The 56,530-nt window shown below is 61.0% G+C and carries 50 protein-coding genes and 5 pseudogenes (2 of these 55 only partly in view); 21 read left to right on the forward strand and 34 right to left on the reverse strand.

Going from position 1 to position 56,530, the window contains the following annotated elements; translation table 11 throughout:
• The 8 genes from KGA96_RS11740 to copC form a co-directional block, all read right to left on the reverse strand.
• A protein-coding gene (locus tag KGA96_RS11740) for a TRAP transporter large permease (protein WP_046037280.1) crosses the window boundary here: on the reverse strand, nt 1-172 show its start. Its footprint begins 1,109 nt before the window's first position; 172 of the gene's 1,281 nt are visible here — the first part of the coding sequence; it begins with the start codon at nt 170-172; the stop codon falls past the left edge of the window.
• On the reverse strand, nt 173-700 hold the full coding sequence (locus KGA96_RS11745; protein WP_223467294.1) for a TRAP transporter small permease: 528 nt from the start codon (nt 698-700) through the stop codon (nt 173-175).
• Nucleotides 701-778: 78 nt separating this feature from the next.
• A complete protein-coding gene (locus tag KGA96_RS11750) occupies nt 779-1,750 on the reverse strand; it encodes a TRAP transporter substrate-binding protein (RefSeq protein ID WP_046037278.1) in 972 nt (323 codons plus the stop codon).
• Nucleotides 1,751-1,827: 77 nt separating this feature from the next.
• Nucleotides 1,828-2,715 carry an SMP-30/gluconolactonase/LRE family protein gene (locus KGA96_RS11755; protein WP_046037277.1) on the reverse strand — a complete coding sequence of 296 codons (888 nt, stop codon included), beginning with the start codon at nt 2,713-2,715 and terminating at the stop codon, nt 1,828-1,830.
• Nucleotides 2,716-2,767: 52 nt separating this feature from the next.
• The gene (locus KGA96_RS11760; protein WP_046037276.1) at nt 2,768-3,592 is read right to left on the reverse strand and encodes an NAD-dependent epimerase/dehydratase family protein; all 825 of its coding nucleotides are present in this window, start codon (nt 3,590-3,592) and stop codon (nt 2,768-2,770) included.
• A gap of 268 nt (nt 3,593-3,860) precedes the next feature.
• Nucleotides 3,861-5,156, reverse strand: a complete 1,296-nt coding sequence (locus KGA96_RS11765) for an OprD family porin (RefSeq protein WP_223512899.1) — start codon at nt 5,154-5,156, stop codon at nt 3,861-3,863.
• A gap of 210 nt (nt 5,157-5,366) precedes the next feature.
• The gene (copD, locus tag KGA96_RS11770; protein ID WP_223512902.1) at nt 5,367-6,224 is read right to left on the reverse strand and encodes a copper homeostasis membrane protein CopD; all 858 of its coding nucleotides are present in this window, start codon (nt 6,222-6,224) and stop codon (nt 5,367-5,369) included.
• Between the two features lie 3 nt (nt 6,225-6,227).
• Nucleotides 6,228-6,593, reverse strand: a complete 366-nt coding sequence (gene copC, locus KGA96_RS11775; RefSeq protein WP_223512912.1) for a copper homeostasis periplasmic binding protein CopC — start codon at nt 6,591-6,593, stop codon at nt 6,228-6,230.
• Between the two features lie 135 nt (nt 6,594-6,728).
• Between copC and KGA96_RS11780 the strand changes: the two genes are divergently transcribed.
• Nucleotides 6,729-7,349 (forward strand): TetR/AcrR family transcriptional regulator, encoded by a 621-nt coding sequence (locus tag KGA96_RS11780; RefSeq protein WP_007988213.1) that lies wholly within the window; start codon nt 6,729-6,731, stop codon nt 7,347-7,349.
• A 142-nt stretch (nt 7,350-7,491) separates the two neighbouring features.
• Here the strand turns inward: KGA96_RS11780 and preA are convergent, their stop codons facing one another.
• From preA to hydA, 3 genes are all read right to left on the reverse strand, one after another.
• Entirely contained in the window at nt 7,492-8,766 is a 1,275-nt protein-coding gene (preA, locus tag KGA96_RS11785; RefSeq protein ID WP_223512918.1) for an NAD-dependent dihydropyrimidine dehydrogenase subunit PreA, read from the reverse strand.
• Complete coding sequence (locus KGA96_RS11790; RefSeq protein WP_223467285.1) at nt 8,767-10,134, reverse strand: NAD(P)-dependent oxidoreductase; 1,368 nt, start codon at nt 10,132-10,134, stop codon at nt 8,767-8,769. It abuts the gene before it with no gap.
• 161 nt (nt 10,135-10,295) lie between these two features.
• Nucleotides 10,296-11,735, reverse strand: coding sequence for a dihydropyrimidinase (hydA, locus tag KGA96_RS11795; protein WP_223512921.1), 1,440 nt, complete (start codon nt 11,733-11,735; stop codon nt 10,296-10,298).
• A gap of 621 nt (nt 11,736-12,356) precedes the next feature.
• Between hydA and KGA96_RS11800 the strand changes: the two genes are divergently transcribed.
• The 6 genes and pseudogenes from KGA96_RS11800 (at nt 12,357) to KGA96_RS11825 (ending at nt 16,996) form a co-directional block, all read left to right on the forward strand.
• Nucleotides 12,357-13,841 (forward strand): NCS1 family nucleobase:cation symporter-1, encoded by a 1,485-nt coding sequence (locus tag KGA96_RS11800; RefSeq protein ID WP_046037433.1) that lies wholly within the window; start codon nt 12,357-12,359, stop codon nt 13,839-13,841.
• A gap of 141 nt (nt 13,842-13,982) precedes the next feature.
• Nucleotides 13,983-15,266: a Zn-dependent hydrolase gene (locus KGA96_RS11805; RefSeq protein ID WP_046037267.1), complete on the forward strand. Its 1,284-nt coding sequence runs from the start codon at nt 13,983-13,985 to the stop codon at nt 15,264-15,266.
• A 94-nt stretch (nt 15,267-15,360) separates the two neighbouring features.
• Nucleotides 15,361-15,654, forward strand: a pseudogene (locus KGA96_RS11810) (carboxymuconolactone decarboxylase family protein); the annotation flags it as partial.
• Nucleotides 15,642-15,764 (forward strand): annotated as a pseudogene (locus KGA96_RS11815) (RNA polymerase subunit sigma-24); the annotation flags it as partial. The pseudogenes KGA96_RS11810 and KGA96_RS11815, both read left to right, overlap by 13 nt.
• A 132-nt stretch (nt 15,765-15,896) precedes the next feature.
• Nucleotides 15,897-16,538, forward strand: coding sequence for a LuxR C-terminal-related transcriptional regulator (locus tag KGA96_RS11820; RefSeq protein ID WP_223512924.1), 642 nt, complete (start codon nt 15,897-15,899; stop codon nt 16,536-16,538).
• Nucleotides 16,539-16,774: 236 nt separating this feature from the next.
• A complete protein-coding gene (locus tag KGA96_RS11825; RefSeq protein ID WP_185754725.1) occupies nt 16,775-16,996 on the forward strand; it encodes a hypothetical protein in 222 nt (73 codons plus the stop codon).
• 96 nt (nt 16,997-17,092) lie between these two features.
• Here KGA96_RS11825 and KGA96_RS11830 read toward each other — a convergent pair whose 3' ends face one another.
• Both KGA96_RS11830 and KGA96_RS11835 read right to left on the reverse strand, forming a co-directional pair.
• Nucleotides 17,093-17,860 (reverse strand): SDR family oxidoreductase, encoded by a 768-nt coding sequence (locus KGA96_RS11830; protein ID WP_008046696.1) that lies wholly within the window; start codon nt 17,858-17,860, stop codon nt 17,093-17,095.
• Between the two features lie 37 nt (nt 17,861-17,897).
• A complete protein-coding gene (locus KGA96_RS11835; RefSeq protein WP_046037263.1) occupies nt 17,898-18,965 on the reverse strand; it encodes a phosphotransferase family protein in 1,068 nt (355 codons plus the stop codon).
• A 189-nt stretch (nt 18,966-19,154) separates the two neighbouring features.
• On the opposite strand from KGA96_RS11835, the gene KGA96_RS11840 reads away from it, so the two are divergent.
• Nucleotides 19,155-19,550 (forward strand): DUF4280 domain-containing protein, encoded by a 396-nt coding sequence (locus KGA96_RS11840; RefSeq protein ID WP_046037262.1) that lies wholly within the window; start codon nt 19,155-19,157, stop codon nt 19,548-19,550.
• Between the two features lie 13 nt (nt 19,551-19,563).
• Here KGA96_RS11840 and KGA96_RS11845 read toward each other — a convergent pair whose 3' ends face one another.
• The 11 genes from KGA96_RS11845 to tssB form a co-directional block, all read right to left on the reverse strand.
• Nucleotides 19,564-20,106, reverse strand: a complete 543-nt coding sequence (locus KGA96_RS11845; protein WP_223512928.1) for a toxin-antitoxin system YwqK family antitoxin — start codon at nt 20,104-20,106, stop codon at nt 19,564-19,566.
• Nucleotides 20,107-20,119: 13 nt separating this feature from the next.
• Nucleotides 20,120-22,129: a type VI secretion system tip protein VgrG gene (tssI, locus tag KGA96_RS11850; protein ID WP_223512930.1), complete on the reverse strand. Its 2,010-nt coding sequence runs from the start codon at nt 22,127-22,129 to the stop codon at nt 20,120-20,122.
• Between the two features lie 10 nt (nt 22,130-22,139).
• Nucleotides 22,140-22,790 carry an endonuclease/exonuclease/phosphatase family protein gene (locus KGA96_RS11855; protein ID WP_080925234.1) on the reverse strand — a complete coding sequence of 217 codons (651 nt, stop codon included), beginning with the start codon at nt 22,788-22,790 and terminating at the stop codon, nt 22,140-22,142.
• Between the two features lie 34 nt (nt 22,791-22,824).
• On the reverse strand, nt 22,825-23,412 hold the full coding sequence (locus tag KGA96_RS11860) for a hypothetical protein (RefSeq protein WP_185754724.1): 588 nt from the start codon (nt 23,410-23,412) through the stop codon (nt 22,825-22,827).
• Nucleotides 23,397-25,940 carry a type VI secretion system ATPase TssH gene (gene tssH, locus KGA96_RS11865; RefSeq protein WP_223512931.1) on the reverse strand — a complete coding sequence of 848 codons (2,544 nt, stop codon included), beginning with the start codon at nt 25,938-25,940 and terminating at the stop codon, nt 23,397-23,399. The genes KGA96_RS11860 and tssH overlap by 16 nt, the downstream gene beginning before the upstream one ends.
• Nucleotides 25,941-25,942: 2 nt before the next feature.
• Nucleotides 25,943-26,968: a type VI secretion system baseplate subunit TssG gene (gene tssG, locus KGA96_RS11870; RefSeq protein ID WP_046037255.1), complete on the reverse strand. Its 1,026-nt coding sequence runs from the start codon at nt 26,966-26,968 to the stop codon at nt 25,943-25,945.
• Nucleotides 26,932-28,725: a type VI secretion system baseplate subunit TssF gene (gene tssF / locus KGA96_RS11875; protein WP_223467277.1), complete on the reverse strand. Its 1,794-nt coding sequence runs from the start codon at nt 28,723-28,725 to the stop codon at nt 26,932-26,934. Before tssF ends, tssG begins: the two co-directional genes overlap by 37 nt.
• Complete coding sequence (gene tssE / locus KGA96_RS11880) at nt 28,709-29,149, reverse strand: type VI secretion system baseplate subunit TssE (protein WP_046037252.1); 441 nt, start codon at nt 29,147-29,149, stop codon at nt 28,709-28,711. The genes tssF and tssE overlap by 17 nt, the downstream gene beginning before the upstream one ends.
• Before the next feature lie 15 nt (nt 29,150-29,164).
• Nucleotides 29,165-29,662, reverse strand: coding sequence for an Hcp family type VI secretion system effector (locus KGA96_RS11885; RefSeq protein WP_008046674.1), 498 nt, complete (start codon nt 29,660-29,662; stop codon nt 29,165-29,167).
• A gap of 78 nt (nt 29,663-29,740) precedes the next feature.
• Nucleotides 29,741-31,222, reverse strand: coding sequence for a type VI secretion system contractile sheath large subunit (tssC, locus tag KGA96_RS11890; protein WP_046037251.1), 1,482 nt, complete (start codon nt 31,220-31,222; stop codon nt 29,741-29,743).
• 28 nt (nt 31,223-31,250) lie between these two features.
• Nucleotides 31,251-31,793 carry a type VI secretion system contractile sheath small subunit gene (gene tssB, locus KGA96_RS11895; RefSeq protein WP_046037250.1) on the reverse strand — a complete coding sequence of 181 codons (543 nt, stop codon included), beginning with the start codon at nt 31,791-31,793 and terminating at the stop codon, nt 31,251-31,253.
• Nucleotides 31,794-32,019: 226 nt separating this feature from the next.
• Here tssB and KGA96_RS11900 point away from each other — a divergent pair, with 226 nt between their 5' ends.
• Genes KGA96_RS11900 through tssA form a run of 5 tightly spaced genes read left to right on the forward strand, consistent with a single transcriptional unit; the run spans nt 32,020 to nt 39,544 of the window.
• The gene (locus KGA96_RS11900) at nt 32,020-32,469 is read left to right on the forward strand and encodes a type VI secretion protein (RefSeq protein ID WP_223512933.1); all 450 of its coding nucleotides are present in this window, start codon (nt 32,020-32,022) and stop codon (nt 32,467-32,469) included.
• A gap of 54 nt (nt 32,470-32,523) precedes the next feature.
• Entirely contained in the window at nt 32,524-33,855 is a 1,332-nt protein-coding gene (gene tssK / locus KGA96_RS11905) for a type VI secretion system baseplate subunit TssK (protein WP_223467272.1), read from the forward strand.
• Nucleotides 33,856-33,873: 18 nt separating this feature from the next.
• Nucleotides 33,874-34,641, forward strand: coding sequence for a DotU family type IV/VI secretion system protein (locus KGA96_RS11910; RefSeq protein ID WP_223467270.1), 768 nt, complete (start codon nt 33,874-33,876; stop codon nt 34,639-34,641).
• Nucleotides 34,638-38,459, forward strand: a complete 3,822-nt coding sequence (locus KGA96_RS11915) for a type VI secretion system protein (RefSeq protein WP_046037247.1) — start codon at nt 34,638-34,640, stop codon at nt 38,457-38,459. The genes KGA96_RS11910 and KGA96_RS11915 overlap by 4 nt, the downstream gene beginning before the upstream one ends.
• Entirely contained in the window at nt 38,456-39,544 is a 1,089-nt protein-coding gene (gene tssA / locus KGA96_RS11920; protein ID WP_223512935.1) for a type VI secretion system protein TssA, read from the forward strand. The genes KGA96_RS11915 and tssA overlap by 4 nt, the downstream gene beginning before the upstream one ends.
• On the opposite strand, the gene KGA96_RS11925 is transcribed toward tssA, so the two are convergent.
• The 3 genes from KGA96_RS11925 to KGA96_RS11935 form a co-directional block, all read right to left on the reverse strand.
• Nucleotides 39,541-40,512 carry a 2-hydroxyacid dehydrogenase gene (locus tag KGA96_RS11925; protein WP_046037245.1) on the reverse strand — a complete coding sequence of 324 codons (972 nt, stop codon included), beginning with the start codon at nt 40,510-40,512 and terminating at the stop codon, nt 39,541-39,543. The genes tssA and KGA96_RS11925 overlap by 4 nt on opposite strands.
• 182 nt (nt 40,513-40,694) lie before the next feature.
• Nucleotides 40,695-41,282 (reverse strand): TetR/AcrR family transcriptional regulator, encoded by a 588-nt coding sequence (locus KGA96_RS11930; RefSeq protein ID WP_046037244.1) that lies wholly within the window; start codon nt 41,280-41,282, stop codon nt 40,695-40,697.
• Between the two features lie 28 nt (nt 41,283-41,310).
• Nucleotides 41,311-41,694, reverse strand: coding sequence for a tautomerase family protein (locus KGA96_RS11935; RefSeq protein ID WP_046037243.1), 384 nt, complete (start codon nt 41,692-41,694; stop codon nt 41,311-41,313).
• Between the two features lie 363 nt (nt 41,695-42,057).
• Here KGA96_RS11935 and KGA96_RS11940 point away from each other — a divergent pair, with 363 nt between their 5' ends.
• Entirely contained in the window at nt 42,058-43,338 is a 1,281-nt protein-coding gene (locus tag KGA96_RS11940; RefSeq protein WP_046037242.1) for a serine/threonine transporter, read from the forward strand.
• 94 nt (nt 43,339-43,432) lie between these two features.
• On the forward strand, nt 43,433-45,085 hold the full coding sequence (locus KGA96_RS11945) for a SulP family inorganic anion transporter (protein WP_223512938.1): 1,653 nt from the start codon (nt 43,433-43,435) through the stop codon (nt 45,083-45,085).
• 225 nt (nt 45,086-45,310) lie between these two features.
• Here the strand turns inward: KGA96_RS11945 and acnB are convergent, their stop codons facing one another.
• Nucleotides 45,311-47,911 carry a bifunctional aconitate hydratase 2/2-methylisocitrate dehydratase gene (gene acnB / locus KGA96_RS11950; RefSeq protein WP_046037240.1) on the reverse strand — a complete coding sequence of 867 codons (2,601 nt, stop codon included), beginning with the start codon at nt 47,909-47,911 and terminating at the stop codon, nt 45,311-45,313.
• A gap of 457 nt (nt 47,912-48,368) precedes the next feature.
• On the opposite strand from acnB, the gene KGA96_RS11955 reads away from it, so the two are divergent.
• Nucleotides 48,369-48,839: a DUF1289 domain-containing protein gene (locus KGA96_RS11955; protein ID WP_056727706.1), complete on the forward strand. Its 471-nt coding sequence runs from the start codon at nt 48,369-48,371 to the stop codon at nt 48,837-48,839.
• Nucleotides 48,840-49,001: 162 nt separating this feature from the next.
• Here KGA96_RS11955 and KGA96_RS11960 read toward each other — a convergent pair whose 3' ends face one another.
• Entirely contained in the window at nt 49,002-49,865 is an 864-nt protein-coding gene (locus KGA96_RS11960; RefSeq protein ID WP_223512940.1) for a universal stress protein, read from the reverse strand.
• Between the two features lie 162 nt (nt 49,866-50,027).
• Between KGA96_RS11960 and KGA96_RS11965 the strand changes: the two genes are divergently transcribed.
• Nucleotides 50,028-50,636, forward strand: coding sequence for a tRNA-(ms[2]io[6]A)-hydroxylase (locus KGA96_RS11965; RefSeq protein ID WP_223512942.1), 609 nt, complete (start codon nt 50,028-50,030; stop codon nt 50,634-50,636).
• A gap of 15 nt (nt 50,637-50,651) precedes the next feature.
• Here KGA96_RS11965 and KGA96_RS11970 read toward each other — a convergent pair whose 3' ends face one another.
• Complete coding sequence (locus tag KGA96_RS11970; RefSeq protein ID WP_223512945.1) at nt 50,652-51,143, reverse strand: GFA family protein; 492 nt, start codon at nt 51,141-51,143, stop codon at nt 50,652-50,654.
• Between the two features lie 458 nt (nt 51,144-51,601).
• On the opposite strand from KGA96_RS11970, the gene KGA96_RS11975 reads away from it, so the two are divergent.
• Both KGA96_RS11975 and KGA96_RS11980 read left to right on the forward strand, forming a co-directional pair.
• Complete coding sequence (locus KGA96_RS11975) at nt 51,602-51,850, forward strand: type II toxin-antitoxin system Phd/YefM family antitoxin (protein WP_223512948.1); 249 nt, start codon at nt 51,602-51,604, stop codon at nt 51,848-51,850.
• A 14-nt stretch (nt 51,851-51,864) separates the two neighbouring features.
• On the forward strand, nt 51,865-52,221 hold the full coding sequence (locus KGA96_RS11980; protein WP_046037233.1) for a type II toxin-antitoxin system RelE/ParE family toxin: 357 nt from the start codon (nt 51,865-51,867) through the stop codon (nt 52,219-52,221).
• Nucleotides 52,222-52,395: 174 nt separating this feature from the next.
• On the opposite strand, the pseudogene KGA96_RS29895 reads toward KGA96_RS11980, so the two are convergent.
• Nucleotides 52,396-52,725: pseudogene (locus KGA96_RS29895) on the reverse strand (substrate-binding domain-containing protein); the annotation flags it as partial.
• Nucleotides 52,726-52,780: 55 nt separating this feature from the next.
• Here KGA96_RS29895 and KGA96_RS11990 point away from each other — a divergent pair.
• Nucleotides 52,781-53,195 (forward strand): annotated as a pseudogene (locus tag KGA96_RS11990) (agmatine deiminase family protein); the annotation flags it as partial.
• Nucleotides 53,196-53,211: 16 nt separating this feature from the next.
• A pseudogene (locus KGA96_RS11995) lies at nt 53,212-54,012 on the forward strand (extracellular solute-binding protein); the annotation flags it as partial.
• Between the two features lie 121 nt (nt 54,013-54,133).
• Here KGA96_RS11995 and KGA96_RS12000 read toward each other — a convergent pair.
• The 3 genes in view from KGA96_RS12000 to KGA96_RS12010 are tightly spaced (at most 35 nt apart) and all read right to left on the reverse strand, a layout consistent with a single transcriptional unit that may run on beyond the window.
• Nucleotides 54,134-54,751, reverse strand: a complete 618-nt coding sequence (locus KGA96_RS12000) for a DNA-3-methyladenine glycosylase family protein (RefSeq protein WP_046037232.1) — start codon at nt 54,749-54,751, stop codon at nt 54,134-54,136.
• A 4-nt stretch (nt 54,752-54,755) separates the two neighbouring features.
• A complete protein-coding gene (locus tag KGA96_RS12005; protein ID WP_046037231.1) occupies nt 54,756-55,568 on the reverse strand; it encodes an isocitrate lyase/phosphoenolpyruvate mutase family protein in 813 nt (270 codons plus the stop codon).
• 35 nt (nt 55,569-55,603) lie between these two features.
• Nucleotides 55,604-56,530, reverse strand: partial view of a bifunctional transcriptional activator/DNA repair enzyme AdaA gene (locus KGA96_RS12010; protein WP_046037230.1) — the 3' portion only. 156 nt of this gene lie beyond the right edge of the window; the window shows 927 of its 1,083 coding nt (coding positions 157-1,083); the start codon falls outside the window, past its right edge; its stop codon occupies nt 55,604-55,606.

Consider the following 56,530-nt stretch of genomic DNA (forward strand, 5'->3'; position numbering starts at 1 on the left):
TCGCCAGCAGGGAGAACTTGTTCACGCCCCCGGCCACCTGAATCATCAGTGCCTGGAACGGGATGTCGATCCACCAGGCGCCGATCAGTGCGGCAAACCCCAGGGCGTAGGCGACTGGCATGCCGATCAGGATCAACGCGATAAAACTGCCCAACAGAATAAAAGCGTCCATTCAGGCAGCCCCTTCGTTTTCTTCAACGAGGTCGAAACGCACGACCCGACGGTTGCTCTGGTCGCCGAGCAAGAGTTTTTCCAGGACAAACACCAGCGTCAGCACGCCGCCCACCGGAATCGGCATGTACGTGATGCCCACCCGCAGGGTCGGCAGGGCGCTCATGAACTGGTTCCAGGTGGACATGCACAGCTTGCTGCCCCAGATGGCCATGAACAGGCAGATGGTCGCCATCAGCATTTGCGCGACAATGGCCGCGGCCTTGCGCAGGTGCGGCGGCATGCGGTCGGTGAGCATCGCCACCGCCATGTGCGAACCGGATCGATAGCTGGCGGCGGCGCCGATGAAGGTGAAGACCATCATCAGCAGAATGGCGGTAGGCTCCGGCCAACTGGAGCCGGTACCGAGCACGTAACGGGCAAAAACGCCCCAGGGGATCATCAGGGAAATGGCCAGGACCGACAGGCCGGCAACCCAGATGCAGGTCATGTAAATCCTGTCGTTGATACGCAGCAGCAGATTCTTCATCGGGTTCCACCGTAACCGGGCGCGCACTGACGTACACCAACGTCAGCGGCGCCGGGCCTTTCTTGAATGCAGGGAGGGTTACTGAACGGCTTCGATGCGCTTGATCAGATCGGCGTAGGGGGCGCCGTATTTCTCGCGGATCGAGGCAGTGGCCTCGTAGAAAGGTTTCTTGTCGACGGTGATGAACTCGACACCGGCGGCCTTGAGTTTTTCTTCGCTGCTGGCCGATTTCGCATCCCACAGGGTGCGTTCCTGGGCCTGGGCCGCCTTGGCGGTTTTCTTCACCAGGGCTTGCTGCTCGGGGGTGAGTTTGTCCCAGGTGATTTTCGACATCACGATTGGCTCGGGCAGGATCAGGTGGCCGGTCAGGCTGTAGTACTTGGCGTTCTGGTAGTGGTTGTGTTCGAGCAGGGTCGGCGGGTTGTTTTCCGCACCGTCGATCACGCCGGTCTGCAGGGCGCTGAAGATTTCGCCGGTGTCCATCGCGATGCCGTTGCCGCCCATGGCGTTGATGGTTTCGATGAACATCGGGTTGCCTTGCACGCGGATCTTCATGCCCTTGAGGTCTTCCAGGCTGCGCACCGGTTTCTTGGTGTAGAGGTTGCGCGTGCCGCCGTCCATCCAGGCCAGGGCGACCAGGTTGAATTCGGAGTTGGTGATCTTGTCGAGGATTTCGTCGCCGACCGCACCGTCGATGACCTTGCGCATATGGGCCTGGTCACGGAACACGAACGGCATGTTGAACACGTTCACGTCCGGCACCACCGGCCCGACGATGCCGAGGCTGACCCGGGCCATCTGCACGGCGCCGACCTGGGCCTGTTCGACCACTTCTTTTTCCGAGCCGAGCACGCCACCGGCGAACATCTTGAAGGTCAGCGCGCCATTGCTGTCGGCCACCAGGGTTTTGCCCAGTTGTTCTTCAGCCACCACGGTCGGGTAACCGGCGGGGTGGATGTCGGCGAATTTGATTTCCAGTGCCTGGGCGGCACCGCTGAGGGAGAAGGCTAATGGAAGTGCAGCGGCGAGCAAGGTGCGTTTGAAGTCCATGGGGGGTGTCTCCAGTTTTATTGTTTTTTTATTCAAGGCACAGCGATGCAGCAGGAGCGCTTTTCTGTTGGGGGTGCTCAGTCGTTGAAACGGGGTTCGGGTAAACCTTTGACGCCGGGATCGAGGGCGAACACGCCACCGGCCAGTGATTGGGGATCATGGTCGTCGCCGGGGCGGATCGAGGTCACGAACAGCGTGTCCAGTCGAGGGCCACCGAAGGCGCACATGGTGGGTTTTTTCACCGGTACGGCGAGGGAGCGGTCAAGTCGGCCGTCGGGGGTAAAACGGTGGATCAAGCCGGCGTCGTTGGCGCAAATCCAGTAGCAGCCATCGGCGTCGACCGCCGCACCGTCGGGGCGACCTTCGTACTGGTTCATGTCCACGAACACGCGTCGGTTCGACGGCGTACCGGTTTCGATGTCGTAGTCGAAGGCCCAGATCTGCTGGACCTGAGGGTGAGAGTCGGACAGGTACAGGGTGCGCCCGTCCGGGCTGAAGCCCAGGCCGTTGGGCACGATTAAACCGCTCAGTCGGGCCTCGAGCGGCCCGCTCTGACCGGCGCTGTAGCGATACAACGCACCCTCGGCGACGTTGGCGCCCATGTTCAGCACCATGCTGCCTGCCCAGAAACGTCCCTGACGATCGCAGCGGCCGTCGTTCAAACGCATGTCGGTGCGGGCATGCTCGACATGGGCCAACTGTTCACTGTCGAGGCTGCCATCGGTGCGCGGATGCAGGCGGAAGAACCCGCTCTCCATGCCGGCGACCCAACCGCCGTCATGATGACGTGCGATGCAAGCCAGCATCTCCGGGGTTTTCCAGGCATCCATCTGCCCGGTGTCGGCACTCCAGCGCTGTAAACCGCCGGCGGGAATATCGACCCAGTACAGGGCGTTTTCCTCAGGTACCCAGACTGGGCTTTCACCGACCGCGTTGCGGGCGTCGACAATCAATTCAGCTTGCATGGCAACTCATTCCCTTGGTTTTTGTTGTGGGGATCAAGCAACACGCGAAGGCTCAGTCACCGAACGGGCCAGCCGCGCAGAAGGCGCCGCCCTGATAGAGCCGCGCCGGATCATCGGCGGCGGGCATCGGCTGGGCTTCGATTTTTTCGCGGAACACTTCGGAGCTGTCCTGGGGGACAAAACCCAGGGCCGTGGCATAACGGTTGTCCCACCAGATGTCCTTGTTGTCGGACATGCCATAGACCACGGTGTGGCCGACATTCGGCGTGTATAGGGCGCGATCGAGCAGTTGGGTCAGATCGCCGAAGCTCAGCCAGGTGCTCATCATCCGGCGGTTGTGGGGCTCCGGGAACGACGAGCCGATGCGCACGCTGACGGTCTCGATGCCATAGCGGTCGAAGTAGAACGTGGCCATGTCTTCGCCGTAGGACTTGGACAAGCCGTAGTAACTGTCCGGGCGGCGAGGGGAGTGGGCGTCGATCACCTCGTCTTGTTTGTAGAAGCCGATCACATGATTGGAACTGGCGAAGATCACCCGCTTCACGCCATGGCGGCGCGCGGCTTCGTAGATGTGGAACACGCCGCAGATGTTGGCGCCGAGGATCTCTTCGAAAGAGCGCTCGGTCGACACGCCGCCGAAGTGCAGGATCGCGTCCACGCCTTCGACCAGTTGATGCACCGCCTGCTTGTCGGCCAGATCGCAGGGCACGACTTCTTCGCGATCATCGATGGCCGGCGCGATGTCGGCGATGTCCGACAGGCGAATCACATTGGCGTAGGGGCGCAGGCTTTCGCGCAGGATTTTCCCGAGGCCACCAGCGGCGCCGGTCAGCAGCAGGCGATTGAAAGGGGTGCGGGCGGTTGCAGTGGTCGTCATGGGAATCCTGGACAAACAGTTGTTGTTATTGATTCGTTGTAGGTTGTCGTACGACTTTGTTGAGTATCGTTAGGCTTTCTGGCTCTTGTCAACGCGACATTGGTGGAAATTGACGGAGGGTCGTCTCCTGGAGGTCTGATGCAATTCTTAATATTCCCGCGCACCTTGTGGGAGTGAGCCTGCTCGCGATAGCGGTCTAACTTTCAACATCGAAGTCGACTGACAATCCGTCATCGCGAGCAGGCTCACTCCTACATTGGCGTTGTGTTTACAGGAGGCTGATCGGATAGCTGATGAAAATCCGGTTTTCATCGAATTCGTTGGTGCTGAAGCTCTTGCGAATCGTTGCGTTACGCCATTTCACGTTGAGGTTTTTCAGCGCACCGCTCTGCACGGTGTAGGCCAGTTCCGATTCGCGACCCCATTCCTCGCCGTCGGTAATTTTCCCGGTGTGCACGTTGTCACCGCTGATGTAGCGGTTCATCAGGGTCAGGCCCGGAACGCCGAGGGCGGCGAAGTTGTAGTCGTGACGCACCTGCCACGACTTTTCCCGGGCGTTGTCATAGCTGGAGTTGTAACTGTCGTTGGCCAGGGTGCCGCCGCTGGTGCCGTTGACCCGCATCCAGACGTCGTCACCGGTGAGTTTTTGCAGGCCGACGTAGAAGGTGTTGCCGCCGTACTTGGCCGAGAGCAGGGCGAACGCGGTCTTGTTGTCGAGATCACCGGCCAGCGCGCTGCCGTCTTCCTTGCCGATGAAGTAGCCCAGGTTGGCGCCCAGGGTCCAGTCGCCGAGGGGCTGGCTGTGGGTCAGGTTGAAGTATTGCTGCTGGTAAATGTCACTGAGTTCGGAGTACCAGACACCGACCTGCGTGCGCTTTTCATTGAACGCATATTCACCGCCGCCGAAGTTGAAACGGTCCGAGGTGAACGCCGCTTTACCGTTCATGAACATGTCTTCCATGCTCGCGTCGTTACGCGGGCTGTTTTTCTGGAATTGACCGCCATAGAGCGTCAGGCCGCTGATTTCGGTGGAGGTCACCTGAGCGCCCTGGAAGGTCTGCGGCAGCGAGCGGCCATCGTCGGAACGCAGGATCGGCAGCACCGGCATCCATTCGCCGACCTTCAATTCGGTTTTCGAGATCTTGCCTTTGAGCGCCACACCGAGCCGGCCGAAATTGTCGACGGGGCGGCCGTCATCGTGGATCGGTAACAACTGCGTGCCGCCGGTGCCTTTGCCACCATCGAGCTTCTGCGAGTACAGGCCCAGTACATCGACACCGAAGCCCACAGGACCCTGAGTGAAACCGGAGCGGGCATCGAGAATGAAGTTTTGCGTCCACTCTTCAGCCTTGCCCTGGGGGTAGGCCGGGTTGGTGTAGTTGCGGTTGATGTAGGCGTTGCGCAGGTTCAGCGTGGCCTTGGCGTCGTCGGTGAAACCTTCTGCCTGGCAGGTGATGGGCAGGACGAGGGCCAGGCCGCTGCAGCCGATCAGGCTCAGGGTATGACGACGGGCAAAGTCTGGACGCGAAGAACGGGCGGAGGAATTGCGGACGAGCTTGCTCACTGTGACGCTCCCTTGTTTCTTGTTTTTATTATTGTCATACGTCGTCGTACAACATTGGGGGCGATATTTGCGGGATTTCCGTGGGTTGTCAATCGGAAGTTATACGATGACTTGTGGAGAGATGGATTACATTTTGTGGGGAGCGAGCTTTTGTGGCGAGGGGGCTTGCCCCTTCGCCACAAAAGCTCGCTCCCACAGGGGACGGGGTTATTAGTTGGAAATCATGGGGGGTAGGGTGCCCAGCAATGAGACTGCCGCCACTGCGCCAAGCCCCAGCATCCACTCCAGCATCACGCTTCTACGCAATGCTTGCAGACGCTGCTCACACTCATTGATCCGCAAGCGATTGAACAACGCCAGGCCCAGCATCGTCGTCACCAGCGCAGCCTTGATCAACAGGATCAAGGCGAACCCGCTGAACAACGGTGTCGGCCAGAACGCTCCGGTGAGCACCCGCACATTGATCAGCCCGGTGATCAGCAGCCCGGCGACCAAGCCGTAACCGACGCCGCTGAAGCGCTGCAGCATCACGCGGATCGAATGCCCATCGGGTTGACGCAGAATCATCACCAGCAGCATCAAGCCGCCGAGCCAGGCACCCACGCAGATCAAGTGAATGAGTTGATTGAGGATCAGCAACTGGCCTGCGGTGCCATCGAGCATGGCGCCGTGGCCGACCGGGGCCAGGGTGGCCAGCAGCAGGCCGCTGAGGATCAGTCGCAACGCAAGGCTGGCGCGCAGTGGTGTCAGCAGCAACGCCAGCAACAGCAGGTTGATCAGTAAATGCCAGCGCCAGACCTGACCGAAAAAGGTATTGCCCAGCACCAGGCCCAGGGTCGACGGATCGAAGGCCGCGTCCCAGGCCCCGGCCATGCTCGCGGTAATCAGCAGCAACCAACAGACCCCGCTGGCCAGTGCCACCACGGCCAGCCAACGGCAGGTCCGAGCCAGCCGCTGATCCAGTGCGGTTTCGCCATTTGCCAGCAAGGGCCTGAACAACCAGCCCCCGAACAGCATCAGCACCACGATGAAATGCAGGAAGCGGCACAGCACCAGCGCGCTCGCCATGAATTACTGGCCAACCTTGAAGGCGTAGGCACCTTCGCTTTTGTGAGTGTCGACGGACACGGCGTGCCATTCGACTTTGTAGGTGCCGGCGGTCAACGGCGCGGCCGGGGTGACGATCAGGGTCTTTTTGTCGCTGCCTTCGGTGGTCAGCGCTTTGACCTCCACCGGGGTGCCTTCCCGGGTCAGCGTGACTTTGGTGAAACTGGCCTCGATACCCTCGGAGAACTCCAGGCGCAATTGCGTCGGCGCGGCCACGGTGCTGTCAGCGGCCGGTGTCTGGCTTTTCAGGTGGGCGTGGGCAAACACCGAAGAAGCAGCGAGCAGCGAGCCGAGCAGGGCAGCGACGGTCAGGGTTTTCTTGAGCAGCATCGTGGGGATCTCAGGCAGTTTCCAAGTGCGCAGAGTTTAGCTTTACGACAGCGCCAGTACGAAGTTTCGTTTTCCCCTGTCGCCGCGGTCCAGAGCGGATGCTAGTCTTGCTCAACGTTGTTGTCGGGGATCCGCATGGGCAATCACAAGATCGAGATTCGTCGCAGTAACGTCGAAAAAATCCTGCTGGGGGCGGAAAAAGTCTTCGCTGAAAAGGGCTTCGGCAGCACCGCCATGGCCGACATCGCCGCTGAAGTGCAACTGCCGCGCTCCAACCTGCACTACTACTTCAGCACCAAGACCGAGTTGTACAGCGCCGTGCTGTTCGACTTGCTGGAAGTCTGGAAACAGGACGCGCTGTGCTTCGAGATGTTCGACGACCCGCGCGTGGTGCTCAGCAGCTACATCCGCGCCAAGATGAACCATTCCCGCAGCCGGCCTTACGGTTCGAAAGTCTGGGCCAACGAAATCATCCATGGCGCGCCGACCCTCGGCGCAGCGCTGGATGCGAGCCTGTACGACTGGGCCAAAATGAAGGAAGCGAAAATCCGCCAGTGGGTGGACGACAAACGCATCCTGCCGGTTGAGCCCTCGAGCCTGCTGTACATGATCTGGGCCTCGACCCAGCACTACGCCGACTTCGATCACCAGGTGAATATTCTCAATGACCATCAGCCGCTGTCGGACATGCAGTTCGAGCGAGCGGTGCAGACGGTGACCAGTGTGATTTTGCGGGGGATCGGGCTGGAGCCTTGAGATTTGTGGTGGCTGTGCAGGCCTCTTCGCGGGCAAGCCCGCTCCCACAGTTGGCATTGGTGTACTCAGGTTTGATGTACGACACAAAACCACTGTGGGAGCGGGCTTGCCCGCGAAGGCGTCAGTTCAGACGCCGCTGACCTCAAGGACTGACGTGATACGGATTCCTCGGATCATGATTCCAGTCCAGAAACGGCTTGCCAGTCTCCACCGGCACCATCTCGATACAGTCCTGCACCGGGCAGGTGATCTGGCACAGGTTGCAGCCCACGCACTCCTCATCGATCACTTGATACTTGTGAGTACCGTCCGCCTGCTTGAGGCTAGCCACGGCCTGGTGCGAAGTGTCTTCACACGCGATATGGCAACGACCGCAACCGATACAAGCCTCCTGATCGATTTTCGCGATCACCTGGTAGTTGATGTCCAGGTACTTCCAGTCCGTGGTGTTGCCCACCGCGCGGCCGGAAAACTCCGAAATGCTGGCGTAGCCCTGACTGTCCATCCAGCGTGACAAGCCGTCCTTCATCTCCTCGACAATCCGGAAGCCATGCAACATCGCCGCCGTGCACACCTGCACCGAGCCGCTGCCCAGGGCGATGAATTCCGCGGCGTCGCGCCAGTTGCCGATGCCGCCGATGCCGCTGATCGGCAGCCCCTGGGTCTGCGGGTCGCGAGCGATTTCGGCGACCATGTTCAAGGCAATCGGCTTGACGGCCGAGCCGCAGTAACCGCCGTGGGTGCTTTGGCTGCCGACCATGGGGTTGGCGACCATGCGTTCGAGGTTGACGCTGGTGATCGAGTTGATGGTGTTGATCAACGACACTGCATCGGCACCGCCTCGGTGTGCGGCGCGGGCGGCGACACGGATGTCGGTGATGTTCGGCGTGAGCTTGACGATCACCGGCAACGAGCAATACGTCTTGCACCAGCGGGTGACCTGTTCCACATATTCCGGCACCTGGCCGACCGCCGCGCCCATGCCGCGTTCCGGCATGCCGTGGGGGCAACCGAAGTTCAGCTCGATGCCGTCGGCACCGGTGGCCTCCACCAGCGGCAGGATGTTTTTCCAGGATTCTTCGACGCAGGGCACCATCAAGGACACGATCAGCGCGCGGTCCGGCCAGTCCTTTTTGACCTGGGTGATTTCCCGCAGGTTGATCTCCAGCGAGCGGTCGGTGATCAGTTCGATGTTGTTGAAGCCCAGTACCTCCCGGTTAACCCCGAAGTGCGCCGAGTAGCGCGACGACACGTTCACCGCCGCCGGGTCTTCACCCAGGGTTTTCCAGACCACGCCGCCCCAGCCGGCCTCGAAGGCGCGGACCACGTTGTAGGCCTTGTCGGTCGGCGGCGCGGAGGCCAGCCAGAATGGATTGGGTGATTTGATGCCGGCGAAGACAATCGACAGATCGGCCATTTACGCAGCCTCCACGTTGAGCATCAGTTGAGCGTTGATTGCCTCGGCGGCGCGCTTGCCATGCTGCACGGCTTGCACGGTGAGGTCTTGATCGAGGCTGGTGCAGTCGCCGCCGGCATACACGCCGGGGATGCTGGTGCGCAGGTTTTCATCGACTTCGATGCGTTCGCCCTGGCGCTTGAGCTCGCGGGCCAGCGGATCGCTGAGGGCGCTGCCGTCGAAGGCCTGGCCGATGGCTTTGAAGATCGCATCGGCGGCCAGTTCGAAGGTTTCACCGGTGGTTTGCAGGCGACCTTTCACCAGATGGGTGCGGGCGAAACGCATGCCGCGCACGCGGCCTTGGTCATCGAGCAGCACTTCTTCCGGTTGTGCCCAGGTCATCAGCCGCACCTGATTGGCCTTGGCAATGTCCTGTTCGTGATGGGTGGCACCCATGTCCTCGATGCCACGGCGGTACACCAGATTCACGTCGTGGGCACCGAGGCGGGCCATTTGCACCGCCATGTCGATGGCAGTGTTGCCTGCGCCGAGGACAATGCAGTGGTCGGCCAGGGGCAATTGGCTCAGGTCATCGGCCTGGCGCAATTCGCGGATGTAGTCGGTGGCGGCGAGCAGGCCGGGCGCGTCTTCGTGGGCCAAGCCCAGCTGTTTGCTGGCATTGAGCCCGAGGCCGAGGAACACCGCATCGAACTGTTGATGCAGTTCGCTGAGGGTCAGGTTCTCTCCGAGTTTCTGCCCGTGGCGGATTTCGATCCCGCCGATTTCCAGCAGGAAGTCGAGCTCCTTTTGCGCGTAGTCATCCACCAGTTTGTATTTGGCGATCCCGTATTCGTTGAGGCCGCCAGCCTTTGGCCGCGCCTCGAAAATCACCACGTCATGCCCGTGCATGGCGCTGCGGTGGGCACAGGACAAACCGGCCGGACCGGCGCCGACCACGGCGATGCGTTTGCCGGTGGTGGCAGCGCGCTGGAAGGGGTGCGTGCTGAAGTGGGCGTTGTCCACGGCGTAGCGTTGCAACAGACCGATCATGACCGGCGCGCATTCGTGAGCGTTGTTGCGCACGCAGGCTTGCTGGCAAAGAATTTCCGTCGGACACACCCGGGCGCAACTGCCGCCGAGGATGTTGGCCGAGAGGATTTTCTGCGCCGCGCCTTGCACGTTGTCCTGCGCAATGTTGCGGATGAACGAGGGAATGTCGATCTCGCTCGGACAGGCATTGACGCAGGGCGCGTCGTAGCAATACAGGCAGCGCGAGGCTTCCAGTTGCGCCTGGCGCTCGTTGAGCGGCGGCGCCAGGTCGGTGAAGTGGCCGGCGAGGGCGGCCGCATTCTCTTGGGGATGCGGGAGGTGGTCCAGGGTCTTGATCACGGTTTTGGCCTCACGGTTATTTGAGGTGCTGCCTCTGAATGGGCATTGTTTTTGTGTTGTCTGGGCTGACGTCATCGCGAGCAAGCTCGCTCCCACAGGTTTTGTGGACACCCGAGATCCCTGTGGGAGCGGGCTTGCCCGCGATAGGCCGCAGGCCGCTTTCAGCGTTTCACGGCAACCGGCTGATTCAACTCAGCCCGCTTGCTCAGCAAATCAAACACCGCCGGATACGCCGGCCGCTCGATATACCGCCCGGCCCCGCGTTCGGCCCGCAGGTCGCCGTCGGCCCAGACCACGCGGCCCTGGCTGATGGTGTGGCTGGGCACGCCGCGCACGGTCTTGCCTTCGAAGATGTTGAAGTCCACCTGCTGATGGTGGGTCTTGGCGGAAATGGTCCGCGTGCCTTGCGGGTCCCACAGCACCAGATCGGCATCGGCACCCACACGAATCGCGCCTTTGCGTGGGTAGAGGTTGAAGATCTTCGCTGTGTTGGTGGACGTCAGTGCGACGAATTGCTGCATCGAAAAGCGTCCGCTGTTCACCCCTTCATCCCACAGCACTGCCATGCGGTCTTCGATGCCGGCAGTGCCATTGGGGATCTTGCTGAAGTCGTCACGGCCAGCGGCTTTTTGCTCGGCGCAGAAACAGCAGTGGTCGGTGGCGGTGGTGTGCAGGTTGCCCGATTGCAGGCCATGCCAGAGCGCCTCTTGATGGCCGCGAGGACGGAACGGTGGGCTCATCACGTAACCGGCGGCGGTCTGCCAGTCCGGATCGCGGTAGACGCTGTCGTCCAGCAGCAGGTGCCCAGCCAGCACTTCACCGTAGACCGGCTGGCCTTTGCCCCGTGCGTAGGTGATTTCGTCGAGGGCTTCCTTGGTCGAGACGTGAACCAGGTACAGCGGCGTGCCCAGGGTTTCGGCGATGCGTATCGCCCGGCTCGCGGCTTCGCCTTCAACCTGTGAAGGGCGCGACAAGGGATGCGCTTCCGGCCCGGTGATGCCCTGGGCCATCAGCTTGCGTTGCAGGTGATACACCAGTTCGCCGTTTTCCGCGTGAACGGTCGGCACCGCGCCCAGTTCCAGGCAGCGTTCGAAACTCGCCACCAGGGTGTCATCGGCGGCCATGATCGCGTTCTTGTAGGCCATGAAATGCTTGAAGCTGTTGACGCCGTGCTGGCTGACCAGCTCGGCCATTTCCTCGCGGACCTGTTCGCTCCACCAGGTGATGGCGACATGAAAGCCGTAGTCCGACGCCGACTTCTCGGCCCAGCCGCGCCACTGATGGAAGGCTTCGAGCAAGGATTGCTGTGGGTTGGGAATCACGAAGTCGATGATCGAGGTGGTGCCGCCGGCCAGTCCCGCCGCCGTACCGCTGTAGAAGTCTTCGCTGGCCACGGTGCCCATGAAGGGCAGTTGCATGTGGGTGTGCGGGTCGATGCCGCCGGGCATCAGGTATTGGCCGCTGCCGTCGAGCACTTCGGCGCCTGCAGGTACATCGAGATTTTCGCCGATGGCCTTGATCACGCCGTCTGCGCAATACACATCGGCGCGATAACTTTCATCATGGGTAATAACGGTGGCGCCACGGATCAACAGAGACATTCCGAGTTCCTCGCAGGCAATGACCGGCTTATGCCGGTTCTAGATGTTCTATATAAAAACAGCCCGGCCAGATTGATTCCTGTCAGCGCTGTCAGGATTAAACGCTAGCTGCAGTTATCCGAATCGGCAAGAATATTTTTTATAAGCTTATTCTGTTATTAACTAACTGATATTTAACGACTAAGTTCAAGAATCACCAAAATGGTGAGGCCGCTCACCATTTTGACGCACTTGACAGGATCGAAAAATAGTCAAGATTTCCTATGTGAAATCAGCTGTTTGAGTATGGTCTATGGTTGATGCGCAGCCATTGAAAAAAGATTAACGCACCAGATTGAGTCCTGACTGTCCGGACAACTTGCCTGGCATTCAGCCTGAGTGACATGAAAAGTACCGAAGACTCATCGGTTGAATAAATAAACTGATTGAACATCAGCAAGTTACAAGATTGAAAAGGTTCTGCCAGTGACGCCAGCGGGGAACCCGGCACGTTTATTGATGCCGCCGCTGACACCTTGGCCGGCCATGCAGGTTGTCAGTTTCTCCGGCCATCGTCCGGCTCGCGCTGATCGGCGCCAGCCCCTGATGAGCAACAATAATCAAAAGAACAGTGGAGCGGCCATGCAACAGATCAGATCGCAAGTGACCGAGCGCGACGGCTTGTTCGAGCTCGAAGCCGGCAGCGATGTCCTCGACAGTCCCCGTTACAACCACGACATTGCACCGACCAAGGTGCGCGAACGCACCTGGAACAAATGGCACATCACCGCGCTGTGGGTGGGCATGGCGATTTGCGTGCCGACCTACACCCTCGGCGGCGTGCTGACCGCGTACTTCGGCCTGAGCGTCGGTGAAGCGCTGCTGGCGATTCTGTTTGCCAACATCATCGTGCTGATTCCCCTGACGCTTAACGCCTTTCCCGGCACCAAGTACGGCATTCCCTTTCCGGTGTTGCTGCGCTCGTCCTTCGGCGTGCTCGGCTCCAACATTCCGTGCCTGATCCGCGCCCTGGTGGCGTGCGGCTGGTTCGGCATCCAGACCATGTTCGGCGGGCTGGCGATTCACCTGTTCCTCGGCTCGGTGTTCGAGGGCTGGAAATCCCTGGGCGGCACGGGCGAAGTCATCGGCTTCATGGTGTTCTGGGCGCTGAACCTGTGGGTGGTGATTCGCGGCGCCGAGTCGATCAAATGGCTGGAAACCCTGTCGGCCCCGCTGCTGGTACTGGTGGGCGCAGGCCTGCTGGTCTGGGCCATGCCCAACGTGTCGATGACCGAATTGCTGGCAATTCCGGCCAAGCGTCCCGAAGGCGCCGGCGTGGCCAGCTACTTCGCCGCCGGGCTGACGGCGATGGTCGGCTTTTGGGCCACGCTGTCACTGAACATTCCGGACTTCAGCCGGTACGCGAAAAGCCAGAAGGACCAGATTGTCGGGCAGATCATCGGCCTGCCGCTGACCATGTTCCTGTTTGCTTCCCTCGGCGTGGTGATGACCGCCGCGTCGGTGAAACTGGTGGGGGTGACGGTGTCCGATCCGGTGACCTTGATCGGTCATATCCAGAGCCCGGTTTGGGTCGCATTGGCGATGGCGCTGATCATCATCGCCACGCTGTCGACCAATACCGCAGCCAACATCGTGTCGCCGACCAATGACTTCCAGAACATCGCGCCCAAGGCGATCAACCGCACCAAGGCGGTATTGCTCACCGGATTTGTCGGGTTGGCATTGATGGCCCATGAGCTGCTGAAAAAACTGGGCCTGATTGTCTCGGACGTCAGTCTCGAAACCGTCTATTCCAACTGGTTGCTCGGTTATTCGAGCCTGCTGGGGCCGATCGCCGGGATCATGGTGGTGGACTATTTCCTGATCAAGAAACAGCAACTGGACCTTGCCGGGCTCTACAGGGACGACGTGTATCCGGCGTGGAACTGGAGCGGGTTCATCGCGTTTGGTGTGCCGGTGGTGCTGACGTTGTTGTCCCTGGGCAGCGACGTGTTCAGCTGGTTCTACAGCTATGGCTGGTTTACAGGCTCGGCGCTGGGTGGGGTTATTTATTATGGGTTGAGTGTGATGCGAGTCGATCCGTCCGTAGCGAAATCTCCGGTGTGAAGGATGGCCCCATCGCGAGCAGGCTCGCTCCTACATTTGGAATGCATTCCCCTGTAGGAGCGAGCCTGCTCGCGAAAGCGGTGGCACAAACACCAACGAAACACCTGAAGAAACACACAAGAACAGCCTGAGGAGATCATCATGAACGCGGCCGTAGATGTTCTGCAGTCCAGCCATCAGCACATCAACCGCGACCGCCTGTGGCAGTCGCTCATGGAACTGGCCAGGCTCGGTGCCACGGTCAAGGGCGGCGTGTGTCGCCTGGCCCTGACCGATCTCGACCGCCAGGCCCGGGACATCTTCGTCAAATGGTGTATCGATGCCGGCTGCACCGTCAGCATCGACGCCGTCGGCAACATCTTCGCCCGTCGCCCCGGGCGCAATCCCGACCTGCCACCGGTGATGACCGGCAGCCACATCGACACCCAGCCTACCGGCGGCAAGTTCGACGGCTGCTTCGGTGTACTGGCGGGCGTCGAAGTGCTGCGCACCCTCAATGACCTGAACATCGAAACCGAAGCGCCGCTGGAAGTGGTGGTCTGGACCAACGAAGAAGGTTCGCGTTTCGCCCCGTGCATGATGGGGTCCGGCGTGTTCGCGGAAAAATTCACCCTCGAGGAAACCCTGGCCAAGGTTGATGCCGAGGGCGTGACGGTCGGTGAAGCACTCAATGCCATTGGCTACGCCGGCCCGCGCAAAGTAAGCGGCCACAAAGTCGGTGCCTACTTTGAAGCCCACATCGAACAAGGCCCGATCCTCGAAGACGAACGCAAGACCATCGGCGTGGTGATGGGCGCCTTGGGGCAGAAATGGTTCGACCTGAAACTGCGCGGCGTCGAAGCCCACGCCGGCCCGACCCCGATGCACCTGCGCAAGGACGCCCTGGTCGGCGCCGCGGTGATCGTCGGTGCGCTCAACCGCGCCGCCCTCAGCCATCAACCCCATGCCTGCGGCACCGTCGGTTGCCTGCAAGCCTATCCCGGCTCGCGCAACGTCATCCCCGGCGAAGTGCGCATGACCCTGGACTTCCGCCATCTGGAACCGGAGCGCCTGGACTCGATGATCGCCGAAGTGCGCGAAGTCATCGAAACCACCTGCGACGAACACGGCCTGACCTTCGAACTAACGCCAACGGCCGACTTCCCGCCGCTGTACTTCGACAAAGGCTGTGTCGAAGCCGTGCGCGGCGCCGCCCAAAGCCTGGGCCTGTCGCACATGGACATCGTCAGCGGGGCAGGGCACGACGCGATCTTCCTTGCCGAACTCGGCCCGGCCGGGATGATCTTCGTGCCCTGCGAAGGCGGCATCAGCCACAACGAAATCGAAAACGCCGCGCCGGAAGACCTGGCGGCCGGGTGTGCGGTGCTGTTGCGGGCAATGCTGGCGGCTTCGGCGGCGGTGGCGAAGGGCGAGCTGGCGGCCTGAGCCGAGTGACGTGCGCTGAAATTTTCAGCGCACGTCACAACGCGCAATCCTCAATCGTCATCCTGTTGAATCCCTCAATCAGTGGAGCAACACGATGTCGTCCAACACCCAAGCGGTCAACCTGCTGCAATCGATCCCACAGGTTTTCGAAAGCCTGACCCAGGTCCATGTCGCACTCGATCAGCATGATCTCGATCCCGCCCTCAAGCACTTGATCCACCTGCGCGCCTCGCAGATCAACCAGTGCGGTTTCTGCGTGAAGATGCACACCCGCGAAGCCCGGGAAGCCAATGAAACCAACGAGCGCCTGGATCGCCTGATCGTTTGGCGCCACGTCAGTGATTTCAGCCCTGCGGAGCGCGCCGCGCTGGCGTGGACCGAAGCCTTACGGCATCGATGACCTTTGGCTTCGATGAGTCGGGGCGGGTGAGCCGGATCTTCATCATGCGTAATCCCGAGAAACTGGCGAAGCTGGAGGCATCGTTGAACCTGCAATAGTCAGTCAAACGACCACCGGCCCTTCAAGCTTTTCACAGACCGAAAATGATGGAGATCCCACAGGGTTCGTTGCACTAACCAGAATCCCGGCGGTCGTATTCTTCACAGGGTCACCATACTTGTGGGGTCGAAATGAGCCAGGACGTTCTGACCACCGAAACCAATCGCCTCCAGTTGCAGCAAATCATCGCCGGCTTGTCCGACGGCGTGATCCTGCTCGATCCTGACCAGAGCATCCTGTGGGCCAACGAGGCGGCGCTGGCCATGCACGGCGTCTCGCAGATCAGCGACCTGGGTAGCAACACCATGGCGTATGCCAAACGCTTTGCCTTGAGCTATCGCAACAATCATGTGGTGCCAGTCGACAGCTACCCGATCAACCGGGTGGCGCGCGGCGAGACGTTCAGCGATGTGCTAGTGGAAGTGACGTCGACGGCGGACGAAGTGCGTACCTGGGTCCATCGCGTGCGCAGTCTGGTTTTGGCCGACAGCCATGGCGAGCCGGAATCGCTGGTGCTGATCATGGAGGATGTCACCAACTGGGCCAGCGCCGGGCAACTGACCGCCCGTGAGCGTGATGTGCTGGGCCTGATCTGCGAAGGTCTGGCCGACAAGGAAATCGCCGCGCGCCTGAAAGTCGCGCCGAACACGGTACGCAACCATGCGGCGATGGTGTATTCCAAGCTCGATGTGCATAGTCGCAGCGAGGCGATTGTCTGGGCGCGGGAGCGGGGACTGTTCTTTGGTGAATCCCGGTCGAAGGGGCAGGGTTAAGGTACAAACGCACTATCGGTCACCGCATTGATCGAAGAGCTGCGTTACGAACTGGACAGCAACTCCCTGCAATGGCCTGATTCGGTGATGTAAGAACTGTCAGCTTTTCCGGGTGTTGGCCACGGGCTGAGCTATGAGTGATTCGCAGATATTTATTTTTTTGACAGGTGCATGGACTTTGCGCGCCGGTTTTGTTGTCACAAAAAATGTGTCTATCACTTATCGCGGGTCAACCTATGAAAACTCTTGGGAAACGCGTTATCTCACCCTTGTCGCTGGCATTGTGCGTGGCGATCCTCGGCGGCTGTGCCAGTCCGCCACCCCCGCCAGTGGTCACTCCACCGCCTCCTGAACGCACCTGTCAGGCCATGGATAAAACCGATGTCCTGGGCGATGTACGGGCTGAAGACGGGCAGGTGACCCGAGTCACCACCACGACGCGTTGCGTCACGCAGTAAATCCTGGCGTTGCGCTGCACAACAACCCCGACTTGCTCGGGGTACATCTCTGTGGGAGCAGGCTCACTCCCACAGGGATTTGTGCTGTTCAGACGATCAGGACAGGAAACCGCCATCCACATTCAGCGAAACGCCGGTGGTGTAGCTGGAAGCATCGCTGGCCAGGTACAACACTGCGCCGGCCATTTCGCTTGGGTCAGCTACGCGCTTGAGCGGGATCTGTTGCAGCGCGGTGTTGAGGATGGCTTCGTTTTTCACCAGTGCCGAGGCGAACTTGGTGTCGGTTAGGCCCGGCAGCAAGGCATTGCAGCGAATCCCGAACTGCGCGCATTCCTTGGCGAACACCTTGGTCATGTTGATTACCGCTGCCTTGGTCACCGAGTAGATGCCCTGGAAGATGCCCGGCGAAACACCGTTGATCGATGCCACGTTGATGATGCTGCCGCCGCCGTTTTCGCGCATCAGCTTGCCGGCTTCGACCGACATGAAGAAGTAGCCGCGGATGTTCACGTCGACGGTTTTCTGGAAGGCGCTGAGGTCGGTGTCCAGCACGTTGCAGAACTGTGGGTTGGTCGCGGCGTTGTTGACCAGGATGTCGAGACGGCCGAACTGTTCCTTGATGCCGGCGAAGACCTGGCTGATCTGTTCCATTTCGCCGATATGGCAGGCAACAGCGGTGGCCTTGCCGCCGGCGGCGATGATCGCGTCGGCGACGTGCTGGCAGCCTTCAAGCTTGCGGCTCGACACGATCACGTGGGCGCCTTGCTGGGCCAGCAGTTTGGCGATGGCTTCACCGATGCCACGGCTGGCGCCGGAGACGAAAGCGATCTTGCCGTCGAGGTCGAACAACTGAGTCTTGGACATGGGATTCCCTTGTTATGAAGCCTTGTTATGAAGCCGATCAGAGGCTGGATTTCGAAATGACCTGCAAGCTCATCTGCTCCAGCAGCTTGTTCATGTGAATGAACTGCGCGAAGCGTTTGTCCTGGGTCTGGCCATGGTAGAAGCGGTAGTAGATCTGCTGCACGATGCCGGCCAGGCGGAACAGGCCGTAGGTGTAGTAGAAGTCGAAATTGTCGATGCGGATGCCCGAGCGTTCGGCGTAGTAATCGACGAACTCGCGGCGGGTCAGCATGCCCGGCGCGTGGCTCGGCTGGCGGCGCATCATCTGCACCGGTGCCGGATCATCGGCTTCGATCCAGTAGGCGAGGGTGTTGCCCAGGTCCATCAGCGGATCGCCCAGGGTGGTCAGTTCCCAGTCGAGCACGCCGATGATCTGCATCGGGTTGTTCGGGTCGAGGATCACGTTGTCGAAGCGGTAGTCGTTGTGCACGATGCTGGAAGTCGGGTGGTCGGCCGGCATCTTGTCGTTGAGCCAGGCTTTCACCGTTTCCCATTGCGGCGCATCGGGGGTCAGGGCCTTTTCGTAGCGATCGCTCCAGCCTTTGATTTGCCGCGCCACGTAGCCTTCGGGCTTGCCAAGGTCACCCAGGCCGTAGGCGTTGTAGTCGACGCGGTGCAGCTCCACGAACTTGTCGATGAAGCTCTTGCACAGGGCTTCGGTTTTCGCCGAATCCAGGCCCAGCTCCGGCGGCAGGTCCGAGCGCAGGATGATGCCGTTGACCCGTTCCATGACATAGAACTCGGCACCGATCACCGATTCGTCGGTGCAGTGCACGTAGGCTTTCGGGCAGTACGGAAAACCGTCGCGCAGTTGATTGAGGATGCGGAATTCACGGCCCATGTCATGGGCCGACTTGGCCTTGTGGCCGAAGGGCGGGCGACGCAGGACGAATTCCTGTTCGGGGTATTCCAGCAAGTAGGTGAGGTTTGAGGCACCGCCCGGAAACTGGCTGATCCGTGGCAAGCCGCTGAGCCCCGGAATATGGGCCTTGAGGTACGGATCGATCAAGCTGGCATCGAGCTCTTCGCCGGTGCGGATACGGGTGGACTGGTCGTTAAGCGCCATGCTTATCCCTTCTGCTTATTCTGGAGGCCTTAAACTATTGGCTAATCTAATGCTGAGGCAGGAGTGCCACAAGCGTGGCACGGTCTTATAGGTTAGCGTGTTGCAGGATAATCAGCGTTCCTGATGTGCGAGAACACGCCCGGCGGACTATGGTTCAGGGGCACGGTGCTGTCAGGAAGGAGATTTGAAATGGGCTGTCCGCAAGTCTGTGCCAGTGCCACCCTGCAATGCAGCTTTGGCGCGGCGCCGGCCGTGCTCAACGTGCTGCCGGTCAATCGCACACTGACCGCTGGCCTGCCGGCGGCGAACATCATGGATCACATCCCGCTGGTCAACATCATGCCTTTCGGTGTGTGCACGAGCCTGGCCAACCCGACGGTCGCGGCCGCCACCGCTGCGGCGCTGGGTGTGCTGACACCGATGCCCTGCATCCCGGCGACCGCCACGCCGTGGATACCGGGTGGGGCGCCGACCCTGCTGCTGGGCGGCATGCCGGCCATCGACGCCAACAGCACCTTGATGTGCAACTGGGCCGGGGTGATCAAGATTGTCATGCCTGGGCAGATGCAGATGCTCATTCCCTGACTCCCACAAGGCTTCACGCCTCGGCAGGATCACTCCAGCGCCTGAACCACCAGCGTACCCTCGAGATCGGCTTGCCCTCGGCGTCCAGCGGTCGCCCATCGGCGGCGAAACCCTGTTCCGGTTCCAGCAACTGACCGTTGAGATACCGCGCCTCGACGGCGGTTTTACCGTTGGGGTGAAAGCGCTGATACCGCCCCTCGCGCACGCCATCTCGGTAAAACTGCGTCTCGGCCAGTAGCCCGTCAGGGAAGTAGTTGTTCGCTTCACCGTGAAGCAGGCCCTGGCGATAAGTCGCCTTGCGTTGCAACCCGCCCTCGGGCGCAAAGAAACTGGCCACGCCGTGCAACTTGTCGTGCACATAGGGCAGTTGCGCCGAGACGTTGCCATTGGGGTAATACAGCAGGCTCGTGCCCTGTAGCTCGCCCTGACTGTAGCTCAGGTTTGCCTGAGGTCGACCGGCGTCCTTGATGCGCAGCGGGCCTTCCAGTCGGCCTTCAAGCAAGCGCCCGTCGAGGTGGCTGTCGCCACGCGCCAGATCAAGTTTGCTCGATGTCATTGCGTAACCCTCCTCAGTTGACCTTCACCAGCCCGCCCTTGATGGTCAGCATGCCGCCGCCGTCGACGGTTTGCTCGGCGGCGGCCTTGTTCATCAGGCTGATCCCGGCATCGTTGGTCAGCGTCGTGCCCGCCTTGTTTTCCAGCGCGGTGCCGGCCTGGTTGCTCAAGGAGGTGCCGGCTTTCTGGTTGATCGACGTGCTCGCCTCGGCGGCAAGGTCCGCGCCGCTCTTGATCGCAAAACTGCCGCCGCTTTGCAGGGTCAGGGTGCCGGTCACCTTGATGGTCAGGTTGCCGTCCACGGTCAGGCTGTAGTTGCCGGTGACCGTGTGGTCGTAGTTGCCGCCGGTGCTGTGGGTCTGGTCGGCGCCGACTTTCACCGTGCGGCTGTCCTTCACGTCAAGGCTGTCGCTGCCGGTCTGGATGGTCACGCTGCGTTTGCCTTTCTCCAGGGTCACGGTCTCGTCGCCTTCCTTCACCGTGCGCGTGCGGGCGTTCTGCACCGTCAGGGTTTCGTCGTGGCCAACGGTGGCAGCGGTGTCGTTGAGTACGTTGATCTTCAGATCCTTCTGCGCCTGCAGGAACACCTCTTCGGCGTCCTTCTTGTCCTCGAAGCGCAACTCGTTGAAACCGCCGCCGCCCTTGGACGACTGGGTCTTGATCCCGGACTGGGTCTGATTGGCCGGCAGCGCATAGGGCAGGGCGTTGTCACCGTTGTAGACGCAACCGGTCACCAGTGGCCGATCGGGGTCGCCGTCGATAAAGGTCACGATCACTTCCTGGCCGATGCGCGGGACGAACTGCATGCCGAAACCCTTGCCGCTCCAGGGCAGCACCACTCGCACCCAGCAGGAGCTGGTTTCATCGTTTTTGCCGTCGCGGTCCCAGGGAAACTGCAATTTGATGCGGCCGTATTCGTCGGTCCAGATCTCTTCGCCGGACTTGCCCACGACGATGGCGGTCTGGGTGTGCATGCGTGGTTTTGGCGTTGTTCGCGCAGGGCGAAATGGCGTGGCTTTGGGGATCGCTTCGAAGCGGTTGCGGTAATGATCGTGGCTGGCTTCGTGAGTCACCGCCGTCACCACCCAATCGATATTCAGGGTTGTGTCATCGTGACCGGCCAGCGTGAACCAATGCCCCGGCACCAGCCAGCGGCAGTCGCTTTCGCCGACAAAACGCTTCTCCTGACTGCGCAAACCATCGACGCGCTGCTTGGTCAGTGCATCGCCGCGGGCCTTGGCGTTGTAGCTGCCCGGATGCTCGTACATCGACCGCGGTCCAGCGACTGCTTCGGCCTGGCTGTAGAGCGAAGTGGTCGGCGTGGTGAATTCGTAATCCGTCGCCTGATACACCCCGGCCACCGCCTGCACGCAGACCTGCCCGGAGCGAATGCCATGCAGTTCGCGCTCGCCCATCTGCTGGCCGAGATAGTTTACCTTCGGCCCGTTCGGGATTTGTGGGAAGGCATCGTTACTGTCCCCCAGCACCAACGTGTGCTTGCCGTCTTCGTGGGTAAAAAACCAGAAAATCCCTTCCTCCTCCAACAGGCGCGAAACGAACGCGAAGTCGGTTTCGCCGTATTGCACGCAGTACTCGCGCGGGGTGTAGCTGCCGGTAAGTTTCAGGGTGAAATCGGTAAAGCCGTGGGCCTTGAAAATCGTGGTGACGATGTCTGAAGTGGAGAGGTTCTGGAACACTCGGTTGTTGCTGGCCAGGGTCAGCCACCAGAGCCACGGGCGTAGCACGAGTTGATAGCGTTCGGCGGTGGCGTCGGCCGGGAGTTGGCGGATTTCGGCGACCAATGCATCGAGAGGGCGGGTTTGGGCGTCGTTGTGCAGGGTGGTCGTGACGTGGGTGGCAACGGCGGTGGTCAGGGTTAATGAGGTGCCGTCATTGAGGCCATTCAAAGTCTGCTTGCCGAGGCCGTTGAGGGGTTCCTCACCGGAAATGGACTCAGGATAAAGTGCCGCTAACGATGAGGCGGTCAGGGAAAGGCTGGTAGTTGTATCGATGGCGCGCGGCATTAGAATCTGGTCATATGTTTATTTGAGCCCAGGCGGGATAATGGTCGCCTTTGCTTGAGGCATATAATCCACAAGAATTAACGGCTCCTGCGGGAAAGTTATATAGCCAGAATCCATCCAGAGCGCCCCCGCCGAAGTGCGAACTACCCGGTATGGCCCATGCCCCAATAGCAGATCTTCCCGCTGCTTGATTGAAGTCTCCTCCCACAATGACGGGATTGGCACCTACCAGCGCGATAATTCGACCCATAAGGTTTCCTGCTATCAAGTCCCAGTCATTTCCTGTCGGCGACCATGCATGAATGGTACATAAATAAAGCGTCGCTCCCCCACGGGCAATGGTTGTATACAGGACTCCTCGACTCACTCCGTCCGGGTGAACGATGATATTCGATGCCGTTGCACCCAATCCCTGGCGAGTAAGTACACTGGTAGCACCCTGGTAGCCGCCATGCCAGCGCGATCGTGTACCGCTATACAAAATCCCGGGCCGGCTGGAAGTTCCTGTGCGTCCCTGAAAGTCATAGGTATATCCTTGAACATCCCCCGACTCGGCCGACTCTTGTAAAAAAATAATGTCGGCGCCGTCGGTGAGCAGTTTTTCCACATGCATTTCAACAGCGTTACTGCCTTGCGTATTCCATGTCACACAAGTAAGCATGTAATAACCCCTTTCGCCCATCTGGATGGCTTGACTAAGTCGCTTCACCTACTGAAAATTTTGTCTTGATCAATTTTTGCATCAATATCTTTACCTCCTTCAGCAAGTTCCCCGGTTGTGAGGTGATTGTATGGGTGGCGGCGGATATTTTTGCTTTTTTGCCTTCTTCTTTCATCAGGCTTTTTGACGATGTTTTAACATCAAGCTCGTCGTCTTCGTCAACTTCAAGTTGGTAATAGATCGAGCCATTGTTTTTTCCTCCGACCAACGTGATATGGAAATAAGTCCACATCCCTGAGTCATTGGGGACAATTGATATATGAGCGTTGTTCTGACCGATCTTGAGACCGTTAAGTACTAGCATTCCGGAGCGGGTACTAGTCACCAGCCCGGTACCGCCAACTGCGCCGATCACCTCCACGTCCTCACCGTAGATTTTTCCGGTGTTGATGATCGAGTTCACCATGGGCGTCCAGGGATCATGTGTGGAAATATTTGCCGCCGTGAGTGTGGATTGCGCATAAGCCATGATTTTCGTCACTCCTGTAAAAGAAAAAGCATTCAAATGACCCGCTTTATCATCACCGGACAACCGGATGAGGACATTTATTCCAGCACCCACTCCGCCAACTTCCCCGTCACCTGCGTCATCAACACATTTTCAACATCCCGAGCCCCGGCAGCACTGCACTTGGCCAACACCGCCTGGACAATCCCTGCATCGAACTCAAACTGCTTCCCGGTCGCGGCTTTGTACCGACCACGCAATTTCTCCAGCTTCGCCAACACAATCCCCTCCAGCGTCGCTTCATCCAGCGGTCGATACGCGACCACCGTCATCCGCGCCAGAAACGCCGGTCGAAAGGCTTGCAGCAGTACCTTATGCAAGGCTTCGTTAAAGGCATCGGTTCCAAGTTGTGCCACCGGTGTGTCGAGCAACAGTTCGGCGCCCACGTTACTGGTGGCGAGCATCACAGTGTTTTTGAAGTCCACCACCAACCCGGTGCCGTCTTCCATCACGCCTTTATCGAACACGTTGTAGAAGGCTTCGAGTACATCCGGATGGGCCTTTTCGATTTCATCGAGCAATACCACCGAATAGGGTTTGCGCCGTACCGCTTCAGTCAGCACGCCGCCGCTGCCATAACCGACGTAACCGGGCGGGGCGCCTTTGAGTTGGCTGACGGTGTGGGCTTCCTGGTACTCCGAGAGGTTGATGCTGATCAGGTTGCGCTCGCCGCCGTACAGCGCGTCGGCCAAGGCGTAAGCGGTTTCGGTTTTACCGACGCCCGTAGGGCCGACCAGCAGGAACACACCAACAGGTTTTTGCGGGTCGGTGAGGCCGGCGCGGTAAGCCTGCAGGCGCTGGGCGATGGTGCCCAGCGCGATGCTTTGGCCCATGACGCGCAACCCCATGCGCTGGCCAAGGGTGCGCACGGCGTGCGCTTCGTCGGCGAGCATTTTGCCGACCGGGATGCCGGTCCAGCCGGCGATCACGGCTGCGACGGTTTTTGCATCGACCTGTTCCGGCACCAGCGGATCGTCCTGGCGAATGGCGTCGAGCCCGGCTTCCAGGCGCACCAGTTCGGCGGCCAGATGATCGATGCGGCTGTCGATGGCTTCGTCCGGCTTGTCGCTGTCGGCGCGTTCGCTCAAGGTCAGCAATTCGCTGCGGGTTTCCAGCAGTTCGCGCACGGCGACCCGTTCTTCATTCCAGCGCACTTCCAGTTCGCGAATCGCCTGCACATTTGCCACGGATTCGGTTTCAAGCAGGGTGATGCGCTCGCGGTGATCGAGCCCGGTGGCTTGTTCGCGGCGCAGGCGTTCGACTTCATCCTTGAGGCTGTTCTGCCGGTGACGCAGGCTTTCCAGCGGTGGCGGCACGTCGTGCTGGCCGAGGGCGACCCTGGCGCAGGCGGTGTCGAGCACGCTGATGGCTTTGTCCGGTAACTGGCGCCCGGAGATGTAGCGGTGGGACAGTTTCACCGCTTCGTGGATGGCCGCGTCGAGTACTTGCACGCCGTGGTGCTGTTCGAGTTTGGCGGCAACCCCGCGGAGCATTTCCACTGCGGTGGTTTCGTCCGGCTCCTCGACTTGCACCAACTGAAAACGCCTCGCCAAAGCAGGGTCTTTCTCGAAGTATTTTTTGTATTCCAGCCACGTGGTGGCCGCCAGGGTGCGCAACTCGCCACGGGCCAGGGCCGGTTTGAGCAGGTTGGCCGCGTCGCTGCCGCCTTCCGCGCCACCGGCACCGATCAGGGTGTGGGCTTCGTCGATGAACAAAATGATCGGTTTTTCCGCGCTACGCACCGCGTCGATCACCCCTTTGAGGCGTTGTTCGAACTCGCCCTTGACCCCGGCGCCGGCCTGCAACAAGCCGAGATCGAGCACACGCAAACTGACTTCCTGCAAGGACGGCGGCACATCGCCGGCAGCGATGCGCAGGGCCAGGCCTTCGACCACGGCGGTCTTGCCCACGCCCGGCGCGCCGACCAGGATCGGATTGTTCTGCCGACGGCGCAGCAGGATGTCGATGCATTGGCGAATCTCGCCGTCGCGGCCGACGATGGGGTCTATGCGCCCTGCGTGGGCGTCGGCGGTCAGGTCCTGGGTGAACTGGTCCAGCACCGAGTCCTGTTTCGGCGCCGGGTTGCCGGCAGTCACCGCACGTTTACCGCCGACGTGCTCGCGAGAATTTTCGGTCCATTCCAGCAGGTTGCTGCGCAAAGCCTCTCGAGGAATCTTCAACAGTGATGAAGCACTGTTGAGCAACAGGCTGCGGCGCTCATCGCGGTCGATCAAGGCAAGTAGCAGCAACCCTGAGCGAATGCTCTCCAGTCCCAGCACACTGGCCTGCACCACCGCGTCTTCGAGCAACCCGGTGGTGTGCGACGACAATGCCGGGGTGCGCGTGCTGCCGGACTTGAAGAGCTCCAGCGCCTTGTTGATTTCCGCCGTCAAGGCGTCGCGCTCCAGGCCGAAGCGCGGCAGCAGATAGGCGAAGTCTCCGCCCTCGATGTCCAGCAACTCCAGCAGCAGGTGTTCGATTTCAACGTAGTGGTGGCCTCGCTGCAGACAGCGTTGCGCAGCCCGCTCCAGGGCGCGGCGGTTGTCCGGGTTGAGGCGTCCGATCAGGCTGGCCAGTTCCATGTTCAGGTGATCTCCAGCTGACGAAGACGGGTTTCGATGCGTTGCACCGCCAGACTGGTCTGGCGTTGCAAGCCGCCGTTCCAGCTGAGCAGTGGTGGCGCCTGGCGACTGAGTTTGATTGGGCCGGCACCGCGCACCAGCAGCACCAGGGTGCAATCCAGGTCCGGGCCAAAATACAGTGCACTGAGGCTGGCCAGTACCGGGTGAGACTCGCCATCGGGCAGGAACCGCGCCGCCTGGGCAGAGGTCAGCGGGCCAAGAGTCAGGCGGATGCCGGCGTGTTCATCCCAGACCCGGGTGCCGGCCACTGCCGTGCGACCCAGCTGCAGATTGCGGCCGCCGGGGATCATGCGGCTGCGACTGGCGGGCGGGATCTCGCGCCAGGCACCTTCATAGGCGCTGAGCTCAACCGGCAGTTCGAATTGCTCACGCACGATGGCGGCGAAACCGGCGAGGGAGCGGCGCCCATCGGCGAACAGCGCGCTGCACGCCAGCACGGCACAATCGGGTACGGCCTGACGCTCCTGCAAGGCTTTGGGCAGCAGGCCGGTCAGGGCCCGCAACTGGGCCTGAACCGCCGAGGCACCAGGGACGGTGAACCCCACGGCAATCCGGTGTTTGCGCATCACTTTGTACAGCAGGCTCAGCAGCCGATGCTGAAACAGGTCGAGAAATTCAGCGGGCGCGTAATCCTTGGCCCTCGCGCGTTGCTGCAACCATTCCTGATAGGCGTAGGGCAGCGGGCCGTCGGGACCGCCGAGGCCGAACACCGGGGTGCTGAGGACCGGTTGCTGGCCGGGTTCCTGGGTCAGGCTTTCGATTTCGCTGGCGGCAAACAGTGGCGTCAACGGGCCGCGCAAGCGCAGTGCTTCCGCTTGCGGAGCGGTGCCGCTGCCCAGGGATTCGGCTTGCGGATGTTCGCGCTCGAGCAGCAACAGCGCCTGCAACAGTTCGAACCCCTGGGGATCCCGGCGCAGTCGTTGGCTCAGGCTCAGAGGGACAGTGGCATGCCGGCTTGGGGTTGCCATGTCTTCACCTCCCTGTCCGATTGAACCAGTACCGTGCGCACGAAACGGTTAGCGGTGGCATAGAGTGAAAAGAACTGCGCAAGCACCGCTGAAAACAACACCGCGCTGCTACCGACGAAATGCTGCGGGTCGAGTTGCAGGCGCACCTCCAGCCCATTGCGCCAGCCACGCCAGGCGTCTTCGCCGACATGGGCGATGACGCGTTCACAATCGAGGCTGAGCAGGCCTTCGATTTGCCGCCAGGCGCTGGCCTCGTCACGCAGGTTGTGCAACTGGAGGATTTCCTTGAGTGCATCCAGCGCCTGTGGCCCTTCGACCAGCGACAAATGATTGAGGGTCAGTTGCGAGACCAGCCGCCAGCGCGACTCACCGTCCAGTCGCGGCACACTTTGCGGGCTGGGCGGGTTGCGCAGGCGCGCCCAGGCCACCGGGCCCGGACGTTCAAAGCCTAACGGTGTGCCGGCCGGCAGGCTTTGCGCCAGGTGCCGGTTGGTGCAGAGCAGTTCCGCGGTGAGGCTGTAGTCGACGGCCTCGGACAACGGGTCGAATCGGGTGTCCACCAGGCTCACCAACAGGTCGGTGCCGAGGCGGTTGGGGGTCATGCCGCTGACACGGCGGGCATGCCAGTAGCACTGTTTATCGGCGCCGCCATGTTGGCTGCCGTAATAGGCCGGTACTCGCTGAACCCCGCGGCTGGAGGTGGCACGCATCGCCCGGATGCTATGGATCTCAACGCTGTTTTCCCGGTGGCTGTCGGCGACCAGGCGGTATTCGCTGCGGGTCCCGTCCGGGCGCAGCGGCTCCGAGGTTCGCGGAAACAGGTTGATCACCGGCGTGCAGCCCAGTGCAAGATCGCTGGCCTGAAGGTGCAGGCGATTGGTCGGGGCGCGGTCGAAGACGATGTACAGGTACAGCGTCTGGTTGTCGCTGGTGGCGCCGGCCAGGGGCAGGTCGAAGAAGTTGAATTTGTCCGCGAAGGCAAAGTACTCGGCGAGCAGGCGCATGCCGGGGTGCACGCCGTCCTCGTCCGGCAGCAAACCTTCATCGCCGGCAAAACCGACGATTTGCGGCAGCCCGGCAAGGGCTTTCGGCACGCTGCCGACGGGCCCGGCCAGGACCTTCACGGCATGGGCACCGAGCAGATCGTAGAGGCAGGCGTTGACCACCGGGGACGCACACAGGTGGACGCGCAACTGTTCGATGCCCAGCGTTGACCACTGGCTGTCACCGAGGCAGCGCAAGCCCAGGCGCAACGCCGAGCGCGCCTGGACAACACCGGTCAGGGCCTGGGCTTCATCGCTGCCCAGCAGCAATGCTTCGGTGATTTCCACCGGCCACAGACGCACGGGTGCACTGGTGCGAAAGTGGATGCTTTCGCCTTTGCCGGTGGTGACGAACAGCGGCGTGTCCCGTGGCAATGGGTAGCCGCCAGCGAGATTGCCTTTGCTCGGGTCCGGCTGGAACTGCACGATCGCGCAGGACGGCAGCGGGCGCATCGCCAATGGATAGAGTTGTTCGAGCAGGGCATCGCTGAATTCGGCGTAGTCGTCATCGAGCCGGCGTTGCAGGCGGGCGGCTAGCAGTGCGAATCCCTCAAGCAGCCGTTCGACGTGGGGGTCGGGGCATTCGTCGGGGGACAACTCCAGCCGCCTGGCAACCTTGGGGTAACGCTCGGCGAAAATGCCGCCGGCATGGCGCAGCCAGGTCAGTTCCCGCTGGTAGTAATCGAGCAGTTGCGGGTCAATCGAGTCGCTCATGACGCACCTCAAGGCCATCGCTTGCCTTCTCGATGACAAATGCCACGGGCCAGTGCTGCTGGCCGCTGCGCAACTCGCCGAGCAGACGGATGCTCAGTTGCTGCGGATGGTCGGGGACTGGATTGACCTGAACCTCGCCCAGTTTCAGGCGCGGTTCGAAATGGTTGATGGCCTCGCGCACTTCTCGCACCAACTGCCGTCGGTCATCGCTACGCTGCTGTTGCAGGGCGGTCCAGTCAGCGAGGCCGTAGTCGAGAATGCTCGGTGGCGAAGTCAAGGCATGAGGGCCGCGTCGGGTGTTGAACAGGCGCAGCAATTCCGAGCGAACAGAGTCGAGCAGGTCCTGGAGGTCGAACACGTGTTGCGTGTCGACCTCGCTTGCGGCCAGTCGCTCGAACAGCGGCGGGAGGAGTGAGCCTGCCATGGCCGATGCGCCCGCTTACTTGACGAGCTTGTTGGCGGCCATGTCCCAGGTCGAGGCGGCCGTGCCTTCCTTGGTGCCGTCGTCTTTCTGCGCGGTCAGCTCCCATTTGATTTTGGTGAAATTCAGCGACAGGGTTTCCACGGGCTTGCCGCCTGTACCACCGCTGACGCTGACGTTGGACAGCACCACGTTGGTCAGGGTGTAGATGATGAACGGCATCAGTTGACCGCTGCCTTCAGCGGCGTTGCGGCCGATGATGACTTTGGCTTCCGGGATCGGTTTGCCGGCACAGCAGTATTCGTTGAGGGAGGGTGTGGAGCTGTCGACGAATTTGGTCAGCGTGAACTCGCCAATGTGCGGCTTGCCGGAGGTCCGTTCCGAGTTGCTGACGTCGTTGGTCACCTGCATGGCCACGTTGTGGCTGTAGGACATGACTTCGATCTTGTCCTTGTAGCCCTCGAGCAGACTGTCGCCTTTGATGTCGCCGCCGAGGTCGAGAATAATTGCATCCATCGCATGAAACTCCTGAAGGTTATCGCGCTAGATAAGCAGGGAACTCCCGTCGGGCCGGCCGACGGGAGCGGGGGCAGGTCAGGCGGCGACCGGTGGCGGCAGGGTGGCCACCAGGCGGATCGAGGCGGTCAGCTCTTCAAGCTGGAAGTGTGGCCGCAGGAATACGGTGGCCTTGTAGGCCCCCGGCTTGCCCGCGACTTCCGTCACATCGACCCGTGCTTCACGCAACGGGTACTGCGCCTTGATCTCCTGCGGCGCGTTGTCGTTGATCAGCACGTAGTCGGCGATCCAGTTGTTGAGGTAGGTTTGCACGTTGTCGCGGGTCATGAAACTGCCGACCTTGTCGCGCATGATCACCTTCAGGTAATGCGCGAAACGCGAGGCCGCGAGCACGTACGGCAACATCGCCGAAATCCGCGCGTTGGCGTTGGCCTCGTTGGTGTTGTAGAGCTTGGACTTGTTGGTGGTCTGGCCGCCGAAGAACACTGCCACGTCGCTGTTTTTCTTGTGGCACAGGGCGATGAACCCCAGGTCGTTGAGCTCTTTTTCCCGGCGGTCGGTGATGGCCACTTCGGTCGGGCATTTGAGCGACAGGTCGCCGGAGGTGGTGCGGAAGGTGTGGGCCGGCAAGCCTTCGACCGCGCCGCCGCCTTCAGCCCCGCGAATCGCCGCGCACCAGCCGTATTTGGCGAAGGCTTCGGTGATGCGCTGCGACAAGGCCCAGGCGGCGTTGCCCCACAGGTATTTGCCGTGGTCGCTGCCGTTGACGTCCTCGACGTAATTGATGCCTTCCACCGGTGAGGTGTCCGGGCCGTATGGCAAACGCAGCAGGAAATGCGGGAGCACCAGCGATACGTAGCGCGAGTCTTCGCTTTCACGGAAGGAGCGCCACTTGATCAGCTCCTGGCTCTCGAACACTTTCGACAGGTCGCGGGGCACGGCCAGTTCGGTGAAGCTGTTCATGTCGAACAACCGGGGGCTGGCGGCGGCAATGAATGGAGCGTGGGCTGCGGCGGCGACGTTCGACAGTTTTTCCAGCAGGCCAATGTCCTGCGGGTGACGGCCGAAGGTGTAGTCGCCGACGAGCAGGCTGAACGGGTGGCCACCGAAGGTGCCGTATTCCTCTTCATAGATCTTTTTGAACAGCGCGCTCTGGTCGAACTCGACGGCTTTTTCCAGATCGTTCTGCAACTCTTTCTGGGTGACGTTGAGCAGGCGCAATTTCAACCGGGAACTGGTTTCGGTGTTTTGCACCAACAGGTGCAGGCCGCGCCAGGAGGCTTCGATTTTCTGTAGCTCGGGGTGGTGCAGCACCTCGTTGAGTTGTGCGCTGATCAACTGGTCGATCTGGCTGATGCGATCGTTGATCATCGCCACAGTGTCCTTGTCGATGGCCATGCCTTCGTCGAGAACCTGGGTGGCGAACTCCGCGAGCATGTCGCGGGCATAGTCCTGCTGGCTATCGTCGTGGGCCATGCGGCCTTCGGCGATGATGCGGTCAAGCAGGGACAGGCTTTGCGTGGTGCTTTCACTGGTGTTGGCGCTGGCTGAAGCGGGCATGGCGACGTCTCCCTAAGTGAATGAGTGATCAGGCTTGCGGTTCGGCCGGTGCTTCGCTGTCGCCTGCGGGGGCGGCGGTGTCCGGACGGGCAGACTTGATCTCTTGCAGGCCTTCGGTATTGGCGATGACGTCGCGCAGCAATTTGTCCAGGTCATCGTTACCGTCGAGCTTGGTCAGCAGGTCGCGCAGACGCTGACGCGCTTCGAACAGGCGCCGCAGCGGGGTCACTTGTTCGACGACCTTCACCGGGTCGAAGTCGTCGATGTGCTTGAAGTTGAGTTCGATGTTGAGCTTGCTGTCGTCGCCAGTGAGGGTGTTGGTGACTTGCAAGGTGGCGCGGGGGGCAATCGAGGCGAGCACTTCGTTGAAGTTGTCGCGGTCGATCTCGGTGAAGCGTCGTTCATTGAGCTTGGGAAGGGGGTTGAGCGGCTTGCCGGAAAGGTCGGCGAGAATGCCGACGACCAACGGCAGTTCTTTTTTCTCGATGGCGTTGCCGATTTCGACATCGTAGGTGATTTGCACCCGGGGTGGGCGGACCCTGTCGAGCTTGTGCTGAGTACTTTCGGCCATGTTGGCTGACTCCGATGCATGAGCGGGCGCAATGCATCGGGAGGCCCGCTCATCGCTTTCCCTTGCTGGACCGTAGGTTAGAAAGGGTGGCAGATGGACCTGTCGTTCCTTTGACAAACCTTGCACATTCGGCATGGGGGGCCGAACTATCCAAGACGCTAGAACAGGTCTATAAAAATGCAAGCGAAAACAATTTTGGACCGACTCGAGAAAAGGAAAATTCATTTTGTGTGCACGTTTTTTTGCGTTCGCCCTGTTCCTGACCCTCGCCGGGTGCTCGTTTTTCGGGCCTCGGGTGGACCTCGATAACCTGACCCTGGACGTCGCGCCGAAGGCCAACGACGACACGCCGATTGCCGTGGATTTTATCGCCGTCAATGATCCGGATCTGCTCAAGCAGTTGTCGGGCATCACGGCGCGACAGTGGTTCGCCGAGCGCGATCAATACCAGCGCGACTACCGGCAGCTGATGACCGTTTGGGGGCTGGAGCTGGTGCCCGGCCAGTTCATCGACAAACAACCCTTCCCGCTGGGGGGCACGCGGGCAACTGGACTTTTGGTCTTCGCCAGCTATAACACTCCCGGAGCACACCGGTTACGGCTCGATGACCAGAGCGATGCCTGGCTCAAGTTCGACAGTCGCGAGATGACGCTGGTCAGCAATACTCCGCAGTGAAGACATTGCCAGGCCGCTGGTTTGCGCGGCGACGTTGACGTCGAAGGGAGTCGTATGAGCCTGTTACCTGACGCGGTTTGCTGGCACGAGGGCATGCAATTGCTGCCCCAGCATTTTCAGTTGCAAGGGCTGCGAGCCGAGGCGTTGGTGGCGCATTTTGCCCAGGCCTGCAATCCATGTTTCTGGGGCGTGAATCGGGTCGAGTTTGACCCCGGCGCATTGAGTGCCGGGCTGGTGCGGTTGCTCGATCTGCAAGCGACGCTGCCGGACGGTTTGCCCATCAATCTGCAAGTGGGTGTCGGGCCGGCGCTGGAGCTCGATGTCAGCGACGCGGTCAACGCTTCGGAAAACGCCACGGTCACGGTGTACCTGGCCGTCAGCCCGTTATGGCGTGCCGGGCAATTGCTGCCGCTCAAGGGCCGGCTGCAATCGGTGATCGGCGATGCGCTGCCGGATTTGACCAGCGGTGAGTACCCCGAGTCGATCACGGTGTGGCGTCCGAATCCGCGGTTGTGCACGCAACTGAACAAGGCCGACTCCATCTGTTTGCCACTGCTGAAAATCCGCAAGGAGGGCGGTGGTTTCCTTTCGCTGCCCTACACACCGCCCACGCCGTGCCTGCTGCCCGAGTCGCCGTTGGGTCGCCGGGTGGCCGGGCTGTGTGCCAGGACGCGGGAGAAATGCATGTTCCTGGCCGGCCGCCTGCGCCAGGCACAACAGGCCGGCAATCAGGACGATGCGCTGGAAATCCGTCGACAGCTGACGGCGCTCTGGGCACGTCTGCCGGAGGTCGAGGGTACGCTGAACAGCCGATTGGCCACCCCGCAAGCATTGCACGGTTTGTTGCTCGGCCTGGCCGGTGCCTGGTCCGCGCTGGACCCTTTGGCCGGGGTTCCACCGTTCGCCCCCCTGGATTTTCTCGAGCTGCAGCGTGGCTATGAGCCTGTCCTGGACTGGCTCGAAAGAACCCTCGAATTGATCCGCGCCGGCTATCGCAGCCTGCCGTTCGAACGCAGCGAACAGAGCTTCTCGATTCAACTGCCGGACGACCAACCGAGCCAGCGCCTGGTCATCGGTTTGCGCATGCCCAACGGCAGCAGCGAACAGGCGGCCGGTGAATGGCTGAGCGCCGCGATCATTGCCTCGGCGCCGCATGTGCCCTTGCTCAGTCGCCAGCGCATGAGCGGTTTGCCCCATGAGGCGATGAGCCGTAACGAGCAAGTGGCCTACAGCGTCGGCGACGACACGCGGTTGTTTGTGGTGACGGCCGAGGGTCAATGGTTCGACGGGCAATTGCCGTTGCTGATTGTCGCGCCGGCCGCCAAGCCGGCGAGCAGCCCATGGCAAGTGGTGTTGTTTGTGGCACAGGCCGGTGAAAGTGCCTGATCACGGAAGGGGCGTCGTATGTTCGAGGGGCATGCCGGGGCGGGTACACGGGGCTTGCGCGAAGCACCGTTGAGCAGCGCATTTCGCGAAGCCTGGTTGCAATGGTCCCGGGAGTGGAGTCAGCTGCCCAGGGACAGCGATGACGATGCGCTGGTGGAGGCGGTGGTCGACCTGTCGACGCAAATTTCCCAGCGTCTGTGGCGCACGGCTTTCGCCCGGGTTGGCGAGGCAGCGACCGATCAGGTCAAGGCGCTGGTCTATGCCTTTGTCGCCTTGATCGATGAAACGCTGTTGTTCACGCCGTGGCCGGGCCAGTCCGCCTGGCAAGAAAAACCCTTGGAGTCGCGGATGTACGCCAGCCGCCAGGCCGGTGAAAAACTGCCGGCGGCGATCAAGACGTTGCTGGACGAGCAGATTCCCGCCACCCGCGATTTGGCCAATGTCTATTTGCAATGCCTGGTGTTGGGGTTTGAAGGACGGCTGCGCGGCGAGCAGAGTCAGGTCCAGCATGAAAAATTGCGCCTGGCGCTGTTCACGTTTGCCTGGCAGCACGACGCGGAGTATGCCGATGTCAGCGCCCGGCTCGCGCAGCCTTCGACGGTGCCTGCGGTGCAGTTGCCGGTGCGGCAGTCGTTGCCCGATGGCTTTCGCCTTGGCCTGGTCATTCTCGCCATGGTCATGATTCTGACCGGGCTGGGGCAGTTCTTCTGGCGTGACATTCGCCAGGAACTCGACCCGGTGTTGCAGAGCACCGATCCGGTGGCCACCTCGGAGCAAGACGCATGAGCACGCTGGGGATCGTGGGGCTGGTCTTCGTCCTGTTGGTGGTGCTGGCGGTCATCGCGGTGGCGGTATGGTGGTTGCGCACCCAGAGCGGGGCGGCGATCCGCAGTTTTTATAACGCAGTGCGCCATATGGAACAGGAGCAGGGCGCTCAGGACCGTTACCAGATTCCATGGTTGCTGATGCTCGGCGACGAAACCCAGGGCACCCAGTTGTGCAGCCAGTGGCGCTTGCAACCGACGGATAAACCGGCCTGGTTCGGGCGCTGGTGGTCGGACCCCGAAGGCGCGGTGCTGGTGGTGCCTCAGGCGCTGTTTTTGCCCGATGAAGGCATGAGTCTTCAACGCGGCGGCTGGTGGCGCTTGTTGGGGTTGATCCTGCGCCTGCGCAGCAAACGGCCACTGGACGGGGTGATCTGGACCGTGCCGGTCAGCCGCCTGGGCAATGCCGAGCAGGCCGCGAACCTCGGTCTGGCGGCGCGCCGGCGCTTCATCGATCTGTTGCAGCGGTTTGGCCTGAGCCTGCCGGTGTACGTGGTGATTACCGGCATGGAAGAGCTGCCGGGTTTTCAGGAGCTGATCTCGGCGCTCCCCGACGAAGTCCGCGAACGCACATTGGGCTGGTCTTCACCCTTTGGCTCCGAGGCGGTCTGGCAGACGCAATGGAGCGATCAGGCGCTGGACCAGGTGAATCGGGCCCTGTCGGAATCGATCATTGAAATCGGTGCGTTGTCCGGCCATCTCAAAGGCGAGCTGTTTGGATTGCCGGAACAATTCGAGGCCTTGAGGCACCACCTGCAAACCGTGCTCGAACCGGTATTTCAAGGCAATGCCCAAGGCGAGGCGCCACGTTTTCGCGGGGTGTACTTCACCGCCAACCAGCCTTCGCAAGACGCTGCCGACGGGTTCTCGGCCTATGACAACGGGTTGCAGCAGAGTGCGTTTGCCCGGCAACTGTGGCAAAGCCGGGTGGTTGCCGAACGCGGTCTGGCTCAGGTGGTGCCCCGCTTGCTGCGCCTGCGTCAGCGCTGGCAGCGACTCACCGGAGTGGTGGCCCTGGCGGTCGGCGTGGTCTGGGCCGCAAGTATGCTTTGGGTCTGGCAGGACTCGGTCAAGGATGCTCATGAACTGTCGCGCCTGTTGCAAGGCGCACAGAAAAATTACGTTGCAGTCACCGATGAGTCCCATCGGCTGGAGTCGACCCGGCGCAACGTCCAGGGGTTCTGGCGGGTCCTGGAAAAGGCTCCGCGCTGGAGCTTCACTTCGGTGGTGTTTCCCACCTCCTGGTTCTCGTCGCTGGACAGGCAACTGGAGGATCAACTGCGCCTGACGGCCCAGAGTCATATGCTGGAACCGCTGCACGACTTGCTGAAGGCAGAACTGGTGCAACTCAAGACCATTCGCAACACCGAGCGACGTGGCAACGTCGAAAGCGAAGACCCGGCCCAATGGCAAAATTACGTCAAGGCCAAGGATCTGGTGGAGCGCGCGGTACGGCTTGAGCAACAGAATCAATGGTTCAACCAAGCGCTGAACAACCCCAAGGCGCCGCTCGAAGACCTGGCGTTGCTGAGCAATAACGCACTGTCCCTGAACCTCAATGCCGGCACGTTGCACCGTGCAGGTTTTTACAACCGGGTGTTGCTCGATGCCAATGGCGGTGACTTGAAGCCCCTGGACCTGGCCATGGAGCGTGCGCTCATCGAGGAGAATTTTTCCGGGCTGATGGAGCGTTGGCTTGACCAGTACTTTCTGGCCGACAACTTCGTCCGTCAGGCCGGTTATCTCAAGCTGCATCTTGAACGGCTGGAGGCCGGCAGCGGCAATTCCCTGGCGGAGCTCGAAGACTTGCGCGCGCTGATCGACGACCTGCAAGCGCTGATCGGGCTGACCAACTCGGCCTGGAGTCGCGGCAAGGGCCAGGACCTGGTGCCGGGTTATCGCGAGATGATGGACAAGGTGCGCCAGAGCAGCCTGCTCGGCCCGCAGGTCGAGCAACAGCTGGACCAGCAAGCCTCCAGGTTGCAGCAAAGCTTTCGTGATCAGTGGATCGCCCAGGCGGGGGCGCGGGGCAACTTGCTGGTTCAGCAAGGCAGCGGGCAACTGAGCTTGCAAGTGCACGTAAACCAGTTGAACAACGCAGTTCAGGCCCTGTTCAAACGGGATTTCGTGGCCATCGCCCTGCGCGCGGATCAGGCTAGCGCTGCCGTTCAGGGGCAGAACGTCGATGGCGATGATCTCGGTACGGCGCTGAACTATTTTGCCAGCTACAAGAGTTATGCCGCCGAAGAGCTGCCACGCATTCCACCGGCGTATCGCGATGCGGTGCTTCAGGCGGCAGAGGGGGCGGCGGCCAAGGCCATGTGGTTGAGTCTCAAGGACCAGAATGACCGACCCCGTGGCGACGATGTATTCAACGTGCTGGCGCCACAGGCTGTGGCTTTGCAAAAAGCCTTCGCCGAGGTCCATCGCAACGATCTGGCCGTGCGTGTGCAAAACGCGTTGAACCGTCGCGCCATGGCCCAGGTGGTCAGCGGTCTGGAGGAGATAACCGCGCAGCCGTTGTTCAGCGGGCGCAGTGAGATCAGTCAGTGGGACGGCTCGAAAAACCTCGGGCTGCAACTGTTTGGCGCCCTTGATGTGCAGGATTTGAAGCTGAGCCTCAAGCAGCAATTCAACACCATGCTCGGCATCACCGAGCGGCGCACCTCGGCGCTGGAGTGGCTGAAGACCCAGCAACAGAATCTCTCGGCGCTGGATTACGAGCGTGTCATGCAATTCAGCGCGCTCAACGATGAACTGCTCAAGTACAAGGACCAGAACCCCGCCAGTTCGCCGGCCCAGATCGAGCAGTTGGTGAGCCGCGATTTCATTGAAATGGACGCCACGTCCTGCGCCCGGATTCTGCAGACGGCCAGCTTGTCCGGTGGGCGCGGGACCTTGGCCCTGCGGGCCCTGGATCTGCAACAGAGCGCGATGCAACGCTGTCAGTTCTTGCAGCAGCAACAAGCAGCGGCGGCCTGGAACGACCTGGCCAACTATTTCAATCAATACCTGGCCGAGCGCTTCCCGTTCGCCAATGGCGTGCAGGCCACCGACGCCGACCCGGCCCGGGTTCAGCACTTCCTCGACTTGATCGACAAACGACTGCCCGTGGCGCAGGCCGGGTTGCAACTGAGCCAGACGCCGGAGCGTCTGGCCGCCGAGGATTTCCTCAATCGCTTGAAGCTGGCCAGCACCTGGCTGGGTCCGCTGTTCGTGCGGGACAAGAGCGGCATCCTCGGCGTTGAAATGGACGTGCGCTGGCGCACCGATCGCGAGGAGGAGCGTGGCGCCGATCAAGTGATTGCCTGGGGTTTGAATGCCGGTAATCAGCAAATCAGTTACCCCGGCGAGCCACAGCCGAACCTGCGCTGGATGGTCGGCCAACCGGTCCGGCTGACCTTGCGCTGGGCCAGGAACGGCTCGCAACGTCCGGCCAATGATCCGTTGCAGCCCAATCTGATGGTGCGTGATTTCGAAGCCGGTTGGGAGTACGGCGGCCCGTGGTCGTTGCTGCGCTTGATGCGTTCGCACCAGTCGGTGCAGCGCCAGCCGAACATGGACTTCACCGATTTTCCGCTGACATTGCGCCTGCCGGTCACCGCACAGACCAGCACCGCCGAGCAGACGCTGATGTTTGTGCGTGTGTCGTTAATGAGCCAGGGCTCGAAATTGCCACTGTCCATTCCACCGCTGCCCACCCGGGCCCCGCGTTCACCGTTCATGCAAACCAGGGCGACTGCGTCTGCGACGGTCATGACTGAGGAGGAGGGCTTGTGAACCTGATTCCACCACCGTTGCCGGAACTGATTGCCCGGCTGCTCGAACCGATCAGCGAACAGGCACCCTGCGGCGAGGATTTGCGTTACGAGCGTGAGTTCGACCTGGCCCGCGAACTGCGTCGGGAGGACGACACCAGCCTGCCAACGGGAGTCTGGCAGTCGTCGATCAAACGGGCGCAATGGCCAGAGCTGGAAAAGCTGACCACCACGTTGCTACTCGAGCGCAGCAAGGATTTGATGGTATGCGCCTGGCTCGGTGAGGCCTGGTTGCATCGGGACGGCCTGGACGGCTTGCCGGGCAGTCTCGCGCTGGTCGCGGGCTTATGCGAGCGCTACCCCGAGCAGCTTCATCCCCGGGCCGAAGACGGTGACCAGTCATGGCGGGTCATTCCCCTGGAGTGGCTGGTGCGGCGCTACAGCGAAGTGTTGCTGACACGGGTGGCGCTGATCGATCCGCATCAGGGTGAATTCGAAGGTTACTGTCTGGACGCGTGGCGGCGATTACAGTTGCAACAGGTACTGGTCAATGACAGCAAAGCGGCAAAAACAGCGGCGGAAACAGCAAGGGGCGAACAGCAAAAACTCACCGAGCTGATCCGGTCCACACCTCCGTCCCACTGGCTACGCCGCCAGGACAACCTGCTGGCGAGCCTGCAACATCTGCAACGGCTGCGAGCCTGGAGTGATGCTTACCTCGGCGCCCAGGCACCGGGCTTCAGGGGTTTGCAGGATGTGATCGAAGCGTTATTGACACTGGTCCAGGAGTTCATCGCCATGCAGCCACGACCGTTGACCGAGGCGCCGGTCGAGCCGCCATCCCTGGCGGCGTCAGAATCGGCCGGGCTGGCGCCGACGCCATCCACACCTCAGGTGTTTCGCGAGCCGGCGAGTCGCGACGAGGCCTACCGGCAATTACTGTTGATTGCCGAGTACCTGACACGCACCGAACCCCACAGCCCCGTCCCTTATTTGATTCGCAGGGGGGTGGAGTGGGGCAACAAACCGCTGAGTGAACTGTTGGGTGAACTGATCTCGGCCGATGCCGAATCCCGTCGCCTGTGGACGCTGTTGGGCGTCCTTTAATCGGTGACCGGGTAGGGCGTGATCGGCGCGGGCAAGGCAATCGGCGTGAGCACCGGTTGACCGGAGAAAAACGCCACGAGGTTCTTGCCCACCAGTTCGACGGTGCCCTGGGTGGCTTCCGGGGACAACCCGGCGACATGGGGGGTGAGGATCACGTTGTTCAGGGTCTTGAGTGCATCCGGCACCTTGGGTTCGGCGTCGAACACGTCCAGCGCGGCACCGGCGATCCGGCGCTGCTCCAGGGCGCTGATCAGGTCGGCAGTGGCAATCACGCTGGCCCGGGCGATGTTGACGATAAACCCGTTGGGGCCCAACGCGTCGAGCACCGGGCGATTGATCAGTTGCCGGGTGCCCACGCCGCCGGGCGTGGCAACGATCAGGAAGTCCGAGGCCCGCGCCAGTTCGGCCGGGGTCGAGCAGAAGGTGTAGGACACATCACTACGATGCTGGCGACTGTGGTAGCAAATGTCCATGTCGAAACCGGCGCTGGCGCGTTTGGCGATGGCCATGCCGACCGCGCCGAGGCCGAGGATGCCCAAGCGTTTGCCGGCCAGGGACGGGCGCATGATCTTTGGCCACTCGCCCCGCCGTACGGCGGCATCACAGCGGGGGATGTCGCGCACCAGCGACAGCAGCAGCGCCATGGCATGGTCGGCGACGGACGAGGCGTTGACCCCGGCACCATTGGTGACGGTGATGCCCCGGTTCGCGGCGGCCTGCAGGTCGACGTGTTCATGGCCGGCGCCGATCACGCAGATGATCTTGAGGTTGGGCAGGGCGGCGATTTCATCGGCATACAGCCCCAACGGGCCACGGGTGAGGACGGCGTCGATCTGCCCGGTGTGGCGGGCGATGGCTTCGGCGCGCTCGGCGGGCGTCGGGGCCAGGATCAGGTGAAAACCCTGATGTTCAAGGATAGGCAGGTAATCATTGATGGTTTCAACCAGTACCAGAACGGTTACAGGCATTTTTGCCTCCCTGTGGGCATCGAAAAATCGGCTCGAACGTCACTTGAGATTGCTGATTTCAGGATGGCTTGGCAACCACCAGCGATCGCAGCCCGTGGCAGCTCCTGCGCCATGGCGGGCACTGCGCTGAGTGTAGGAGCTGGCAAAGCCTGCGATCTTTTTATTGCGTGGGGGCGGGCGATTTATTTCGATGGCGTGAGGGCGGCCCGGGCAGCTTCGAGAATTTCATCCGACAGCGGGTCGCCACGGGTGGCCCGGGACAGCATCAACGCCCCGAACATGAGCGAATACTGCACCAGCGCCTGCTGTCGTTTGCCGGCTTCGTCCTCTGCGTCCAGCAGCGAGCCGAGGGAATCGAGCAGGTTGTTCAGGCCCAGCAGATAGGTCTGGCGCAATCCGCTCTCGGCGGCCTCATGGCACATGTCCCCGGCAAAGGCCACCACCGGGCAGCTGTCGCCTGGATTGTCCCGGCTTTCGTTGGACAGGTAGGTTTCGACCACGGCGCGGCGGGCGGCGTCCTTGCTGTCATGCTCGGCCACCCGTCCTAGCCAGCGTTGTGCGGCCTGCTCGAAAGCCCGGCCGCTGGCCTCTTGCGCCAGGGCTTCCCTGGATTCGAAGTGCCCGTAGAAACCGCCGTGGGTCAGGCCGGCGGCGGCCATCACATCAACCACACTGATCCCGTGCAAGCCGCGTTCGCGAAACAGCCGGGTGGCGGCTTCGACGATGGTCTCGCGGTTGAGGTCGGCTTGTTTGCGGGAAACTCGGGGCATGGGTCATTCTCGGTTTGCAGGTTGAATATCAGAGGGCGTATTGGGCAATCCCGTTGCCGAACGACCAGTTCTCTTTTTTCACTTCCACCAGATTAATGAAAACGTCCTCCAGGCGCACCGCCAGCTCTGCATTAAGGCTTTCGGCGATGGTTTTGTAGAGGAGTTTTTTCTGCTCGACGGTTCGTCCTTCGCTCATGGTGATCTGGATCACCACCAACTGGTCCGAACGGTTGATGCCCAGATAACCGGAATCAAAGATGAAATGCTGCGCATCGTGTTCGGCGAGTATCTGGAAATTATCGTTCTGCGGCACACCGATGGTGCTGTGCATGGCGGCGTAGATCAGTTGGCCGATGCGTTTGACGTGGGTGGGGTCCTGATGTTTTTTGATGTCGACGCGAACCAGTGGCATGGGAAGACTCCAGAAGGAATGCAGGTCGATTAAAAATACATGATGGTAGACCTTTATCAAGCGCGGATTGCACTCAGGCGATCAAGTGCAAGTGCCGACATCGCCGCATTCCCTTGTAGGAGCCGGCTTGCCGGCGAAGGCGGTCTTGAGCCATGCGCCGATTTTTCGGACGCCTTCGCTGGCAAGCCAGCTCCTACAGGTGATTTTGTCGGCGAACTGGTACCACCGTTCCTCACCTAAGTCTTTGCTTCTGCTCACTAATCCCCCAGAATGCCGCCCCTGTTTCGGCCGGACGCCGCCTGTCGGGTATTCCGACGCGTCCTGGCCGGGTGGCAAGTGACCGGAATGTGGAGATCCCACCGGATGAATGATCAGGCCAATAGCGTTAACGAACGCTATGTAGAAGCGACACCCGCGACGCTTTCGAGCTGGAATCGCCAGGACACCACCTGGATGCTGGGCCTGTTTGGCACGGCGATTGGTGCGGGAACCCTGTTTTTGCCGATCAACGCAGGCCTGGGCGGTTTCTGGCCGTTGCTGGTCCTGGCGCTGCTGGCGTTCCCGATGACGTTCTACGCACACCGTGGGCTGACCCGTTTCGTGCTGTCCGGTCGCGAAGGCGCCGACATCACTGAAGTGGTGGAAGAGCATTTCGGCATCAAGGCCGGCGCGCTGATCACCTTGCTGTACTTCTTCGCGATTTTCCCGATCCTGCTGATCTACAGCGTGGCCCTGACCAACACGGTCGGCAGCTTCATGGAGCATCAACTGCACATCACGCCGCCACCGCGCGCCGTGCTGTCGCTGGTGCTGATCCTCGGCCTGCTGGCGGTGGTGCGTTGCGGTGAGCAATTGATCGTCAAGGCCATGAGCCTGATGGTCTACCCGTTCATCGTCGCGCTGCTGTTCCTGGCGGTTTACCTGGTTCCCCACTGGAACGGCGGCATCCTCGCCACCGCCAGCAGCGTGCCGGCACCGTCGGCGTTGCTGCACACCCTGTGGCTGGCGATTCCGGTGATGGTGTTCTCGTTCAACCACTCGCCGATCATCTCGGCGTTCGCCGTGGACCAGAAGCGTCGCTACGGTGAGCACGCCGAGGAGCGCAGCTCGCAGATCCTGTCCCGCGCCCACCTGCTGATGGTGGTGATGGTGCTGTTCTTCGTCTTCAGTTGCGTGCTGACCCTGTCGCCAGCGCAACTGGCTGAAGCCAAGGCGCAGAACCTGTCGATCCTGTCGTACCTGGCCAACCACTTCAGCAATCCGACCATCGCCTTCGCGGCGCCGTTGATTGCCTTCGTGGCCATTTCCAAGTCGTTCCTGGGGCACTACATCGGCGCCAGCGAAGGCCTCAAGGGCCTGATCGTCAAGAGCGGCAAGCGTCCGTCCGCCAAGGCCCTGGACCGCATGACCGCCGCCTTCATGCTGGTGGTGTGCTGGATCGTCGCTACGCTGAACCCGAGCATCCTCGGCATGATCGAAACCCTCGGTGGCCCGGTGATCGCGGCGATTCTGTTCCTGATGCCGATGTACGCCATCCGCAAGGTGCCGGCGATGGCACGCTATCGCGGTCAGGCCTCCAACGTCTTCGTGACGGCGGTGGGCCTGGTGGCGATCACGGCGTTGATCTACTCGCTGACCGCGTGATCTACCGGCCTGCTCGCGCAGTGCCGGATTGACAGCTACAGTGGCCGCTGCACGTGATACGTGCAGCGGTTTTTTTTCGCCTGGAGACACTGGATTGTCGAGCGCCCCAAACGCTAACCCCACCGAGCAACCCAACCGCTGGCAGGACCTGTTGGCAGGTTTGTCGATTGCCGGCCTGTTGCTGCCCGAAGCGGTCGCCTATTCAAGCATCGCCGCACTGGCGCCCCAGGCCGGGGTGATCGCCTTGTTCGCCGGGTTGCTGTGTTATGGCTTGTTCGGCACCAGCCGTTTTGCAATTGTCTCGGCCACTTCATCCTCCGCCGCCGTGTTGGCCGCCGCGACCGCTACCCTGGCCAATGGCGATCCCGGGCTTCGCTCGACCCTGGCCATCGGCCTGGTGCTGGTGACCGGGGCGTTTTTCTTGCTGGCGGGGTTGTTCAAGCTCGGCAGCGTGACCTCGTTCATCGCCAAGCCGGTGCTGCGCGGTTTTGCTTTTGGCCTGGCGCTGACCATCATTCTCAAACAGGTCGCCAGTGTGGTCGGCGTGCATTTGACCGAGGCCAACCTGGTGGGCTTCCTGCCGCAATTACTGGAACAACTGCCGCAATGGAACTGGGCTGCAGCGGCGGTCGGCGCCGTGGCATTGGCCTTGTTATGGCTGTTTGCGCGGTTTCGGCGCCTGCCCGGTGGTTTGTTGGTGGTGGTGATCGGCATTGCGGCGGGGCAGTGGCTGGACCTGCCGGCCCATGGCGTAAAGCTGATCGGCGTGATTGACCTGAGCCTGGAGGTGCCGAAGTTGCCGGTACTGCCGTTTGCCGACTGGCTGCGTCTGGGGGAATTGGCGTTCGCCATGGTGATGATTCTGTATGCGGAGTCCTATGGCTCGATCAGTTCTTTTGCTCTAAAACATCGCGATCGGGTCAACTCGAACCGCGACCTGCTGGCTCTGGGGGCTTCCAACCTGTTGTCCGGACTGTTCCACGGCATGCCAGCGGGAGCGGGGTATTCGGCGACCTCGGCCAACGAGGCGGCGGGTGCCACTTCGCGCCTGGCCGGTATCGTGGCGGCACTGGTGGTGCTGGTCATTGTCCTGACGGTGCTGCCTTACATCGCCCTGACCCCGGAGCCGATCCTCGCCGCTATCGTTATCCATGCCCTGGGGCGCGGCTTGAGCCTGCAGCCGCTGGGACGCTATTTCATCTGGCGCCGTGACCGCTTGTTGGTGATCTGCGCCGTGGCTGCGGTGTTGGTGCTGGGGGTGCTGGACGGCTTGCTGGTGGCGGTGGCGATCAGTGTGTTGCTGATGCTCAAACAGATGTCGGCGGCGGATATCCAGATCCTGGGGCGCATCGATGGCAGTCACGACTTTGTCGACCTGCAACGCCACCCAACGGCACAAGCCGTGCCGGGCGTGTTGATTGTGCGACCGGGGGAAGCGTTGTTCTTTGCCAACGTCGAACGGATTCTTGGCGGTGCCTTGCGTCTGATCCGGCATTCGCAAACGCCGGTTCATTCGGTGATTCTCAGTCTTGAGGAATCACCAGATCTGGATGGCACCAGCATCGAGGCGTTGCAGGAGTTTTTCGTGCGGGTGCATCAGGAGGGCAAACGCCTGATTCTGGCGCGGCTGAAGGATGACGCACAAGCGGTGTTGGCAGCGTTGCCGCAGGTGGAGGTTAGCGGGGTGGTGCTGAGTGGGTTGAGTGTGGATGGTGCGGTGCAGCAGGCCCACAAGCTGAACGCATAACCTGTGGGAGAGCTTTTGTGGCGAGGGGGCTTGCCCCCGTTGGGTCGCGCAGCGGCCCCAGTATTTCCATGACTAAACAGTGTTTACCGAATTTACGACTGCTACGCAGCCGAACGGGGGCAAGCCCCCTCGCCACAAAAAGCTCACACTTCACTGGCGAATTTTCAGGCATAAAAAAACGCCGCTCATCTCACGATGGGCGGCGTTTTTCATTGCGTTGCAACGTTAGGCTTGAACGACCGGGATGTTGGCGTTCGCAGCAGCTTCACGGAACTCGGCGATCTGGTCGAAGGACAGGTAGCGGTAGACATCGGCCGCCATGCTGTCGATCTTGCCAGCGTATTCCATGTACTCCTCGACGGTCGGCAGGCGACCCAGGATGGAAGCCACGGACGCCAGTTCAGCCGAAGCCAGGTAGACGTTCGCGCCGTCACCCAGACGGTTCGGGAAGTTACGGGTCGAAGTCGACACGACAGTCGAGTTCGGCTCTACACGTGCCTGGTTACCCATGCACAGCGAGCAGCCCGGCATTTCCATACGAGCGCCGGCCTTGCCGTAGATGCCGTAGTAGCCTTCTTCGGTCAGCTGGTGAGCGTCCATCTTGGTCGGCGGCGACAGCCACAGACGGGTTGGCAGCTGACCCTTGACCTGTTCCAGCAACTTGCCGGCAGCGCGGAAGTGACCGATGTTGGTCATGCACGAACCGATGAACACTTCGTCGATCTTCTCGCCAGCAACGCTGGAGAGCAGGCGAGCGTCGTCCGGATCGTTCGGCGCGCAGAGCACAGGCTCTTTGATGTCGGCCAGGTCGATCTCGATGATTTCAGCGTATTCAGCGTCTTTGTCCGCTTGCAGCAGCTCAGGGTTGGCCAGCCAGGCTTCCATTGCTTGAGCGCGACGTTCCAGAGTACGTGCATCGCCGTAGCCTTCGCCGATCATCCAGCGCAGCAGAGTGATGTTGGACTGCAGGTATTCGGCAATCGACTCTTTGGACAGCTGGATGGTGCAACCGGCAGCCGAACGTTCAGCCGAGGCGTCAGACAGTTCGAACGCTTGCTCTACGGTCAGCTTAGGCAGACCTTCGATCTCCAGGATGCGACCGGAGAAGGCGTTCTTCTTGCCTTTCTTCTCTACGGTCAGCAGGCCAGCCTGGATCGCGTAGTAAGGAATGGCGTGAACCAGGTCACGCAGGGTGACGCCTGGCTGCAGTTCGCCTTTGAAGCGAACCAGGATCGACTCAGGCATGTCCAGCGGCATGACGCCGGTGGCTGCGGCGAACGCAACCAGACCGGAACCGGCCGGGAACGAGATGCCGATCGGGAAACGGGTGTGGGAGTCACCACCGGTACCGACGGTGTCTGGCAGCAGCATGCGGTTCAGCCACGAGTGGATGATGCCGTCGCCCGGACGCAGGGAAACGCCGCCGCGGGTCATGATGAAGTCAGGCAGGGTGTGGTGGGTGGTCACGTCGATCGGCTTTGGATAAGCCGCGGTGTGGCAGAAAGACTGCATCACCAGATCGGTCGAGAAGCCCAGGCACGCCAGGTCTTTCAGTTCGTCACGGGTCATGGGACCGGTGGTGTCCTGGGAACCCACGGTGGTCATCTTCGGTTCGCAGTAGGTGCCCGGACGAACGCCGGTTACGCCGCAAGCCTTGCCGACCATTTTCTGCGCCAGGGTGAAACCCTTGGTGCTTTCAGCCGGTGCTTCAGGCTTCTTGAACAGGGTCGAAGGTGGCAGACCCAGCTCGGTGCGAGCCTTCTCGGTCAGGCCACGGCCGATGATCAGCGGAATACGGCCGCCAGCACGAACTTCGTCCAACAGGACCGGAGTCTTCATTTCGAAGGTGGTCAGGACTTCGTCGGTGCCGTGCTTGCAGACTTTGCCAGCATGCGGGTACAGGTCGATCACGTCGCCCATGTGCATGTTGGAAACGTCGAATTCGATTGGCAGTGCGCCGGCATCTTCCATGGTGTTGTAGAAGATCGGAGCGATCTTGCTGCCGAAGCAGAAACCGCCGGCACGCTTGTTCGGTACATAAGGAACGTCGTCGCCGAAGAACCACAGTACGGAGTTGGTGGCCGATTTACGCGAAGAACCGGTACCGACCACGTCACCGACGTAGGCGATAGGGAAGCCGGCGTTGCGCATTTCTTCGATCTGCTTCATCGGACCGGTGACGCCTTGTGCGTCAGGCACGATGCCGTCGCGAGCCATTTTCAGCATGGCCAGGGCGTGCAGCGGGATGTCTGGACGGGACCAGGCATCAGGGGCAGGGGACAGGTCGTCGGTGTTGGTTTCGCCGGTGACCTTGAACACGCGCAGGCTGATCTTGTCGGCCAGGGTCGGGCGCTTCACGAACCACTCGCCGTCAGCCCAGGATTGCAGCACGCCTTGGGCGTGAACGTTACCGTTCTTGGCTTTTTCAGCGACGTCGTGGAAGGCGTCGAACATCAGCAGGGTGTGCTTGAGTTCTTTGGCAGCTACTGGAGCCAGTTCGGCGTCGTCCAGCAGGTTAACCAGAGTCACGATGTTGTAGCCGCCCTGCATGGTGCCGAGCAGTTCAACAGCGCGCTTCTTGTCGATCAGGGGGGATTTGGCTTCGCCTTTGGCGATGGCGGACAGGAAGCCGGCCTTTACATAGGCTGCTTCGTCCACTCCAGGCGGAACGCGATTGGTGATCAGGTCAACGAGGAATGCTTCTTCGCCAGCCGGGGGATTTTTCAGCAGCTCGACCAGGCCTGCAGTTTGTTCGGCGTTTAGCGGCTGGGGAACGATACCCAGTGCTGCGCGCTCTTCGATATGTTTGCGGTAGGCTTCAAGCACAGTTATTACCCTCATCAGTGGTCCCAAATGGGTGTCCGGGACGCTCATCCCGAAATTGCCGTACTCATGCGCTGCATGGCGTTTTGAGCCACTTAGCCAGAATTACCGACAATTCCTTACAGAAGCTGCTTTCAAAGTTTTACGCCTGCAGAACGGGAGCTGATGAGGGTTGGCGTTGGGCTTTTCCCCGCTGGAAAAACCCCTCGCCAACACCGCTCTGAAGGAACGACTGTGCTCGTGACGCTTTGAAAACAGCTTCTAACGGACATTGGCGCCTAAAAAGGCAGGCTGATTCTACGGCAAAAAAAAATTAAAGGTAAGTCAGTGTTTATTGGACTTTGGTGGTGACGCTCAGCAGAGCCCGATTCTCCATGGGCGCTGAACTTTGAGGGGTGATCAATGGCCGACAAAGGGCTAACATGCCGGCCTGTTCTGCTTTTTCGCGTTTTGCCTATCTATGCCCAATCAGACCATCAAGACACCCTGCGTCGGCCTCTGTTCCACTGTTTACGGTGACTTGGTGTGCCGTGGCTGCAAGCGTTTCCACCACGAAGTGATCCACTGGAACGGTTACAACGAGGAAGAAAAGCGCGCGGTATGGCTGCGTCTTGAGCAGTTGCTGTCGCAGGTGATGGCCGCCAAGGTGGAAATTTTCGATCCGGCACTGCTCCGAATGCAGCTGGAGCAGCGCAAGATCCGCTTCGTGCCTCATCAGTCGGAATATTGCTGGGCCTACCAGCTGATTGCCAGGGGGGCACGGGTGATCAACAACCTGGAAGCCTACGGGATGGTGTTGCTGCCGGAGTTTCGCGAGTGGAACCTGCCGGAATTGCGCGATGCCATTGATCGGGAGTTTTTCCTGCTCTCCGAAGCCCATTACCAGCGCTACATTGCGCCGGGGTTCCTGAAAGATGCCTTTGGCGGCTGAGCCGCTGATATGTGGCGAGGGGGCTTGCCCCCGTTGGGTCGCGAAGCGGCCCCTAACATTCTTACTGACCCACCGTGCCACCAAGTATTGCGACTGCTTCGCAGCCGAACGGGGCGGTGCGGCGGTCCGACAAGCCCCCTCGCCACAAAAGCATGTTCGGCTTCAATGCTTGTCGGCAATCTCCTCAAGATGATCCGCCACTTCCATCGGCTTGAGCACCAGCACGTCGCTCTCGACCGAATCGAGCACCACTTCCGCCGTATTGCCGATCAACGCCCCTGACAACCCGCTACGTGCCACGGTACCGATCACCGTCACTGCCGCCTGCAGCTTGTGCACCATGAACGGAATCAACACGTCCGCCGGGCCTTCCTCGATGTGCAGGTGATCATCGTCGATGTCGAATTCCGCCTGGAACGCCTTGCACTGTTCGCGATAGCGCGCCTGGATGGTTTCGCTGAGTTGAAACGTCGGGTCGGCCGCCGACAGCATGGGCGACGGGTGGGCGCAGATCACATGCAGGTGGGCCTTGGCCAGGCCGGCGATGTCATAGCCATGATCGATGATGGTGTTGTGCAGGTGGCGATGTTCGTCGTCGGCGTTGCCCACGTCGATGGCCGCCAGGATCACTTTGTCTTGCCAGGAACCGGAGGTCTTGACCAGCAGCACAGGCGCCGGACAGCTGCGCAGCAGCTTCCAGTCATCCGGGGTCAACAGGGCCTTTTTCAACGCGCTGTCGGGAAAGTGCTGCTTGACCACCAGCCCGCAGCCTTCGGCCTGCTGAACGTCGACGATAGTGTCATGCAGGGTGTCGCGCCACGCCTGCTCGGTGGTGACGCTGTAGCCGATTTCCAGCAGCTCTTCCTTGAGCGCCCTGAGGTGTTCGGAGTGATCATGCTTCTTGTCACAGACCAGCAGGTGCAAGTGCGCCTGGGTCTTGCAGGCGATCAATTTGGCGCGGGCCAGGGCCAGGCTCTCATCCGGTGAGGGTTCGATGACCACCAGAATGCTGCGAACGGCTTGCATGTGCGGTATCTCCTGAAAATAAAAAAGCACGGCGTTGCACAACTATAGTTGCTGTCTGCAATTCGGGGACTTGATGCATATCAACGGTTGGCGACTGGTGGTCTGCGGGCAGGCCGGTATAATCGGCGCCCTTCGTTTTGAACCTATTTTTCCGTGAGCCCCATGATCCTTCCCGAAATTCACGAGTTCCTTGGCTGCCGCACCCCCGACGGCTGGATCCAGGCCGCGCTGGCCGATCAGGAAACCCTGCTGATCGACCACAAGAACTGCGAATTCAAGGCTGCCAGCACCGCGTTGAGCCTGATCGCCAAGTATCACTCCCACGTCGATCTGATCAACATGATGTCGCGCCTGGCCCGGGAAGAGCTGGTGCACCACGAACAGGTCATGCGCCTGATGAAACGACGCAAGATCGAGCTGCGCCAGCTGTCCGCCGGGCGCTATGCGTCGGGGCTGCGCAAGGTGGTACGCAGTCACGAGCCGGTGAAGCTGGTGGACACCCTGGTGGTGGGCGCGTTCATCGAGGCCCGCAGTTGCGAGCGTTTCGAGGCGCTGGTGCCGCATCTGGACGAAGAACTGGGCAAGTTCTACTTCGGTCTGCTCAAGAGCGAGGCCCGGCATTTCCAGGGTTACCTGAAACTGGCCTACCAGTACGGCGACGCCAAGGACATCGCCCAGGTGATCGACAGGGTCCGCGCCGCCGAGCAGGAACTGATCGAGTCGCCGGACGTGGAGTTCCGGTTTCACAGCGGTGTGCCGGAAGCGGCGTAATCCCGCAATACCCAGTCATGGACGGCTCAAACCCAACCGTTCATGCCATTGGGCGATGGACTCTTCGGGGTACACATCGAACTGTTTATCCCTTGGTTGCGCCTGGACCTCAACCCACGTCGCCTTCGAACCCAGCATCAGGTGCGTATGCTCTGGCGGCACCGGCAGCGGGGTATCGATGGCCGAGGCGAACGGATGAATCAACTCCGGCCACTGCGGACTGAACAACCACAGACCCGAGCCGCAGACCGAGCAGAAATGCCGTTCGGCGGTGCTGCTGTGGGCGCGTTTGTCGCCGTCTTCCTTGAGTCGCGCATGGTAAATCGCGATGTGCTTGCGTCCGCGAACCTTGAGGCTGGCGGCATCGCCACCGAGGTTGATCGCATAGCCACCACCGCCCTGGGTCTTGCGGCAGATCGAGCAGTAGCAGCGCTGGTAAGGGTAGGGGTGGGCGCAGGTCAGACTGAACGACACCGCGCCGCAATGGCAGGAACCTTCGAGTTGCATGGGAGCCTCCGGCTGTCCTGAACTTACCCTGGACAGCCTAGACCGTCAGGGCTATTCGACCGGCACCAGAATCGCGTCGTCCTCCGGTTGAGGATTCAACATGCGCCGGGTGCGGGTGTATGTCATGGTCCAAAAGGGAAGGTGATGGGCAGCAACAAGACTGCATTCGACTGGAGTCTTGTTGAAGCGCTGCTGTCTCGGCAACGGGGCTACCCAAATAGGTCGTAGGGCGACTTTGCAGTAGTCATTTTTCACCGAAAGTCGGATTATAAAAAAATAAATTGACAAAAAATAAAGAATAAAGTTCGTTTTAGGTCTTGATTTGGTCTGAATTTGGTGTACAATGGTCGCAGACGGTCACTTTGTGTGCCGTCTAAAGGTTCTGGGTGGGGTTTCGTCCAGATCTGTTTCATGTAGGCGCGGTATATCCGGCGTCCCCAGGATGGAGGTTTCCACTCATGAGAGTCGAAACGATCAGCTTTTTGAAAAAACACGCATCTGACCTGCCTCTTGATGAGCCAATGGTCGTCACACAAAACGGTGTTCCTGCCTATGTTGTGGAGTCTTACGTTGAGCGTAAGCGCCGTGACGAAGCAATCGCCCTGGTGAAAATGCTCGCAATCAGTTCGCGCGAGTATGCCCAAGGTAAACACTGTTCGTCTGATGAACTGAAAGCCCGTTTGAGCAGGAGATTTGCCCACAAATAAAAACAGGAGATTCAATGAATAAGTTCACAGTCCGCTTCACCGAAATCGCTCAACAATGCATCGAAGACCAGATCGAATATCTGGCCGCCTTTAACGGTCTTCAATCCGCCGAAAAGCGGGTTTACTCCGTCATTGACGACATCGGGGACAAGCTCTTGTCCGCACCCTATGGTTACCCCGTAAGTCCTCAACTGAGCGAGCTGGGTGTCATGCAATACCGTGAACTCAACACAGAAGGCTACCGCGTCCTCTACGAGATTTTCGAGGCGGATCAGGCTATTGCCGTAAGTCTGGTTTTGGGAGGCAAGCAGAGCGTTCAGGACGCACTCGTCCGTTACTGTTTGCTCAGCATGTACCAGCCCCCGGCGTGATATCGCTTGCCAGCTCTGACGTATCGCGCCATGAGCATGCTGCGTAGCTTCTGTCCCGGCGCTTAAGTGTTGGGATCGATCCTGCGTCAATCTCCCCCTTTCTTTCCTGTCTTGGTACCGACAGCACGTTCGCGCACCTGCTATCTATTTGCGCTGGCCAGTTGCGGCACCGGGTCATGAACTGCCTGGCGCAGTGCCTCTAAACGGACTGCTTGTTAATTCTGTTTGAAGTCGGAACTGGTGCGAACAACCAGGGATGGGAAGTTGCGCGGCAAGCGCCGTGTCGTTGAAACCAACTACGGCCAAATCACTTCCCGTGACCAAGTTGCAAGCTCGCGCCGCGCCCATCAGCCCGATGGCGAGGAAGTCATTGACAGAAAAAACGGCGGTTGGACGATCTGGACCACTGTGTAATTTCAAACCGGCTTCATGGCCGGACGGCACATCGAAATGGCTGGTAATTACCCAGTCGGCTCTGATTTCGACGCCGGTTTTGTGGCAATGGTCGCCAACGCCCTTAGCCTGTGGTCATTCCAATCCCCGTTGAAGAGGTTTGACCATGGCCCGCTTGCTCGACACCACTCCCAAACAGGACGGTTTCCGTCTGCCCGGCGAATTCGAAGCCAAGTCCGGTTGCCGGCTCGGCTGGCCGGAGCGCACCGACGTCTGGCGCAACGGTGCCAAGCCGGCACAAAAAGTCTGGGTGCAGATCGTCACCGCCGCAAGTGCGCGTGGTGGAAATGACCTGCAATGACACCTGGTTCCGCGACAGCGGGCCGTGCTTCGTGGTCAATGACCAGAGCAGCGAAGTGTGCGGCGTCGACTTCGAATTCCACGCCTGCGGCGGCCTGTACTACCCGTAGGACAAGGACGACCAGGTCGCCAGCAAGATCCTCGAAATCGAACGCTTCGATCACTATCGCGCCCCGTTGATCGCCGAACTGGGCGGCATCCAGAGCGACGGCCAGGGCAGCTCCTGACCACCGAACCAAGCAGCAACTGCCGCATTTCGCCGGGGTCGGCGAGGAGTTCCGCCAGCACATGGCGGTGTTCGATCCGGGCAACCGCTATGCCGGAATCTACGCTTGGGGCACCACGGGCGTGGGTTATCAGGAGCAGGCCGTCAAACAGCGCCTGCCCGACGCGCCGACCGACAGTTGGGCGATGCTGTTCAACCCGGCCGTGGTCGCGAAATTTGCCGATTGCGGGGTCAGCCTGCTCAACGATCCCAATGAAGTGTTTGCGGCGGTCATGAAGTACATGGGCCTGGACATCAACCGCCAGAGCCTCGATGACCTGAAGCTGGCCGAGCAGCAACTGGCGAAGATTCGTCCGTACATTCGCTACTTCGACAACGACCTGAACATCAGCGACCTGGCCAACGGCAACACCTGCGTGGCGATGTCGTGGAACGGCAACGTGGCCATCGCCGCGGGCCAGGCCGAGGCGGCGGGCAAGCCGTATTCGCTCAAGTACCGGATTCCGAAGGAGGGCACGTTGATCTGGTTCGACGCCATGGTCATTCCCAAGGACGCGCCGCACCCGAAGGCTGGCCTGGCGTTGATGGATTACCTGATGACTCCGGAAGTGATCGCGCCGATCACCGACACCATCCATTACGCCAATGCGATCACGGCGGCGGACGGCCTGGTCGACCCGGCGATTCGAAATGATCCGGGGACGTATCCGACGGCTGCGGTCAGGGCTTCGCTGTACAGCAAGAACGACAACGGCAAGGTGTTCAACCGGGCGTTGATCAGGGCGTTCAGTCGGTTGAAGTCGGGGTTGTAACTAGCTTCGGGTGATGTATTGGCTGGGCTGAAGCCTTCGCGGGCAAGCCCGCTCCCACAGGTTTTGTGTTCGACATAAGACCTGTGGGAGCTGGCTTGCCTGCGATGAACGATAACGCGGTCTACCGGTTGGGCACCCGCCACAAATACCAGGATGCCACCGTCCGGTAAGGGCTCCACGCCAACCCAATCTCGATCATCTGCTTGCGCGTCGGCTGCACCTCCAGCCCCTTGAGCCGTCGATAACCCTCACGCACGCCAAAATCATCGGCCGGCAGGATATCCGGGCGTTCCAGGCTGTAGATCAGCAGCATCTCCACGGTCCAGCGACCCACGCCGCGCAAAGTGATCAGGCGTTCGATCAGCGCTTCATCGTCCATGGCCAGCGCCGTGGCGTAATCCGGCACTACGCCGTCCAGCGAGGCTTGCGCGATGCCCTGGATGGTCGCGATCTTGCTCGCGGAAAACCCGCAACTGCGCAGTCGGTCGAAATCCGTGGCGACGATCTGTTCAGGCCGGGGAAACGAATCCGAACCGAACAGCGCCAGCAACCGGCCGACAATCGCATCGCCGGCCTTGGCGTGCAGTTGTTGATAGGCAATCGCCCGCACCAGCGACTCATACGGATCACGGGCCGCATGGGGTTGGTGCAGGCACGGGCCGATGGCGTCGATGTGGCGGCGCCAGTTGTCATCGATGGCGGCCAGGAAGGCACTGGCCGCCCGATAGTCGTCGGCCATGGGCTCAGGCTTTCCCGGACGGTTTCAACAGGGCGTTCACTTCGCCATAGGTCAACGCCTTCAGGTCGTGGCTATCGAACCGGCCGGTTTGCAGAAAGCTTTTGGCGATGCCGGCCATGGCGCCGTAGAGGAACTCGGCGATGCCCGAACCCGCAGTCAGGCGGCGTACACCGAGTGCCTCAAGCGCTTCGGGGGATGGCAGGCCCGGGAACCCCAGCACATTCAGTGGCAGGGAGGTGCCCTGGCACAGCGCCTTGATCTCGTACTCCGCGGTAACGCCGGCGGCAAACAGGCCATTGGCACCGGCCGCCTGATACAGCGCAGCGCGCTTGAGGGTTTCGGCGACGCGATCTTCGGCGGGCACCAGACCCCGCAGATAAACATCGGTGCGCGCATTGATAAACAGGTTCACGTTGCGTCGATCGGCCACCTGGCGCGCGATCTCAATCTTGCGTACCAGCAACTCCGGCGGCGAGGAACCGTCTTCGATGTTGATCCCGACAGCGCCGGCGGCGATTACCGCATCAACCACCAGGGCCACCCGTTCCAGGTCATCGGAATAACCGGCTTCGATGTCCACGGTCAGCGGCACCGAAATGACCCGGGCAATCGACTCGACCGTCGAAACCAGACGCTCAAGGGGCAGGGTGTTGCCGTCCGGATAGCCATGCACCCAGGCCACCGCCGCGCTGCTGGTGGCCACGGCCTTGTTACCCAGTTGCTCCACCAGCCGCGCCCCGGCGGCATCGGCGACGTTGGTGAGGATCAGCAAACCTTCTTGATGCAGTTGGTGCAGTTGATTGTCGAGCCTGTCCATCGAGTTTCCTTCCTTATGAAAAAACTGTGGGGGGATCAGAATGCCAGCTGCTCCGTGAGCTGCACCGCGGCGTTTTCCAGCCTGAGCAGAAACGCCTTGCGCGGCTGGCCTCCAGCGTAGCCGGTCAACGAGCCGTCGGCGCCGATCACCCGGTGGCAGGGCACGACAATCGATAAGCGGTTATGCCCGTTGGCCAGGCCCACCGCCCGGCTGGCACCGGGCTTGCCCAGGCTCGCCGCGATGGCGCCGTAGGTGGTGGTCCGGCCGTAGGGGATTTTCGCCAGTTCGGCCCAGACCCGGCGGGAGAACTCGCTGCCGGGCATGTGCAAGGCCACGCTGAATTCAGTGAGCGTGCCGGCGAAGTACGCGGACAATTGCGCTTCGATCTGCTGCAAATGCGCGTTGTGCCCCGGCGCCACGGCATAACCGAAACGGTTTTGCAGCGCTTCGACCGCAGGGTTCAGCGAGGCCTGGTCGAGAAACTCCAGCAGCACCAGCCCACGCCGTTCGGCCATGGCGATCATCGGCCCCAGCGGCGTGGTCAGGCGCGTGAACAACAGCGGCTCGCTGTTGGCCGCGCGGCCCGGGGTGATGTGAAAGGATTTCTGAAAGGCATCGCGAAAACCGCTCAGGGATTCGTAGCCGGAATCGAAGGCGACGTCGTCGATGGAGTCGCCCTGTCTGATCCCGTTCAGCGCCATGCCCAGGCGTCGGGCGCGCAGCCAGGCGTGGAAGGTCATGCCGAAATGCTGCTTGAACCAGCGACGCAGTTTCAGTGGTTCGATACCTTGGGCCAGTAGTTGGGCGTCGGTCCAGCGCTGCTCCGGGTCGGCGTCTACCGATCTGAAGAGTGTCTGCACCCAGTCCGGCGCGCTGGCGGCGGTGTCCAGTGGTTTGCAGCGCAGACAGGCGCGATAGCCCGCCGCCAGGCATTGTTCGGCGTTGGCAAAGAACTCGACATT

The organism is Pseudomonas sp. GL-R-26, from assembly GCF_019947365.1.
Classification (GTDB): Bacteria; Pseudomonadota; Gammaproteobacteria; order Pseudomonadales; family Pseudomonadaceae; genus Aquipseudomonas.

Excerpts from the sequence above, each read along its gene's own strand:
- KGA96_RS11760 (WP_046037276.1), bottom strand. The coding sequence starts at position 3,592 with ATGACGACCACTGCAACCGCCCGCACCCCTTTCAATCGCCTGCTGCTG.
- KGA96_RS11970 (WP_223512945.1), bottom strand. The coding sequence starts at position 51,143 with ATGCAACTCGAAGGTTCCTGCCATTGCGGCGCGGTGTCGTTCAGTCTG.
- KGA96_RS11960 (WP_223512940.1), bottom strand. The coding sequence starts at position 49,865 with ATGCAAGCCGTTCGCAGCATTCTGGTGGTCATCGAACCCTCACCGGAT.
- KGA96_RS11835 (WP_046037263.1), bottom strand. The coding sequence starts at position 18,965 with ATGGCGCTTAACGACCAGTCCACCCGTATCCGCACCGGCGAAGAGCTC.
- KGA96_RS11935 (WP_046037243.1), bottom strand. The coding sequence starts at position 41,694 with ATGCCACTGGTTCGCGTCGACATCAAAAAACATCAGGACCCCACCCAC.
- KGA96_RS11930 (WP_046037244.1), bottom strand. The coding sequence starts at position 41,282 with ATGCCCCGAGTTTCCCGCAAACAAGCCGACCTCAACCGCGAGACCATC.
- KGA96_RS11975 (WP_223512948.1), top strand. The coding sequence starts at position 51,602 with ATGAGAGTCGAAACGATCAGCTTTTTGAAAAAACACGCATCTGACCTG.
- KGA96_RS11825 (WP_185754725.1), top strand. The coding sequence starts at position 16,775 with ATGAAAACTCTTGGGAAACGCGTTATCTCACCCTTGTCGCTGGCATTG.
- KGA96_RS11805 (WP_046037267.1), top strand. The coding sequence starts at position 13,983 with ATGAACGCGGCCGTAGATGTTCTGCAGTCCAGCCATCAGCACATCAAC.
- KGA96_RS11755 (WP_046037277.1), bottom strand. The coding sequence starts at position 2,715 with ATGCAAGCTGAATTGATTGTCGACGCCCGCAACGCGGTCGGTGAAAGC.
- tssG (WP_046037255.1), bottom strand. The coding sequence starts at position 26,968 with ATGGCAACCCCAAGCCGGCATGCCACTGTCCCTCTGAGCCTGAGCCAA.
- KGA96_RS11885 (WP_008046674.1), bottom strand. The coding sequence starts at position 29,662 with ATGGATGCAATTATTCTCGACCTCGGCGGCGACATCAAAGGCGACAGT.
- KGA96_RS11980 (WP_046037233.1), top strand. The coding sequence starts at position 51,865 with ATGAATAAGTTCACAGTCCGCTTCACCGAAATCGCTCAACAATGCATC.
- KGA96_RS11780 (WP_007988213.1), top strand. The coding sequence starts at position 6,729 with ATGGGCAATCACAAGATCGAGATTCGTCGCAGTAACGTCGAAAAAATC.
- tssE (WP_046037252.1), bottom strand. The coding sequence starts at position 29,149 with ATGGCAGGCTCACTCCTCCCGCCGCTGTTCGAGCGACTGGCCGCAAGC.
- KGA96_RS11965 (WP_223512942.1), top strand. The coding sequence starts at position 50,028 with ATGATCCTTCCCGAAATTCACGAGTTCCTTGGCTGCCGCACCCCCGAC.
- tssK (WP_223467272.1), top strand. The coding sequence starts at position 32,524 with ATGAGCCTGTTACCTGACGCGGTTTGCTGGCACGAGGGCATGCAATTG.
- KGA96_RS11830 (WP_008046696.1), bottom strand. The coding sequence starts at position 17,860 with ATGTCCAAGACTCAGTTGTTCGACCTCGACGGCAAGATCGCTTTCGTC.
- preA (WP_223512918.1), bottom strand. The coding sequence starts at position 8,766 with ATGGCCGATCTGTCGATTGTCTTCGCCGGCATCAAATCACCCAATCCA.
- KGA96_RS11800 (WP_046037433.1), top strand. The coding sequence starts at position 12,357 with ATGCAACAGATCAGATCGCAAGTGACCGAGCGCGACGGCTTGTTCGAG.
- KGA96_RS11925 (WP_046037245.1), bottom strand. The coding sequence starts at position 40,512 with ATGCCTGTAACCGTTCTGGTACTGGTTGAAACCATCAATGATTACCTG.
- KGA96_RS11840 (WP_046037262.1), top strand. The coding sequence starts at position 19,155 with ATGGGCTGTCCGCAAGTCTGTGCCAGTGCCACCCTGCAATGCAGCTTT.
- KGA96_RS11855 (WP_080925234.1), bottom strand. The coding sequence starts at position 22,790 with ATGCTTACTTGTGTGACATGGAATACGCAAGGCAGTAACGCTGTTGAA.
- tssC (WP_046037251.1), bottom strand. The coding sequence starts at position 31,222 with ATGCCCGCTTCAGCCAGCGCCAACACCAGTGAAAGCACCACGCAAAGC.
- copC (WP_223512912.1), bottom strand. The coding sequence starts at position 6,593 with ATGCTGCTCAAGAAAACCCTGACCGTCGCTGCCCTGCTCGGCTCGCTG.
- KGA96_RS11750 (WP_046037278.1), bottom strand. The coding sequence starts at position 1,750 with ATGGACTTCAAACGCACCTTGCTCGCCGCTGCACTTCCATTAGCCTTC.
- KGA96_RS12000 (WP_046037232.1), bottom strand. The coding sequence starts at position 54,751 with ATGGCCGACGACTATCGGGCGGCCAGTGCCTTCCTGGCCGCCATCGAT.
- KGA96_RS11845 (WP_223512928.1), bottom strand. The coding sequence starts at position 20,106 with ATGACATCGAGCAAACTTGATCTGGCGCGTGGCGACAGCCACCTCGAC.
- KGA96_RS11915 (WP_046037247.1), top strand. The coding sequence starts at position 34,638 with ATGAGCACGCTGGGGATCGTGGGGCTGGTCTTCGTCCTGTTGGTGGTG.
- KGA96_RS11820 (WP_223512924.1), top strand. The coding sequence starts at position 15,897 with ATGAGCCAGGACGTTCTGACCACCGAAACCAATCGCCTCCAGTTGCAG.
- KGA96_RS11910 (WP_223467270.1), top strand. The coding sequence starts at position 33,874 with ATGTTCGAGGGGCATGCCGGGGCGGGTACACGGGGCTTGCGCGAAGCA.
- hydA (WP_223512921.1), bottom strand. The coding sequence starts at position 11,735 with ATGTCTCTGTTGATCCGTGGCGCCACCGTTATTACCCATGATGAAAGT.
- copD (WP_223512902.1), bottom strand. The coding sequence starts at position 6,224 with ATGGCGAGCGCGCTGGTGCTGTGCCGCTTCCTGCATTTCATCGTGGTG.
- KGA96_RS11745 (WP_223467294.1), bottom strand. The coding sequence starts at position 700 with ATGAAGAATCTGCTGCTGCGTATCAACGACAGGATTTACATGACCTGC.
- KGA96_RS11940 (WP_046037242.1), top strand. The coding sequence starts at position 42,058 with ATGAATGATCAGGCCAATAGCGTTAACGAACGCTATGTAGAAGCGACA.
- tssF (WP_223467277.1), bottom strand. The coding sequence starts at position 28,725 with ATGAGCGACTCGATTGACCCGCAACTGCTCGATTACTACCAGCGGGAA.
- tssI (WP_223512930.1), bottom strand. The coding sequence starts at position 22,129 with ATGCCGCGCGCCATCGATACAACTACCAGCCTTTCCCTGACCGCCTCA.
- tssB (WP_046037250.1), bottom strand. The coding sequence starts at position 31,793 with ATGGCCGAAAGTACTCAGCACAAGCTCGACAGGGTCCGCCCACCCCGG.
- tssH (WP_223512931.1), bottom strand. The coding sequence starts at position 25,940 with ATGGAACTGGCCAGCCTGATCGGACGCCTCAACCCGGACAACCGCCGC.
- KGA96_RS11955 (WP_056727706.1), top strand. The coding sequence starts at position 48,369 with ATGCCCAATCAGACCATCAAGACACCCTGCGTCGGCCTCTGTTCCACT.
- KGA96_RS12005 (WP_046037231.1), bottom strand. The coding sequence starts at position 55,568 with ATGGACAGGCTCGACAATCAACTGCACCAACTGCATCAAGAAGGTTTG.